We start from the raw sequence: 55,819 nt of genomic DNA, 5'->3' as shown, positions 1-55,819 counted from the left end.
CAGCGAGGGCACTTCCTGAGCGGGTTGGTGGTCGCCGCGACGTACAGGATGAAGACGACGGCGAGGATGAACAGGACGGGCATGAGCGTGTCCATGGGACTCCCCTTTCGGGAGAGTTACTGGACACCCAGCGTGCCGACCCGAACCGCGTCTGTGCGCCCTCTCTCTGGCGCAGACGGCACGTAACTCCCGTTTAGTCGGCGATGTAACTCACAGAGTTCACGTAGTAGCCGGCCGCCTTCGTGCCCCGCACGTGCAGGAACATGGCGCCGCCCTCGTAGGAGTAGGCGCAGCTGTAGCCCTTGGGCTCCTTGGAGCAGCCCTGCCAGTGGTAGGGGACGCCGTTCGGGTCCCACTTGACCTTGAAGAGGGTCTTGACGGCCTTGGCGGTGGCGACCTCGCGGGCGCGGTTCTTGTCGTGGAACCACCATGACTGCACGAAGTGGTGCGCGGCCGAGCCGGGCTTGGTCATGTGCTGCGGCATCCACGCCTTGACGACCTTGTTCCCCTTCACCTGGAGGAGCAGGCCGTTGAGGTCACCGGGCACCTTCACGCTGGTGTACACGAATCGGCACGTTCCAGCGGCGGTGCAACCGGCGAACTTGTCGGGTGCGCGGTACTTGTACTTGAGCGACTTCTCGACGACCTCGACGGTGGCGTAGTCGGCCATCTTCCACTGGTCCTTCTTGACGAACCCGGCGAAGAACTTCTTGGCGACGGTCGTGGGGGTGGCCGCCTGGGCGGCCGGGGCGGCGACGGTGAGCAGGGCGGTCGCGGTTAACGCGGCACCGGCGAACAGTGATCTTGAGGACATGCGCCAACCCTAGAGCCGCCCGCTTTACACCCGATAGCGGATGACTTGCCGGGGTAGTCGATAGGGATGGCGATCTATGGCTTTCACGCCTCCCATGAACAGGTTTCCCCCGGTGATCTTCTGGACGCCGTCCGCCTCGCCGACGAGGCCGGTTTCGCGATGGCGATGTGCTCCGACCACATCGCGCCCTGGAGCGCCCGGCAGGGCGAGTCGGGGTTCGCGTGGTCGTGGCTGGGCGCCGCGCTGCAGGCCACGACCCTGCGGTTCGGCGTGGTGAACGCGCCCGGCCAGCGCTACCACCCGGCGATCGTGGCGCAGGCGATCGGGACGCTCGCGGCGATGTTCCCGGGCCGTTTCTGGGCCGCGCTCGGTTCCGGCGAGGCGTCGAACGAGCACGTCACCGGTGACCGGTGGCCGCGCAAGGAGATCCGGCAGCGACGGCTGCGCGAGTGCGTCGACGTGATCAGGGCCCTGCTGAACGGCGAAGAGGTCAGCCACGACGGGCTCGTCACCGTCGACCGGGCCAAGCTGTGGTCGCTCCCGGCCGAGGCGCCGAAGCTGATCGGCGCGGCGGTCAGCGTGGAGACCGCCAGGTGGGTGGCCGAGTGGGCCGACGGGCTCATCACGGTCAACAGTCCCCACTCCAAGCAGGTCCTGGACGCCTACCGCGAAGCCGGCGGGCGGGGTCCGGCGGCCGTACAGGTGCATCTGAGCTGGGCGCCGACCGAGGAGGAGGCGCTGGCGACCGCGCACGACCAGTGGCGGTCGAACGTGGTCGGCCCGCCCGGCAGCTGGGACTTCGACACCCCGGAGATGTTCGACAGCGTGGGCCGGTTCGTCACCCCTGAGGAGGTGACCAAATCGGTCTTCGTCTCCGCCGACACCTCGCGGCACGCCGACTGGCTGCGCGGGTACGCCGACGCCGGATTCGACGAGGTCTACCTGCACCACGTGGGCAAGGAGCAGACCCGGTTCATCGAGACATTCGGCGCGAAAGTGCTGCCCGAGCTCACTACAGGGTGATCGCCCAGGAGTGACCCTGCGGATGGTCAAGATCTCCTCTGACCTGTGCGCGGAGCGCCGGGGGGCGACTCGTCAGCGATCTACGCTCGCGCTGACTTGTTCGCATCCCGGTGTTTCCGGGCGATGTGAGGATGACCGATGCGGTTTCTCAAATATGTGATCGGCATGGCCATGGCGCTGCTGATCGGTTCCGTTGCCCCGGCTCAGGCGGCGGACAGCACCGTCACCTTCACGATCGTCGGCGGCGCGCTCACCATCAGCGCTCCGGCCAGCGTCAACCTCGGCAACACCGCTTCGGGCGCCACACTCCAGGGCACGATCGGCCCGGTCACGGTGAGCGACCTGCGCGGTTCGCTCCTCGGCTCGTGGACGGCCCGCGTCACCTCCACCGACTTCACCACCGGTGGCGGCACCGCGAACGAGACGATCGCCAAGGCCAACGTCGCATACGCCTCGGGCCCCGCCACCTCGTCGAGCGGTGTCGGCACCTTCGTGCCCGGTCAGCTGACCGTGCTGCTGGCCCAGCCGGTGGCCGCCCAGATCACCGCGTTCGCCGCGAGCGCCCTGGTCGGCAACAACACGGTCACGTGGAACCCCACCCTGCGCGTCACCATCCCGAACTCCGCGGTCGCCGGCACGTACACGGGGACGGTGACCCATTCGGTGGCATGATCGCGCCGCTCTTCACCGGATCCTGATCTCGCCTCTCCTGGTTCTGCTTTCCGTCCTGACCCTGACTGGCCAGGCGGACGCGGAGCCGGGCGGGCAGGTCGGGATCCGGCTCGTTGCGGCGCCAGAGGACAGATCAGACGATCCGCGCGCGCGGGCCTACATCGTCGACCACGTGAAGCCGGGGACCGTGATCCACCGGCGTTTCGCCGTGAACAACACCTCCCCGAGGTCGCAGACCTTGTGGCTGTACGCGGCCGGGGCGGAGATCAAGAAGCGGAAGTTCACCTTCCTGCCGCAACAGACGGGCAACGAGCTGTCGTCGTGGATCGCGTTCGACCGCCCGGCCGTCACGCTGCCTCCCGGCGGCGAACGGGTGCTCAAGGCCACCATCCGGGTGCCGCAGACCGCCTGGAAGGGCGAACGGTACGCCGTCATGTGGGCCGAGGCCCGCGCGCCGGCGACCAAGGAGCGGAACGTCCAGGTCCACAACCGGGTGGGCATCCGCGTCTACCTCGACGTCGGGACCGGTGGCGAACCGCCGACCGACTTCCGCGTCGACAAGCTCTGGGCCAGTCGCGACCAGGATGGCAAGCCGCGCCTGGAGGCGCAGGTCACCAACACCGGCCTGCGGGCCGTCGACATGACCGGTGAACTGCGGCTCTCGGAGGGTCCCGGCGGCACGTCGGCCGGGCCGTTCAAGGTGACCACCGGCGTGACCATGGCGCCCAAGGACGTGGGACAGGTCGAGGTCCTCCTCGATCCCTCACTGCCCGTGGGGCCGTGGAAGGCGGACCTGAAGCTGACGAGCGGACGTACCACCAGAATCGCGAGCGGGACGGTGACGTTCCCCGCCGCCCTGAACACGACGGCTGCCGTGAAACTGAGCAGCACCGCCTTTCCCTCGCTGACCGCCCTGCTCACCACAGCGGGCGCGCTCGCAGTGGCGGGCGGTGGCTACCTCATCTGGCGACGAGCCCGGAGGACACCGTGAGACCACGCGTGACGGCGACCCTGGTAGCAGTGGTCGCCGCCGTCGTGACATCGACCCCCACCTGGGCGGTCGGAGACCCGGAGACGCCCGCAGTAGCCTATCAGGTCGTGGACGACACCCCGCGGGAGGAAGCCGGGGATGAGGGCGCACCCCCGGGCGGCATCCTGGATGGCACACAGGAGAAGTCCGCCCAGGGTGGCCCACCACCCCCGGCACGCTCGGCACCCCGTCGAAAACCCGGAAAATCCCGCGATCACTCGGCGAAACGACTGGCCAACGCCGGTCTGGCCATCACCGCCCCCACGTCCAGAGCGCTCGGCAGCACCACCATCGGAGGCCAGCTGTCCGCCCAGCTCGGCACGGTCGCCGTGTCCGACACCCGTGGCTCGGTGACCCAGATCAGCTACACGGCCACAGTGAGCGCGACCAACTTCACCACCACGGTCGGCGGCAACACGTCCACGATCTCGAAGCCGAACATCTCCTACTGGTCGGGCCCTGCGACCGCGGTCTCGGGCGTCGGGGTCTTCACACCGGGACAGCTCGCGGCGGCGAACGCGATCGCCCTGACGGGGTCGCACACGGCTTTCGCCGTGACATCGGCGGTGGGAAACACCTCGGTCTCCTGGAATCCGACCATAATTGTCAGAGTTCCGTCTTCGGCGGCGGCGGGTTCCTATTCGGGCACGATCACACATTCGGTCGCGTGATTGGAAAACGCGATCCCGTTAGGAAATGTCGGAAATTACAGGCTCATCTGCCGTTCGAGGTTGCGCAGGTTGTGTTCAGCGCGAGGTTGGCGCGGTCGCGGTCGAGCACCGGGTAGAGGAACAGCTGGCTACCGGGGGCCCCTCGATCACCCCCTCGGTGTCGATTCCATGCTCCGGCTGGGCGAGCCCATCGACGGCTCTTATCTGCTGCGCGTCATGGGGAGCGCGGGCGGGATCATCCACGTCCGCGACGGGCTGGTCGTCGCGGCGACCACCCCCGCCTCCTCCGGGGCCGGAATCCCTGCTGATCCGCTCGGGACGGGTGAGCGAGGCGGCCTGGAACGAGGCCTTCACCGCCGGCCGACGAGCGGCTGGCCACCGAACTGGTCGCCCGCGGCAGCGTGGCACAGAACGCTCTGTAGGCAGAACTGCACTCCCTGCGCGACCGCGTGACGGGGGTGATGGAGACGGCTGTCGCCACGGTTGCTGCCGGGGCGGCTTCATCGTCGTGTCCGCGGTGGGCTCCATCGCGCTGCTCGCGATCCTGGCCGACGAGGGCCTCGGCGTGGCCCGGCTGCACGTCGAGTCGCGCCCGACCGTCGAACGCCTGAGCTCCCTGCTCGCCGACGAACGGGCCCGCGCGTAGCGGACCCGCGATCAGGCCGCTCTACGCCGTGAGACGGCCACCCCCGCCAGGCAGAGCGCGCCGCCCGCCAGGGCCAGCCAGGTCGGGGTCTCCCCCAGCAGCGCCCAGGCCATCACGATCACGATCGCCGGAACCACGTAGGTGGTGGCGCCCATCTTCCCCGCCGTCGTCCTGGCCAGGGCGTACGCCCAGGTGGTGAAGGCCAACGCCGTTGGGAAAACGCCGAGGTAGACCAGGTTCAGCGTGGCCGACAGCGGCGCCTCGGCGGCCTGGCTGATCAGCTGCCCGGCGAAGGGCAGGCAGACGACCGCGCCGATGAGGCAGCCGAAGGTGGTCACCTGGAGCGCGGAGGCGTGCCGCAGCGCGGGCTTCTGCACGATCGTCGCGATCGCCCACGTCACTGCGGCCACCACGCAGAGCGCCACGCCGAGCACCGAGGCCCCGCCGCCCTCGGACATGGAGAAGCCGACGACGACCGCGCCGGTGAACGAGACGGCCATGCCGATGAGCAGCCGGCGCGGGAAGCCCTCGGCGAGGAACAGCCCCGACAGCAGGGCGATGATGATCGGCCCGATGTTGACGACCATCGCGGCGGTCCCGGCGTCGACCTCCTGCTCGCCCCAATTGAGAGCGATCATGTAGATCCCGAACCAGAGCACGCCCGAAACGGCGATCCCGGGCCAGGCCGCCCGCGGCGGCAGCCCTTCGCGCCGGGCCAGCAGGATGACCAGGAGGGTCAGCGACCCGGCCAGCATCCGCCCGAGGGCGAGGGCTCCGGGGGAGTAAGAGAGCACGGCGTGCCTGATGGCGACGAACGCGGACGCCCAGAGCACCACGGTCACCCCCGCGGCGATGAGGGCCCTGCGGTCGGTTTGTTCCACGGTGGGCACTTTAGGGGGACACCCGCTCGCTACGCATCACGGTTTCGCGCCCTATTGACAAGGAAGTTTTTTACGTACAAACTTGTTTTTGCGATGAGAGACGTCCTGTACCTGGAAGAGATCGAGCAGGCCGAGGCCCTGCTCAAGCCGCAGCGCATCGAGGTGCTGCGGCAGCTCGCCGAGCCGCGCACCTGCGGCGAGGTGGGCGCGATCTTGGCGCAGACCCCGCAGCGGGTCTACTACCACGTGAAACGCCTGGTGGAGGCCGGGCTGGTCGAGCAGGTGTCCGAACGGAAGGTGCGCGGCATCTCCGAGGGCATCTACCAGGCCACCGCCCGCTCCTACTGGCTCTCACCCCGGCTCGTCGGCCACATCGGCCTCGGCCGGGCCCGCGACGAACTCAGCCTGGGCCACCTCCTCGACCTGGTCGAAGAGGTCCAGGCAGACATCGCCGCACTCGACCGATCGGTTCCCGAGCTGCCGTCGATCGGCGTCTCGGGCGACATCCGCGTCCCCCCGGAGCGACGGCCGGAGTTCCTGGCCGAGCTCCAGGAAACCCTGCAACGACTGTTCACGAAGTACGGCGGAGCTGAAGGCGACCCTTTCAAGCTCGTCGTGGCCTGTTACCCGAACCAGCAAGGAGAAGACTCATGAGCCAGTCCCCCACCACGGCCGTCCGGATCCAGGCCCCGCTCAAGACGGTGTTCCACGCCCTGACCGACCCCGCCGAGCTGCGCGTCTGGTTCGCCGAGCACGCCGAGGTCGACCTGCCCAGCCGGTACGACTTCTGGGGCCGGCACACCCTGGAGGGCGACGCCCCCCACCAGCGGGTGCTGGAGGCGGCCGACGACGTGATCAAGTTCGCCTGGACCCTCGACGGCACCGAGACCACCGCCGAGATCCGGCTCACCGAGACCGACGGCGAGACCGTGGTCGCGGTGTTCCAGTCCCACTTCGACCGCTCGCTCATCTTCTCGGGCAGCACCAGCCCGCTCGCCAGCCTGGAGACCTTCTGGGCGCTGGCGCTCGGCAACCTGGCCGACCACGTCGAAGGCCGGCAGCTCGGCCCGAAGGTCGACTACACGGCGAAGGTCGGCGAGTTCTCCGCCACGCTGGAGATCGACGCCCCGGCCGACCGCGTCTACACCGCGCTGACCGACTCCGAGCAGGCCACCGCGTGGTTCGGCTACCCGATCGGCATCGAGCCGGAGGTCGGCGGCCGATTCGCGATGGGCGGTCTCGAAGCGGCCGGCGACCACGCCGCGAGGTTCGTCTCCCTCGACTCCACCTCGGCGACGATCGACTGGGGCGGCATGGTGACGAGCTGGGAGCTCGAGGGCTCCGGCGGCAAGACCACCCTGACGTTCGTGACGAGCGGGTTCGACGCCGCCCAGCCGCCCTACGCGGCGTGGGGCGGCTGGCTCAGCGGCCTGGTCGAGCTGCGTCGCTACCTGGAGCAGCCGAACTGGCGGTCGGTGTTCGTGCAGAGCTGAGCATCCGGGGCAGCCTCGGCGGCTTGAAGAACCCTTCGGCGATGGCCGAGGCGATGCCCACCCTCACGAGGTCGCGGGTGTCCCCGTACGCGAGGAAGCGGGGCACCCACTCGGGGTGATACTTCACGTTGGCCCGGTAGAGCGCTTCGAGCTGCCACCAGCGTGACAGGAACAACAAGGTGCGCCGCCAGGCCCGGATCACCGGGCCGGCGCCCATCTTGGCGCCCTCCTCGAAGGCCGACCGGAAGACCGCGAAGTTGAGCGAGATCCGTTCGACCCCGAGCCAGGCGGCGTTCCTGACCAGGCCGGCGACCATGAACTCGACCAGGCCGTTCTCCGCCTCCCGGTCACGGCGCATCAGGTCGAGCGAGAGCCCCCGGTCGCCCCAGGGCACGAACGACAGCAGCGCCGCCTCGCCCCCGTCCCTGCCGAGGCTCTCGACCAGCACGCAGCCGGCGTCGAGCGGGTCGCCGAGCCGGCCGAGTGCCATCGAGAACCCGCGTTCGGTCTCGGTGTCGCGCCAGGCGTCGGCGCGTTCGCTGATCAGCCGCATCTCCTCGGGGGCGATGTCGCCGTGGCGGCGGACGCGGAGCTGGTAGCCGGCCCGCTCGACCCGGTTGGCGGCCTGGCGGACGCCGCGCATCTCCCGGCCCTGCAGACTGAACTTCTTGACCTCGATGACGGCCTCGTCGCCGAGTTCGAGCACCTTCAGCCCGGCCCGCTGGTAGGCCCTGGCCCCTTCGGCGCCGCAGCCGATGGCGGCTGGGGTCCAGCCGAACTCGCGGGCCTGCTCGATCCACGCCCTGATCGCGTGGTCCCACGCCTCGGGATCGCCGAGCGGATCGCCGCCCGCGAGGGTCACCCCGTTGACCACCCGGAACGACACCGCGGCCTTGCCGCTCGGCGAGAAGATGACGCTGCGGTCGCGCCGGGTGGCGAAGTAGGCCAGCGAGTCGCGTTCGCCCAGCAGCGCCCGGAGCCGCTCCTCGTCGCCGGGCGCGAGCACGGCCCGCCGCCGCTGCGACCGGAACAGCACCCCGAACGCGACCAGCAGCGCGATCGCGCTCATCAGCCCGACCAGGAACGCGACCCAGGCCGGCGGATGGCCGTAGCCCTCGACCTCGATGACCCCGCCGAGCACCCGGCTGAGCACCCAGATCGCGCGGGCCGACCGCATCAGGTCGCCCGGGAAGAAGATCGTGAGCAGGAAGCCGACGACGTAGGACACCCCGAGCAGCGCGATCAGCGTGGCCGTGGCCTTGCGGAACGACGCGGGCTGCGTCTTGGCGAAGAACTCGCTCCGCCCCCACCACAGGTAGCCGATCAGGATCAGCGCGATCGCCCCGGAGACCAGCACCTCGCTGAGCAGCCGCCCCCGGTCGGGGATCTCCGCCCGCGGCGCGATCGCCACCAGCGGCGTGGAGATCACGCTGAGCAGCACAGAGAACGCCAGCAGCGCGACCAGCAGCAGCCAGGCCACCCGTTTGCGCCGCGCCAGCGCCCCGGCGAGCAGCCCGAGGAAGGCGGCGTAGGCCAGGTTGGGCGTGAGCGGCACGGCGAAGTCGTCGACCAGCGCCGTCAGCGGCCGCGCCATCTCCCGCAACGGCGGCACGATCGCGATGGCCGCCGAGTAGACCGCCAGCACCGTCAGCGCGATGGACGCCACCCGCGGCACGTCACCCCGCGCCATCGTTTCCCCCCAAGACCGGCGACGAAGGGGACATACCCCATTTCCCCAGGTCAAAAGCGGGTGGTGTACGCGGCGGCGCGATCCGCAGGCAGATCAGCGCGGCCACCAGACCGCAGACCGTGGCCAGCAGATGACCGAGGTCCCAGACGGTGCGGCTGATCACGATCGGCGCCCCCACGCCCAGCGCCAGCGCGATGATCCCGACGGCCCGCCACCGTCTCCGCATCAGGATCACGGCGGCCACCACCCCGGCGACCATGATGTAACTGACCCCGACGTCGGTGGAGACGGCCAGCCGAGCCGGAGCCAGGCCGTTCGTGATGGCGTGATACTCCACGAACGCGGTCAGCAGCGACCCGACCACGTGCCCGCAGAGCCCGATCACGATGATGCGCGGCGTACCGTAACGCTGCTCGGCCCAGGCGATGACGGTGGCGTACACGACCAGGTAGAAGGCCAGGAAGGCGCCCCGATCGGAGACCCAGAGCGCGCTGTCGGCGAGCACCACGAGCGGATTGTCGGACAGCCGCGCCAGATTGGTGCTCTGAAAGGTCGTCAGCACGTCGATCAGATCGGGCGGCCCGGTCCGCTGCAGAATCGTCGAACTCGTGAACACCACGACATAGGTGAACGTGGCCGGCGCCGAGAGCACCCACTGATGAACGAACCGGGTGTAGGGCGACCCCGCCGCAACGGCGAGCCGAGCCCCCCGCGACCACCGGGAGACCCCGCGGAGGAGATACCAAAGCACCACCACCAGCACGAACACCAAACACAAGATCACACGGCACCCCGGCTTCCCCCTGTGGTCGGAGACATGTCCAACCCCCAGTCGGATACGCGGGGACACCTCCCTTCTTTACCGTTTGAGCAATCCACGGGAGGTAGAGAAATGTTTGGACTCACTGCTGTCGTCGCGGGGCTGGCGCTGCTGCTCATGGGCAATATCGCCGGGCTGTTCTACGCCTATTCGGTGTCGGTCGTTCCGGGGCTCAACGCCACGCGGGCCGATCACGCCGTCGCGGCGATGCAGCAGATCAACGTCAAGATCCTCAATCCGGTGTTCTTCGCCTCGTTCATCGGGGCGCCGCTGGTCGCGGCCGTGGCCGGGGTGCTGCTGCTGAGTTCGGGGCAGCGTGGCGCGGCGATGTTCTTCTTCGCGGCGACGGCCGTCTACGTGCTCGGCGCGTTCGTGCCGACGGCGATCGTGAACGTCCCGCTGAACAACGCGCTGCTGGCGGCCGGGGAGATCACCGACCCGGCGCGGGCCGCGCAGGTCTGGGCCGAGTTCGCGCCGAAGTGGGCGCCGTGGAACCACCTTCGCACCGTGGCCAGCTGCGCCGGGCTGCTGCTGACCGGCGCCGCCCTGTTCGTCTGGGCGGGGAACCGCTGACCCTCCCTATGCTGGGGAGGTGCGCGAGACCTTTGAACTGGATGACGAGTTCATCCCGCTCTGTGACCTGCTGAAATATCTGTCCATCGCGGAAAGCGGCGGCGAGGCCAAATACATGGTCGCCGAGGGCTACGTGCTGGTCGACGGCGAGGTCGAGCTGCGCAAGCGGTTCAAGGTCCGACCCGGCCACGTGGTGAGCGGCGACGGCTTCGAGATCGAGGTCGTCGCCGCCGCACACTAGTTCTGGCGCGGTTCCGCCACGAAGACGACGCCCTGGCCCGACACCTCGAAGGTGCCCGCCGAGGCGGCGTGGAAGGCCGAGTCGCCCGGACGCAGCTTGAGTTCGCCGGCCAGCACGACCGCTCCCTCGACGCACACCGCGATCCGCGGCACGCCGCCCGGCAGGGTGCGGCCCTCGCCGGGGACGATGCGGCGCAGCTGGAACTCGGGGCAGTGCGGCAGGTAGAGGTCGCCGACGGGGACGATCTCGGCGGGCTGCTCGTCGGGGTCGGTGATGCGCAGCAGCTCTTCGATGTCGATCGGCTTGGGGGTCAGCCCGGCCCGCAGCACGTTGTCGGAGCTGCCCATGATCTCGACGCCGAAGCCGCTCAGGTAGGCGTGCAGGACCCCGGCGCCCAGGTAGATGGCCTGGCCGGGAGCCAGTTCGTGCTGCCGCATGAGCAGCGGCGCCAGCACGGCGGGGTCGGCCGGGTAGCCCTCCGCGAGGGTAGCCACCAGCGGGTCGCACGAGGCCCGCACCACGTCGGCGACCAGCGCGGGCCGCTCGTCGGCGGGCCATTCGAGCAGCAGCCGCAGCGCGCCGAGCACGTCGCCGGCCGCCAGCCGGTCGACCACCGGCCGCAGGGCGGGCAGTTCGAGCGCCCCGACCAGGGCCGCCGCCTCGGGGCCCGGCCGGAAGCCGGCCAGCGCCGAGAACGGGGTCAGCGCGACGATCATCTCGGGCTTCGGCCACGGGTCGGAGTAGTTCTTGTCGCCCCGCAGGAACCCCTCGGCCGCCTGGTCGAGGGTGGGGTGCACCTGCATGGAGAGGGCGGCGTCGACCGCGATGAGCTTCATCAGGTAGGGCAGCCGCTCCCCGAACCGCTCGACGACCTCGGGGCCCAGCTCACCGGCGGGGTCGGCGGCGATGACCTCGTTGAGCGCCTGTTCCACGCCGTCCCGCGTCAGCCGCGAGGGACCCGACGGATGCGCCCCGAGCCACATCTCCGCCTCGGGTCCGGTCGCGGTACGGCCGGTCAGCGCGGCGATGGCCGTGCGGGAACCCCATCCGTAGTCCTTGATCGGGTTGGTGAGCAGGTCCACGTCGTCTACGTCCTCAGGAGTCGGTGTCGTTCCCATCGAGGGTGCCAGAACAGGATGTCATTCGCGTCCGAGTGCCAGTGCCGCGGCACCGAGCAGTCCGGCGTCGCGGCCGAGGCTGGTCGGCTCGACCTTCAGGCGGCGGAGGAACCCGAGCCCGGCCTGGTCGGCCACCGCGCGCCGCAGCGGGGTCAGCAGCGTCGTGCCGGCGGCGGCCACCCCGCCTCCCACGACGACGTTGTCCACGTCGAAGAGGGCCGCCGTCGTGAGGATCGCGGTGGCCAGCGCGCCGGCGGCCCGGTCGAACGCCTCCACGGCCACCGCGACGCCGCGCTTCGCGTCGGCGGCCAGCGCCCGCGCGTCGACCGGCCGCCCGGCCCAGAAGGTCGGCTCGACCGCCTGCTGCCAGCCGTTGGCCAGCGCCCACCGGACCATCGACGGCCCGGACGCGATCGTCTCCACGCACCCGACCGCCCCGCACCGGCACGCCTCCCAGCCCTCACCGGCCCGGATGTGCCCGATGTGCCCGGCGTTCCCGGTCGGCCCGAGGTGCGGCTGCCCCTCGAACACCAGCCCGCCGCCGATGCCGGTCGACACGACGATGCCCAGCAGCGCCCCCGCCTTGAACCGGCCCCGCCACCACTCGCCGAGCGCCATCAGCTGCCCGTCGCCCGCGAGGTGCACCGGCACCCCGGGCAGCAGCTGGGCCACCGTCTTGACCAGCGGGAAGTCACGCCAGACCGAGATGTTGACCGGGCTCACGGTGCCCCGCACCGCGTCGAGCGGCCCGGCCGAGCCGATGCCGACGCCGGTCAGGCCCTCTTCGGAGATCAGCCCCGGGACGACGATCCGCGCCACGATGTCTTTCAGCGTCGCCGTGGGGTCGGGGCCGACCGGCATCTCCAGCTTGGCGGTGATCGTCCCCGTGGGTTCGACCGTCGCGGCGGCGAACTTCGTACCTCCGATGTCTATCGCCAAGACGGTCATGGATTCCCCTGTCTATTCGTTGACGCAGCGGAGCACCGGATAGGCGGTCAGGGCCTCCGGGCCGAGATCCTTCCCGGTCACGACGAAGGTCGCGGTCTCTCCGGGGAGCAGGGTGACGAGCATGTCGTCGACGGCCGCGGCCGGGTCGAGGCGGTCGGGGAACAGTGCCAGGTCGCGGACCAGGGTGCGGGCGGTGATCTCCACCCGTACACCATCACTGAGCTGCTCTGTCGTCACGTCGTAGGCCGCCTGCGGGAGGTCGCTGGTGAAGAACCGGAGGGCCCGCAGGTCGCCGACGGAGGCGCTCACGAGTTCCTTGGACGGGTCGCCGGGCGTCATCGACGCGGGCAGCGGGACGGTCATCGCCGAGCGGGGGGCCAGCCGGACGGGGAAGCGTTCGCGCGCCAGTTCCCCACCCTGGACGGTCAGCCGGACCACCGACAGCTCGGTCTCCCATTCATCGGAGGTGTCGTTGACCACGGCGACGGTTTCGGGGTTCTGGAAGGTGACGAGACGGTCGGCGAAGCTGCGGCGGAGGGCGTACCAGAGCGGCTTTCTGCGGCCGTCGCCGTCGACGGCGGCCCACGACGTGACGGGCCAGCAGTCGTTGAGCTGCCAGACGATCGTGCCCATGCAGTAGGGCATCAGCGAGCGGAAGCGCTCGACGCCGAACGCCATCGCGTGGGCCTGGTTGAGCTGGGTGTAGTAGTGCCAGTCGTCGAAGTTCCGAGGCTGCGGCAGGTGGTCGCCGAGGCCGCGCAGCAGTTTCTCGTTGCCGTCGAGGGCCTTCTGGTGGTGCATGACGCCCTTGGACGTCGGCGTCAGCGGCTCGTCGGAGACGGCGCGGCGCAGCGTCGCGAAGGCGGGCGGGCCCTGAAAGCCGAACTCGGCGACGAAGCGCGGGGTGTAAGTGCCGTAGAAGGTGTAGTCCTCGCGGTTCCAGACGGTCCAGATGTGGGTGGTGCCGCGCGAGGGGTCGTTCGGCGGGGCGTCGGGGCTGCCCGAGTAGGGCGAACCCGGCCAATAAGGGCGCGTCGGGTCGAGCTCGGCGACGATCGCGGGGAGCAGGTCGAAATAGAACCCGGCGCCCCAGCTCCGGCCGTCGAGGGTGTCCTGCCAGCCCCAGTCCGCGTGGCCCTCGATGTTCTCGTTGTTGCCGCACCACAGCACGAGCGAGGGGTGGCTCGACAGCCGCGTGACCTGCTGGCGGGCCTCCGCCTCGACCTCGGCCCGGAACGGACCCTCCTCGGGGTAGGCGGCGCAGGCGAACGGGAAGTCCTGCCAGACCAGCACGCCGAGGGCGTCGGCCTGGGCGTAGAAGTCCTCGCTCTCGTAGAGGCCGCCGCCCCAGACCCGCAGCGTGTTGGCGCCGGTATCCACAGCCTGTTGAAAACGTTCGGCGACCCGCTCACGGGTGACCCGGTTGGGGAAGCAGTCGTCGGGGATCCAGTTGAAGCCCTTCATGAAGACCGGCTGACCGTTCACGACCAGCCGGAAGGCCTCACGCTCCAGAACCACCGACCGGAAGCCGATCTCACGCGTCCACACGCTGTCGCCGGCGGTCACGGTCAGCGTGTAGAGGGCCTGCTCGCCGTGGCCCCGGGGCCACCACAGATCGGGCTCGGGCACGGTCAGGGTGATGACGGCGGTGCGCTCGCCGGGCGCCAGGCGTACGCGATCTTCAACCCCGGCGACGGACGCGGTCACGTTGAGCGGCGCCTGAGCGGCGCGGTCGACGGTGATGTGGACCCGGACCTTCCCGTCGCGGCCGTCGAGGGTCACCAGCGGTCGGACCTCCGCGAGCCGGGCGGACGACCAGGTCTCCAGGTAGATGGGCCGCCAGATGCCCGAGGTGACCACCGTCGGGCCCCAGTCCCAGCCGAAGTTGCAGGCCATCTTCCGGATGAACTGGTAGGGCTCGCCGTAGGCGCCGGGCCGGTCGCCCAGCGCGGCCCGCTGCTTCTCGGCATAGCCGTAGGGCGCCTCGAACAGCACCTTCAGCGTGTTCTTCCCCTCCCGGAGCAGGTGCCGGGCCGGGAAACGGTAGACGCGGTGCTGGTTGGCGGTCTGGCCGATCTGGACCCCGTTGAGGATCACCGTCGCGGCCGTGTCGAGGCCCTCGCAGACGAGGTCGGCCCGGTCGTCGCCGGGGTCGGTCCAGTCGAAGGCGGTCTCGTACGACCAGTCGGTCCGCCCGATCCACCGGAGTCTGTTCTCGTTGTCGTCGAGATAGGGGTCGGGGATGACCCCCGCGTCGAGCAGGTCGGTGTGCACGCATCCCGGCACCGTCGCCGGCAGCCCCGCCACGACCGGGCGGGGCTGCCCGGTCGACGAGACTGCGGTGACGGTCCATCCTTCGTGCAGCGTCCTGATCACGACGCGTCCTCCCATTTCGTGTGCAGTTGCGGCACCGACGCCAGCAGCTTCCTCGTATAAGCGTGCTCCGGCTGCTCGAACACGGCGTCGGTGGGTCCGTACTCCACGATCCTTCCCTTGTGGAGGACGACCGTCCGCTCACTGATGTAGTTCCCCAGCGCGAGGTCGTGGGTGATGAACAGCACCCCGAGCCCGCGCTGCTTGAGGTCGGCCAGCAGGTTCAGCACGTCGATGCGGGTGGACGCGTCGAGCATCGAGATGATCTCGTCGGCGACCAGGTACTCGATGTCGAGCAGCAGCGCCCGCGCGATCAGGAGGCGCTGGAGCTGGCCGCCGGACAGCTGGTGGGGGAACTTGTTCAGCACCGCACCCGGGCTGAGCCGGACCGCGTCGAGGGCGGCCTCGATCTTCGCGGTCCACTCCTTGTCGGGCACGCCCTTGAAGTAGACCTCGCGGATCATCGCGAAGACCCGGTCGGCCTTGAAGACCGGGTTGTAGGAGCTGAACGGGTCCTGGAAGACGCCCTGGACCTTGCGGTAGTAGTCGCGCTTGCCCATCTGGCGCACGTCGCGGCCGTCGATGGAGATCGTCCCGGAGGTCGGCGGGAGCAGCCGGAGCACCATCTTGCCGATCGTGCTCTTGCCGCTGCCGCTCTCGCCGATGAGCGAGACGACCTCGCCCGGCTTGATCTCGAAGCCGGCCTCGTCGACCGCCGTCATGGTCTGCCCGCCGAACGCGCCGATCCGGTAGACCTTGGTGACCCCGTCGAGTTTCAGCATCAGGCGGCCTTCCAGCAGGCGACGACGTGGTCCTTCTCGACCTCGACCGGCGGCGGGTCCTCGGCGCACTTCTCGAACGCCAGCGGGCAGCGGTCGCGGAACCGGCATCCGGGCACGGGGTCGAGCAGCGACGGCGGGTTGCCGGGGATGCCGGTGAGGCGCTTGTCGGCGTAGCGCACCCCGACCTCGGGGAGCGAGGAGATCAAGAGCTGGGTGTACGGGTGTTTCGGCGCGTTCACCACGGTCGAGGCCGGGGCCTTCTCGGCGAGCTTGCCCGCGTACATGACCATGATCGTGTCGGCGAGCTGGTTGGTCAGCGAGATGTCGTGGGTGATGAAGATCATCGACTTCACGAAGCCCCGGTCGCGGAAGCCCTTCAGCGTCGTCACGACGGCCTTCTGGGTGGAGACGTCGAGGGCCGAGGTGATCTCGTCGGCGATCAGCAGCGACGGGTTGAGCAGGGTCGAGATGACCATGACCATGCGCTGCTTCATGCCGCCGGACAGCTCGATCGGGTACTTCCCGAGGACGTCCTTCGGCAGTTCCACCAGGTCGAGGCGGGCGTGCAGCTCGTCGAGGTCGAGCTTCTCGCGGCGCGACTCGAGCAGTTCCCTGACCATGCGGCCGATCTTGCGGGTCGGGTTCATCGCGCTCATCGAGTACTGCGGGATGAGCGAGACCTGCTTGAACCGGTAGGGGTTCATCTTGACGTCGTCGCCGATCGGCAGGACCTGGCCGTCGAGGGTGACGCTGCCGCCGACGTGCTTCATCCGGCCGTCCAGCCGGATGAGCGCCTTGCCGAGGGTGGTCTTGCCGCAGCCCGACTCGCCCGCGAGGCCGAGGATCTCGCCGTCGCGGAGGCCGAACGAGACCCCGTCGAGGGCTTGGACGTCGCCCTTCAGGGTCCGGTAGTAGACCCTGAGGTCGTCCACTTCCAGGGTCATCTACAGCTCCCTCAGCTTGGGGTTGAACACCTCGTCGAGGCCGACGTTGGCGACGTACAGGGCGCCGACGATGAGGGTGATGCCGGCCCCGGGTGGGACGAACCACCACCACAGGCCCAGATGCATCGCGCTCCACTGGTGGGCCTGTTGCAGCATCAGGCCGAGGGAGACGGCGTCGGTCGGGCCGAGGCCGATGAAGTCGAGCGACGAGGCGATCAGGATCGACCCGCCGAACAGCAGGATGAACGTGAGCAGCAGGTAGGAGCTCATGTTCGGGGCGATCTCGCGCATGATGATGCGGCCCGACCCCACCCCGCTGAGCCGGGCCAGGTCGACGAAGTCGCGTCCGCGCAGCGAGAAGGTCTGGGCGCGGATCGACCGGGCCGCCCACGGCCACTGCGTCAGCCCGATGAACAGGGCCTGCATGCCCGCGCTCCGGACGCCGATGTAGGCGTTCAGGATGAACAGCACGGCCAGCGTCGGCAGCACCAGGACGATGTTGGTGAGCATGTTGAGGATCTCGTCGATCCAGCCGCCCTTGTAGCCGGCCAGGAACCCGACGACCATGCCGATGACCGCCGCGATGCCGCCGCCGAGCGCGCCGACCAGGAACGTCGTGCGCAGCCCGTGTACGAACTGGGCCCACAGGTCCTGCCCGAACGTGTTGGTGCCGAGCCAGAACTCCCCGCCGGGCGGCTGCATCTGCATGCCGACGTACTCGGTCGGCGGTTTGTCGATGAAGAACGGCCCGATCACGCCGATGCCGAGCAGTACCAGGATGATCCCGGCCCCCACCAGCAGCTTCGTGTTGCGGATCGCGAAGTACAGCGCCTCCGCCTTCATGCCGCGGCACCCGCCATTCCGACTCGCGTACGGGGATCGACGATCACGTAGACCACGTCGATGATGAAGTTGGCGATCAGCACGCCCAGCACGATGAACAGGAACGCGCCCTGGAGCAGGAAGAAGTCCTTGTTCTGGATGGCCGCCAGGATCAAAGACCCTAGTCCTGGGTACGAGAACACGATCTCCGTCACCAGCGCGCCGGCGACCAGCACGCCCAGTTGCAGCGCGAGACCGGTGATCTGCGGCAGCACGGCGTTGCGGAAGGCGTAGCGCCGGATGAGCTTCTGAGGTGCCCCGAGCGCCGACATGTAGTTGGCGTAGTCGGATTCGAGCTCGTAGATGATCACGTTGCGCATGCCGATCGCCCAGCCGCCCAGCGCGACCAGGAACAGCGACGAGAACGGCAGCAACCAGTGCCAGGCCAGGTCGACGAAGAAGTCCCACGTGAACGAGGGCGTCATCGAGAAGCTGTAGCCGCCGGCCACCGGGAAGACCCCCCACACGACGCCGAAGCCCCAGGCCATCAGGGCGGCCAGCCAGAGGTAGGGCGTGGCGGTCAGGACGTACGAGACGGGCAGGACCGTGTTGTCCAGCACCTTGCGGCGCGCGGCGAGCGCGCCGAGCCGGTTCCCGACCACCCAGCTCAGCAGGATCGACGGGATGAGCAGCGCCAGCGAGTAGGGCACCGCCCGGGTGAGCAGGTCGGCGACCGGCGTCGGGAACGCCCACAGGCTGATCCCGAAGTCGCCGCGGAACAGGGAACCCCAGGAGTTCAGGTACTGCTGCCACCAGGGGAGGTCGAAGCCGAACAGGTTGTTGTAGTAGACGCGCAGGGCTTCCTGGGCCTCCGGCTGCGCGACCCGGGCCCGGGCCAGCATGCTCGCGACGGGGTCACCCGGCATGAGACGCGGCACCAGCCAGTTGACGGTCACGGCCATGAAGAAGGTCAGCCCGTAGATGAGCAGTTTCCTGCCGAAATAGCGACGCAAGAGGGGTTCTCCCTAGGGAGGCCCTCCCCGGCTTCGCAGCGCCGGGGAGGGCCGAGACGGGTTGGCTAGGGAGCGACCGGCTGCAGCGACGCGAGCGACTCGAAGCCGCCGAGTTCGAGCCAGTTACGCCACATCGTGGGCGCCGACTTGGGCGCGCTGCCCTCGCTGGAGGGCCAGTTCTTCCAGACGCTGCTGCTGACCTGCGACCAGAGGCCGTTGTACCAGAGCGGGATGACCGGCATCTCGTCGAGCATGATCGCCTCAAGCTGCGAGGAGACCTTCTTCATGCCCTCGATGTCGTCGGTCTTGGTGCCGTCGAGCTGCTGCACCAGCTTCCAGGCCTCTTCGTTCTCGTACCGGGCGAAGTTCACGGTGTTCTGCTGCGCCTGGACGGGGAGCTGGAAGACGTACTCGAAGTAGGTGTACGGCGAGTTCGACAGCTGCCGCTCGTTGTTGATGACCAGGTCGAACTTGCCCGAGTTGCGGGCCTCGACGAGGGCGTTGTAGTCGGGGAACTCGGCCTCGACGTTGATGCCCGCGGCCTTGGCGCCGGCGGCGATGACCCGGATGGCCTCCATCCAGTCGGTCCAGCCGGCCGGCACGATCAGCTTGAGCGCGATCGGCGAGCCGTCCTTGTTCTCGACCATGCCGTCGCCGTTGCCGTCCTTGTAGCCGGCGGCGGCGAGCATCTGCTTGGCCTTGTCGGTGTCGAACGCGAAGCCCTTCTGCCCGACGACCGCCTGGTCGACGAACTGGTCCCACTGCGGCAGCAGGCCGGTCGGGCTGGCGGGCTTGACCAGGTTGCCGTACACGCCCTCGACGATCTTCTTCACGTCGACCGAGGTGGCCAGCGCCTTGCGGAAGGCGGCGTCGTTCAGCGGCTTCTTGGTGGTGTTGGGCACCAGCCAGGCGGTGTTGGCCGACAGCATGTAGGGCGGCTCGGGGTAGAACGTGGTGATGCCGAAGTTGCCGCTGACCAGGTTGGCCGCGCCCGGCAGGAAGTTGTTGGAGAGGTCGAGGCCCTTCTGCAGCAGCAGGCCCATCGCCACCTCGTTGGAGGAGTTGACGATGTCGACGATGTACTTCGGCTTCGGGTCGAGGTTCAGCTGGGCCTTGCCCCACCAGGTGTCGTTCTTCACCCAGGCGACGCGGTCCTGGTCGTGGCTGTGGTACTTGTACGCGCCGGTCCCGACGGGGTTCTCGTTGATCCCGTCCAGGACGTCCTTCTCGGCCCGCCCCTCCCAGATGTGCTTGGGCACGATCGACCGGCTGTAGATGTTGAAGTCCCACTGCTGGTAGTTGGCCTTGGAGAAGGTGAACCGCACGGTCGACGCGTCGGGCGCCTCGATGCCCGAGAGCCAGTTCCACAGGTTGTGGTAGGGGACCGTCTCCATCTTGCCGAGCTCGAAGGTGAACTTGACGTCCTCGGCGGTGAACGGCTTGCCGTCCGACCAGGTGATGCCCTGGCGCAGCTTGACCTCGTACGTCGTGTCGTCGACCCACGAGCCGCTCTGGGCCAGCCACGGGGTGAGCTTCCCGGCGACCGGGTCGAAGTGGAACAGCGTCTCGTAGACCAGGCCCTTGGTGCCGGTCGCGGAGTCCCACTCGCGGATGGGGTTGAAGTTGGCGGGCGGGCCCCACTGGGTGCCGCTCGTGTAGAGGGTCTCGTTCCTCGGGAAGGCGCCGCCTTCGGCGGCGGGAGCAGGTGCGGCCGGCGCCGACGCCCCCGGGGCCGGAGTGGGGGTGCCACCGCTCGTACACGCGGCCGCGAGTAAGCCCGCTGCCACGATAGGGATCAGAAACCGGGTAGCGCGGTTCCGCATCGTCTCTACTCCTTGCATCCACACACAAACTGGCCAACCCCGATGGGTCGACCGGCGGGAGCTCCCGGCCGACGTGTTGGGAGCGCTCCCAAGGGAGATCCCAATGCGTGATTCATGGCTGAACCGGATAAGTACCGAGACCGTAAAATCCACATGACGGAGGTGTCAATAGGCTGATATACGCTGAACCAGTTAAGTCGCACGACGGGGTGGGTTCGTGAAAAGACCGACGATCTCTGATATCGCACGTCAGGCAGGGGTTTCGAAGGGCGCGGTGTCCTACGCGCTCAACGGGCAGCCCGGTGTATCGGAGTCCACCCGGCAACGCATTCTTGCTATAGCCGATGAAATCGGCTGGCGACCGAACAGCGCCGCCCGCGCCCTGAACGGCGCCCGCGCCAACGCGATCGGCCTGACGCTGTGCCGTCCGGCCCGCATCCTCGGCATGGAACCGTTCTTCATGGAGCTCATCAGCGGCCTGGAGGCCGAGCTGTCGGCGCGCGACTTCGCGCTCATGCTCCAGGTCGTCGGCGACCACGACGCCGAGATCGCCGTCCACCAGCGCTGGTGGGGCGAGGGCCGCATCGACGGCGCGTTCCTGGTCGATTTGCACGTCGACGACCCGCGCGTCCCGGTCATGGAGGAGCTGGGCATGCCGGTCGTCGTCATCGGCGATCCGTCGGGGGCGGGCTCGCTGGTGCCGGTCTGGTCCGACGAGGGCGCCCCCGTACGTGAGACCGTCGACTACCTCACCGCCCTCGGCCACCGGCGGATCGCCCGAATTGCGGGCCTACCGAAACTCGTCCACACCACGCTGCGCGACCGCGAGTTCGCCCACGCCTGCGCCGGGCTCGACGAGTGCCCGGTCGTGCACACCGACTACACGGGCGAAGAAGGCGCACGGGCCACGCGGCGCCTGCTGTCGTCGCGGGTCAGACCCACCGCGATCGTCTACGACAACGACATCATGGCCGTCGCCGGCCTCTCGGTCGCGCAGGAGATGGGCCTGGCCGTCCCCGCCGACCTGTCGATCGTGGCCTGGGACGACTCACCCCTGTCTCAGGTCGTACGCCCTCCGCTGACCGCCCTGACCAGGGATATCCCGGCCTATGGGGCACACGCCGCGCGTATGCTGCTCGACCTGATCGACGGTTCGGTGACCGGTTCGTTCGAAGACCGGGCGGCCAGTCTGAATCCTCGCGGAAGCACCGGACCGCCGGTTTCGGCCGGGCATTAGGGGATTCGTCGTTACACTTTGCAGCGGTGACCGGGGGTGGCCCCGGACGGTTTCCCCCGGGGGTAGGGCGTTGAGTCAGGTCGACGTGCGTCCAAAGCTGGTTCCGCCGCCGCTCCAAGAACGGCCCCGCCGCCTGTGGGTCGCGTGGGTGCAGGTGCTGATCGCGGCCGTCATGGGCGTCGTGGTCGGGGCGGTGAGCTTCGTGGTCACCGGCTATGTGAAGGTCACCACGAACGTCAAGCACGAGTCGGTCCCGACGGCCGACCTCGGCCACCGTCCTGACAAGATCAACCCGGCGCTGAACGTGCTCATCGTGGGCTCCGACCAGCGCAACGGCGCGAACGCCAGATACGGCGACTTCGCCGGGGAGCGCACCGACACGATCATCCTGGCCCACATCTCCCCCAAGCGCGACGGCGCCACGTTGATCAGCTTCCCGCGCGACTCGCTCGTCCAGTTGCCGGCCTGCCGGGCCCACAAGGGCTTCCCCGGCCAGAACGCCCACGTCGGGATGATCAACGAGTCGTTCAACTCGGGCGGCATCGGCTGCACGTGGAAGACGATCGAGACGCTCACCAAGATCCACATCGACCACTACGTGAAGGTCGACTTCACCGGCTTCAAGGCCATGGTCGACGCGCTGGGGGGTGTGCCGGTCTGCGTACCGGAGCCCGGGATCAGCGACAAGAAGGCCCTGCTGACCCTCGCCCCCGGCAAGCAGACCCTCAACGGTGAACAGAGCCTCGGTTACGTACGCGCCCGCTACAGCCTCGGCGACGGCTCCGACATCGGCCGCATCCAGCGCCAGCAGATGTTCCTGGCCGCGATGGCGAAGAAGGCGATGAGCGGCGAGACCCTCACCAACCCCGGGGCGCTGCTGGCCCTGCTCGACGCGGTGACCAAGTCGATCACCACCGACCCCGAGCTGACCCCGTCGGTGCTGAAGGACCTGGCGCTGAGCGCCGAGGGCCTGAAGGCGGGCTCGATCCGGTTCATCACCACGCCGTGGCACTACTCGCTGACCAGCCCCGGCCGGGTCGAGTGGGTGCAGCCGCAGGCCAAGAACCTGTTCACGATGGTGGCCAAAGACCAGCTGACCTCGAAGGTCGACGCGGGCGAGCAGAAGATCCCCAAGAGCCAGATCCACGTGCTCGTGCAGAACGGCTCGGGCCGCTCGGGACTGGCCACGAACGTGGCGGCGATCCTGGAGCAGCGCGGCTACCACATCCTCGGCGTCGAGGACGCGCCCAAGCCCTACGCGAAGACGTTCGTGAAGTACACCCCCAACGGCCAGACGCGCGCGGCGCGGGTGTTCCGCGAACTGGTGAAGTCGACCACGTTCAACGTGCGGGGCGGCACCACGCAGCAGGTCGTCCTGGTGCTCGGCGCCGACTACCAGGGCCTCAAGGAACCGAAGACGACCATCGAGGACGTCGAGGGCTTCGACGCGACCCACGACACCTGCACTACACGGTAAGCGTTAGGGCAATCCCGAACAGGGCATACGGGACGTCATGCGCGAAAACCGGAGCCTGCGCAGGGCCCTCGCCCTGACGCTCGCTTCGACGCTCCTGTGGGGCGTCGCGCACATCTGGACCGGCCGGACGCGCACCGGCCTCACCCTCGCGGCCGTGTGGCTGACCCTGCTGTCGGCCGGGGTGACGGTCCTCGGCAACGCGCCGACGCTGCCGCTGCGGCGACTCGACGTCGTCGTCGCCGCCGGGGCCGCGCTGGCCGTGGCGTGGGTGGCAGTCATCGTCTGGTCGTGGCTGGTGATCCGCCCCCGGCGGGTGCGCTTCGGCCTTCCCCTGCTCGCCGTCGCCGGGCTCTGCGTCCTGGTGGCCGCGCCGCTGGGCTACGCGTCGCGGCTGGCGTACGTGTCGAACGAGGTCGTCAGCTCGGTCTTCGTCGCCGACGACCCCGCGCCCCAGGTCGTGACTCCGGTGGTGGACCCCTGGGCCGGCCGCGAGCGCCTGAACGTCCTGCTCGTCGGCGCCGACTCGGCCGAGAACCGGCCCGGCGCCCGGACCGACAGCATGACGGTGGCGTCGGTCGACACCCGCACGGGGGAGTCGGTGCTGTTCTCCCTGCCGCGCAACCTGCAGAACGTGCCGGTCGACGGCTTCCCGCCGGCCGCGCTGCTCAACGAGGTCTTCCAGTGGGGCGAAGACCACGGGCGCTCCGGCGCCGACCTGCTGAAGTCGACGGTCGGCGACATCCTCGGCCTCGACGTCGACTACTACGCGATGGTGGACATGCGGGGCTTCGCCCAGATCATCAACGCGATGGGCGGCGTGACGGTGAAGGTGCCGCACGACATCGTGTTCGGCGCCTACCGCGAGGGCCTCATCAAGGCCGGCACCCACCACCTCAACGGCACCCAGGCACTGTGGTTCGGACGTTCCCGCACCGACAGCGACGACTACCAGCGCATGGGCCGGCAGAAGTGCCTGCTGAACGCGGTCGCCGAACAGGCCGACCCCCTGAAGGTGCTGCGCGGCTTCGAACGCATCGCGGACGTCACCAAGCGCTACGTGTCGACCGACATCCCGCGCAGCCTGGTGCCCGACCTCATCGACCTGGCCCCGAAGGTCAAGGGCGCCGACATCAAGAGCCTCCAGTTCGTGCCGCCGCTGATCCGGACCGGCGATCCCGACTGGGAGCTGATCCAGGAGAAGGTCGACGAGGCCCTGGGCGAGCGCACCCGACCGATCGCCGCGACCCCGGCTGCCAAGCCAAAAGCCGACAAACCGGTCGACCTGGACGAGTCCTGCGCCTGAAGCCGGGAATCAGATGTCCTAAAACCTATCGGACTTGACGGGAATCTTGGATCGCCCTTTAATACTCCCTAACCCGACTTATTAAGTAGGAATCAGGGAGAAGCGTATGAAGGCTCGCAGGGTTCGCGGGGTCGTCGCCGCGCTGGCCGCGGTGATGGTCACCTCGCTCGCGGCCGCCTGCGGCGGGGGCGGAACGACCGCCGAAGGGGGCGCCTCGGCTCCCGCCGGCGGGGCACCTGCGGAGAAGAGCGAGCTCCGGCTCGGGTTCTTCCCCAACATCACCCACTCGACCGCCCTCGTCGGCGTCGAGAAGGGCTACTTCACCAAGGCTCTGGGCGACAACGTCACCCTGAAGACGAGCACCTTCAACGCCGGTCCCGCCGCCATCGAGGCGGTCTTCTCGGGGGCCATCGACGCCACCTACATCGGCCCGAACCCCGCGATCAACGCGTGGGAGAAGTCGAAGGGTCAGGCGATCAAGATCGTGGCCGGGGCGGCGTCGGGGGGCGTCTACCTGGTCGTGAAGCCCGAGATCAACACCATCGAAGACCTCAAGGGCAAGAAGGTCGCCACGCCACAGCTCGGCAACACCCAGGACGTCGCGCTCCGCTACTACCTGGACGAGAAGGGCATCAAGACCGACACCAAGGGTGGCGGCGAGGTGTCGATCGTGCCGCAGGAGAACTCGCTGACCCTGCAGACCTTCGCCACCGGCGACATCGACGCCGCGTGGGTGCCCGAGCCCTTCGCCAGCCGCCTGATCCAGGAGAGCGGCGGCAAGGTCCTGATCGACGAGCGCGACCTGTGGCCGAACAAGCAGTTCGTGATCACCCACCTGATCGTCCGGCAGGAGTGGGCCAAGGAGCACCCCGACCTGGTCAAGAAGCTGATCGAGGGCCACGTCGAGTCGACCGCCTTCATCAACTCCGACCCGGCCGGCGCGGCGACGGCGGTCAACGCCCAGCTCGAGAAGCTGACCGGCAAGCCGCTCAAGCCCGAGGTGCTCGACTCGGCGCTGAAGAACATCACGTTCACCAACGACCCGATCGCCTCCTCGCTGGTCGGCAGCGCCGACCACGCCATCAAGGTGGGGCTGCTGAAGCCGATCGACCTGACCGGCATCTACGACCTGACCACGCTGAACGGGATCCTGTCCGCCAAGGGCGAGACGGCGGTGAGCGACAAGTGACAGCTCCTACCCAGGAGCTCGGCCACGGCCGGACGGAGGGCCCCGTGCCCGCCGTCCGGCTGGACGCCGTCTCCAAGGTGTACGGCCGGGGCGCCACCAGCCTCCTCGCCCTCGACCAGGTCTCCCTGTCCGCGTCACAGGGCGAGTTCGTCTGTCTCCTCGGCGCGTCGGGTTGTGGCAAGAGCACCATGCTCAACCTCGTCGCGGGCCTCGACCGGCCGACCGCCGGGACCATCGAGACCGGCGGCAAGCAGATCGCCATGATGTTCCAGGAACCCGCCCTGTTCCCCTGGCTCACCGTGACGGGCAACGTCGAGCTGGCCCTGCGCAAGCTCGACCGCAAGAAGCGCAAGGAGCGGGCGGCCGAGCTCCTCGACGTCGTCCACCTCGGCGGCTTCGCCAAGAAGCGCCCCCACGAACTGTCCGGCGGCATGCGCCAGCGCGTCTCCCTCGCCCGCGCGCTCGCCCAGGAGGCCGACATCCTCCTGATGGACGAACCCTTCGGCGCCCTCGACGCGATGACCCGCGACCTGCTCCACGACGAACTCGAGCGCATCTGGCGTGAGCGCAACCTCGCGATCCTGTTCGTCACCCACAACGTCCGTGAGGCGGTCCGCCTCGGCGACCGGGTGGTTCTCCTGTCCAGCCGCCCGGGCACCGTCATCGAGGACTACACGGTGGAGCTCGAACGCCCCCGCCGCACGGAGTCGGCCGAGGTCGCCAAGCTGGCCGGCGAGATCACGGTCCGGTTGAAGGAGGAGGTCAGCCGCCATGGCCGTTGAGAGCCCCGAAAAGATCAACGCCCAGATCGCCGGCCTCGACGCGCTCGAGATCCAGGTCAAGGCCAAGCGCAACCTCCCTGCGGCGATCTGGGGCCGCCTGTGGCCCATGCTGCTGGCCATCTCGATCGTGCTGGCCATCTGGGAAGCGGTCGTCCTGGCCGAGTTCTGGCCCGAATACGTCTTCGCCGGCCCGGTCACCGCGCTCGGCGAGCTCGGGACCCGCCTGGGCGAGGCCGAGTTCTGGCACGCCATCGCCACCACGATGCGCCGGGCCGTCTCGGGCTTCCTGCTGGCCATCCTGGTCGGCGTCGTCATCGGCGCGGCCGTCTCCCGGGTCAAGCTGCTCCGGGCGGCGTTCGGGTCGCTGATCACCGGTCTCCAGACGATGCCGTCGATCGCCTGGTTCCCGCTCGCCATCCTGCTGTTCGGCCTCACCGAGAACGCGATCACCTTCGTGGTCGTGCTCGGCGCGGCGCCGTCCATCGCCAACGGTCTCATCACCGGCGTCGACTACACGCCGCCGATCCTGCTCCGGGCCGGTCACGTGCTCGGGCTGCGGCGGATCTCCCTCTATCGGCACCTGATCCTGCCCGCTTCGCTGCCGTCGTTCCTGGCGGGACTGAAGCAGGGCTGGGCGTTCGCGTGGCGGTCGCTGATGGCGGGCGAGATCCTGGTGATCATCGCCAACCAGCCCTCACTGGGCGAGCAGCTCCACTACGCCCGAGAGCTGGCCGACTCGGCCCGCCTGCTGGCCACGATGATCATCATCCTGCTCATCGGCGTCGTGGTCGACGTGCTCTTCGGCGCGGCGGACAACGCGCTGCGTCGCCGCTGGGGTCTGGACCAGCGGATCGGCTGACAGGCATGCGCCTGTCCGCACGCACCCATTACGCGCTCCGGGCGGCGGCCGAACTCGCGGCCGCCCCTCCGGGGCCCGTCCCGGCGGAGCGCATCTCGACCGCCCAGCGCATCCCGCGCCGGTTCCTGGACAACATCCTGCTGCAACTGCGCCGCGCGGGACTGATCCACAGCCAGCGCGGCCCCGACGGCGGCTACTGGCTGGCCCGGCCCGCCGACCAGATCACCCTCGCCGAGGTCATCGTGGTGATCGAAGGCGTGCCCCAGGACAACGAGGCTTTCTTCGGCGCCTCCGAGCCGCTGGAGAAGGTCTGGGCGGCGCTGCGCGAGAACGAGACCCGCGTCCTCACCGGAGTGACCCTGGCCCACCTCGCCGGAGGGTCTTTGCCGACCCTGTGACACATACCTCACCTAAGCCTCATCAGTTATGGAAGACTCCCAGTCCAGGTGTGTCGGGGCCGGTGCAGAGGCAGGCTTTGATGGGTAGTCCGGGGCAGCTCGTCGTCAAGCGTTATCGGCTCGTCCGGGCGCTGGGGCAGGGCAACACGGGCATCGTCTGGGAGGGCCACGACGACCTGCTCGACCGCCCGGTGGCCGTCCGCGAGGTGCTGCTCCCGGCCGGGCTCCGCGAGAGCCGCCTGACCGCGCTGCAGCAGCGCATCGCGCGGGAGTCGCGGCAGGCCGAGCGGCTGCGGCATCCCGGCATCGCCGCCGTCTTCGACGTCGCCGAAGAGGACGACACGCTGTACGTCGTCATGGAACTGGCCCGGTCGCGGTCGCTCGACGGGATCGTGGCGAGCGACGGGCCGCTGGAGGTGCCCAAGGCCGCGTACGTCATCAGGACCGCCCTTGCCGCCCTCACGGTGGCCCACGCGGCCGGGGTGAGGCACGGCGACGTGCGGCCCGCGAACATCCTGGTCGGGCATGACGGCCGGGTCGTGCTGGCCGACTTCGGCGTGGGGGCGGTCGCGGCCGACCCGGTGTTCGCCAAGCGGGTGGGCGAACGGTCGCCCGCGCACGGGGAGTCGTGGAGTTCGGCGCGCTCGGCCGCCACGTTCCGGGCGCCGGAACGGACCGATCCCGACGCGCCCGTCAGGGAGACCGCCGACCTGTGGTCGCTGGGCGCCTCGCTCTACTTCGCGGTCACCGGCAAGCCCCCGGTGCTGCCGCAGGAGAAGCCGCGGACCCCCGCGAAGGACGTCGAAGTGTCGGCCGCCCCCGAGGAACTGCGGCCGGTGCTCGCCGCGCTGCTGGCGCGCGACCCGAAGCGGCGTCCATCCCATGAGACCGCCGACCGAATGCTCGCGGCGTTCGAGCCGCCGCCGGCCCCGCCCGAGCCGAAGCCGGTGCGGGGCAGCGGGCGGATGCGGTTCATCGCGGTCGGCGCGGCCGTCGTCGTCATCGCGGGCGCGGTCAGCGGATGGGCCCTGTTACGTCCCGAGTCGACCGTCATCACCACCCGCACCGCCGCGACCGACCCGACCACCGCGCCCGTCGTGCTCCCGTCGCCGTCGCCCTCGCCGGTCGAGGCGCTGAGGTTCAAGCTCATTCCGTACGACTCCCCGGCCGGCTGGCACGCCATGGCGCCCCGGACGTGGAAGCGCACCGTCGGGGAGTACTCCGTCTGGTGGGTCGACCCGCGCAGACGCGGCCACCTGTCGATAGAGGTGACCAACCAGGTCGGCACCGATCCGCTGGCCGCCCTCCACGAGGCCGAGGCGTTCCTTTATCCCAACGTGGAGGCGTACACGAAACTGCGTCTGAAGACCGTCGGGTCGAAGCTGGGGTCGGCGGCCGATTGGGAGTTCACCTGGCGCCAGGTTCGTAACGCGCGAGACACACACCTGGTGAAGGGGGAGACGTACCACCAATATCGGCGCGTCATCTCCACCGAAACCACGACAACGGTGCTCACCTGGACGACCACCGCCGCCGAATGGGAGCGCATGCGGCCGACATTGCTGCGGGTCTTCCGGGCCTACTCGCCCACGCAGATCTGAGGTCCATGGCAAACTGATTACGACAATCATTTTCATCGTCGTGATCAGGGAGACCACCCGTGCGTGTTGCCTTCGTCGGCAAGGGCGGCAGCGGCAAGACCACCCTTTCCTCGCTCTTCGCCCGCTACGCGGCCACCCGAGCCCGGGTCGTGGCGATCGACGCCGACATCAACCAGCATCTCGCGCTCGTCCTGGGCGCCGCACAGCAACCCCGCCCACTCGGCGGCATGCTCACCGAGATCAAAGACCACCTGCGCGGCGACAACCCGCGCATCCCCTCGGCCTCGGTCATGGTCAAGACGACCCCGCCCGGCCGGGGCTCGCGTCTGCACACCCTCGACGACGCGTTCTTCCCGTCGGTCGAGGTCGAGGGCCTGCGGCTGATGGCGACCGGCCCGTTCGGCGAGAACGACCTCGGCGTGGCCTGCTACCACTCGAAGGTCGGCGCGGTCGAGCTCTACCTCAACCACCTGGTCGACGGCCCGGGTGAGTACGTCGTGGTCGACATGACCGCCGGGGCCGACTCGTTCGCCAGCGGCATGTTCACCAAGTTCGACGTCACCTTCCTCGTGGTCGAACCCACCCGCCAGGGCGTCAGCGTCTACCGGCAGTACCAGGAGTACGCCGCCGAGTTCGACGTCGCCGTCGCGGTGGTCGGCAACAAGGTCCAGACCCCCGACGACCGCGCGTTCCTGCGCGACCAGGTCGGCCCCGACCTGCTCACCTGCCTCGACCACAGCCCGGCCGTACGGGCCATGGAACAGGGCCGTGCCTTCACCCTCGACGACCTGGAGCCCGGGAACCTCGCCGGTCTCCAGACCCTGCTCGACCGAGTCGACGCGGCCGAGAAGGACTGGGCGAAGTTCGGCCGTCAGGCGCACGAGTTCCACCTGCGCAACGCGCGCGCCTGGGCGGACAAGGCGACCGGCGTCGATCTGGCCGACCAGATCGACCCCGACTTCATTTTCGGGAGTGTCGCTTTGGAAAACGAGACGCGGGCGGCCGAAGGCCGACTGTGGCTCGCGCTGTGAACCTGCCTGAAATAACGTCGTAAATGCCCCAACCGAGAGGAGAAAGCCTCATGTCGCTGACCGTTCCGAACGATCTGCTCGACCAGGCCAGGGCCGGTGACGTGGACGATGCGGCCTTCGTGGCCTGCGTCCGCGACTCGTTGCCGTACGCATGGGGGCTGATCAGCGAGCTGGTCAGAACGCGGACCGAGTCGGGCGCGACCTTCGCCGACAACCAGGTCCCGCCGCCGGACGAGGCGGCCCGGGGGCAGCTGCTGCGCTGCCTCGCCAGTGACGCCATGCGGGGCGCGCTGGAACGCCACTTCCAGGTGAAGCTGGCGTTCCAGAACTGCCACCGGGTGGCCGTGTTCGACCCGTCGGCGACCGCCGAACTGGCCGACTTCACCACCGCGCGCGCCCAGATCCTCAACCAGCAGCCGGAGCTCGTCGACTGCTAGTAGCGCGTTGACCAGGGCAGAGCGAGACGCGGACGGCCGAAGGCCGGCTGTGGCTCGCGCAATGAACCTGCCGAGAAACAGGGTGACGCCCGCCTAGACTTGATCGCCATGAGGTCCGAGTGGCGACTGCTCGTCTTCGCGGGCGTCTTCCTGGTCGCGTACGCGACCCCGATCCTCTTCCCGCACCTCCCCTATGACTGGAAGCTGACCTGCTGGCTCGCCCAGCTCGGCTGCTGGCTGCTGTTCCTGGCCGAATACGCGGTGCGGTTCGCGCGGGCCGGCGACAAGAAGGCCTTCGCCAAAGACAACGTCCTCGACCTGCTCGTCATCCTGCTGCCGCTGATGATGCCGCTGCGGATGCTGCAACGACGGCTCGGCTTCCAGCGCAAGGTGCTCACCTTCACCGCCACGACCACGCTCGTGCTCGGTCTGGCCGCCAGCCTCGCGGTCCTGCGCGTCGAACGCGACGCCCCCGGCGCGACCATCCTGACCTTCGGCGACGCCACCTGGTGGGCCGTCACGACGATGACGACCACCGGCTACGGCGACACCTACCCCGTCACCCCCGACGGCCGCCTCATCGGCGCGGCCCTGATGCTCGGCGGCGTGGCCCTGCTGGGCGTCGTGACGGCGACGCTGGCCTCCTGGTTCGGCCGGAGATTCGACACCGGCGACGACACGGAGAAGTTGCTCCGCGAGGCGCTGAAGGAGATCGGCGAGCTGAAGGAGATGCTCAGGTCCAGAGGCTGAGCTGTCCTTCCCCTGCCGCCGGGTCGCGGTGCCGCTTCAGGTGCCGCCACTGTGGCAGGTCGTCGAGGTACGACCACGACAGCCGGTGGTGTTCGCACGGCCCGTGTTCGGCCAGCGCGGCCTGGTGGGCCGGTGAGGGGTAGCCCGCGTTCTCGGCGAACCCGTAGACGTCGGCGCCGTCGAGGGTGGCCATGAACAGGTCGCGGCGTACTTTGGCGAGCACCGAGGCCGCCGCCACCGACACGCAGTTCAGGTCGCCCTTGATCTCGCAGCGCACCGGCCACGGCGCGCCGAGGTAGTCGTGCTTGCCGTCGAGGATCACCACGTCGGGTTTCACCGGCAGCGCCTCCAGCGCCCGCCGGGCGGCCCGCCGCAGCGCCTCGGTCATGCCGAGCGTGTCGATCTCCTCGACGGAGGCCTCGCCGTGCCCGTAGCCGACCACCCACGACTCCAGGAGAGACACCATCGCCTCACGGCGGCCCGGCGCGAGCATCTTGGAGTCGGTCAGCCCCTCGGGCGGTTCGCTGAAGTCGGTCACCACGGCGCACACCGACACCGGCCCGGCCCAGGCGCCGCGGCCGACCTCGTCGACCCCGGCGACGAGCTTGTTGCTTCCCGTGGTGAGCAGGCGTTCGAGTGTGTACGACGGCACCGGCCAAACCTAGTCGCCGAACCCGTTCGTGGTGGACAGATAGCCGAGATCACTGGCCAGATAGCGGGCGGCGACGTGCAGCGCCCGCAGTGAGGCGGCCACCGAGGCCCGATGCACCGACGACTCGCGCGCCACAGCGGTGATGACCCGCTCGACGGGCTCCCCGGGGAACTCCCTGACCACCACTCCCCGCACCCCGGCGGCCAGGCACAGGGCGGGCACCGCGGCGATCCCGATCCCCTTGGCGACCAGGCTCAGGATCGTACCGAGACCCTCGAACTCCCAAGCCACGGGCGGCGCGCCGCCGACCTCGGTGAGCAGCCGGTCGACGGCGGTGCGGGACGGCTCCCCCTCGGGGGTGGCCATCCACGCCTCGTCGCGCAGGTCGGCCGGGTCGACCGGTTCGTCGAGGTTGGCCAGCCGGTGCTTGCGCGGCACCACGAGTACCAGCGGGTCGCGCAGCAGCGGGAACACCGTGAGGGTCTCGCGCCGCCGCACCCGCCCCCACCAGTCGTCGACGAGCGCGATGTCCGCCTCACCCGACTCGACCTCGCGCATGCCCCGGCCCGACCGGCTCTGCGACAGCCGCAGGGCGAGTTGCTTGTGCCGCCGCAGCGACTGGGCGAGCGCGGGCGCGAAGGCGACGGCGGCGGTCGGGAACGCGGTGATGACGACCCGCCCTGTTGGAGTTCCAGCATGGGCCGACAGGTCGGACTCGGCCGTCTCGACCATCGCCAGGATCCGTTCGGCGTGCACGACCAGACGCCGCCCCGCGTCGGTGAGCTCGGCGCTGTGGCTGGTCCGGTCGATGAGGGCCGCTCCGGCCTCCCGTTCCAGCGCCGCGAGCTGCTGCGATACCGCCGACGCGCTGTAGCCGAGGGACGCGGCCGTGGCGGCGATGCTGCCCCTCCGGGCGAACTCGCAGAACAACGTCAAACGCCGCAGATCCAGCATCGGATCTCCTTATGCCCGGCACCGAAAAGCCTCGCTTGTCCTGATGCCCGTACCCGCACAAGGTGGGTACGTTCCACAGCATTCAGGAGGAATCAGTATGCACGTCACACTTTCGGCGACTCTGGCCGCAAACGAAGACATCGCCCGAAGACGGAGGTCCGGGGAGCGGGTGCTTCACCTGGCTTTCGGTGAAGCCGGGCTGCCCGTGCACCCCGCGCTGCTGGCCCGGCTCGCCGACGCGGGGGGCAGCAACGGCTACGGCGAGGTCGCGGGCCTCGCCGCGCTGCGCGAGGCGGCGGCCGGCTACTGGTCGCGGCGCGAGCTGCCGACCGACCCCGACCTGGTGGTCTGCGGACCGGGCAGCAAGTCGCTGCTGTTCGGCCTGCTGGTGGCCATCGGCGCGGACCCGGGCGAGTGGAGGTCTCCCGGGGACATGGTGCTGCCGATGCCGAGCTGGGTGAGCTACGCCGCCCAGGCGGAGATCGTGGGCGTGCGCCCGATCCTGGTGCCGACCCCGGCCGGCGAGGGCGGCGTGCCCGACCCCGACCAGGTCAGGTCAGCGGTGCTGCACGCCCGCGCGCAGGGCCGTACGGTCCGCTCGGTCCTCGCCACGCTCCCCGACAACCCCACCGGCCGCCTGGCCCGGCCGGAGACGGTGCGGCGGCTGGCCGAGGTCGCCCGCGAGCTCGACCTGGTGATCATCTCGGACGAGATCTACCGCGACCTCGTCCACGACCCGCAGGCCACCCCTTTCCTGAGCCCGGCCGACGTCGCGCCCGAGCGCACCGTCATCACCAGCGGTCTGAGCAAGTCGCTCGCGCTGGGCGGCTGGCGGATCGGCGTGGCCCGGCTGCCGCACACGCCCGACGGGTGGGCGTTGCGCCAGCGGCTGCTCGCGGTGGCCAGTGAGATCTGGTCGGCCCCGGCCGCGCCGGTGCAGCACGCCGCCGCGTACGCGTTCGCCGAGCCCGAGGAGATCGTGGAACGTATCGACGACTCGCGGCGGCTGCACGCCACCGTGGCCCGCGCGGTCGCCGACCGGTTCGCGCGCGCGGGCGCGAAGGTGGACGTGCCGCAGGGCGGGTTCTACCTCTATCCGCAGATCCCCGGTTTCGACAGCTCCGACGAGCTGGCCCGGACCCTGCTCGACCGCCACGGCGTCGGCGTCCTGCCGGGCACCGCGTTCGGCGACGAGCCCCGTTCGGCGCGGGTCCGCGTGGCCACCTCACTGCTGTACGGCGAGACCGCCGAACAGCGTCTCGCGGCGCTGCACGGATCGGATCCGCTGTCGCTTCCGTGGGTGGCCGAATCGCTCGACTACCTGGAGGAAGCCCTCGGCGGGCTGACCACGAAAGAGCCGTCGAGAGCGCGAAGGGGGATGTTCCTGGCGCCCGCTCCGGCACGTTGACGATCTTTGTCGAATCTTTACCCTCGGCGGCCGTGCCGAAGCCGTAAAGAAACACCTCTGACCTGCGGTTTTAGGGCTATGGTGAGCGCTCAACCTGGGGTTCCACAAGATGTCGTGTGTCATTTGGCACCAGACATGTCATCGAGACCCCATCATGTGCTCATGCCCGCTTTTGTCACCCTGTCCGGGCGCTTCGTGCGCCTGGAACCGCTCACCCTCGCGGCCGTCGACGATCTTGTCGCCGCGGCGAGCGAGGACCGCGCGACGTACTCGTTTACTCGCGTTCCCGCAGGCCGGGAGGAGATGGTCTCGTACGTCGAGGCCGCTCTGGCTGAGCAGGCGGAGGGCCGCACGATGCCCTTCGCCATCCGGTGGCTGCACACCGACCGCGTGGTCGGTGCCACCCGTCTGATGCACCTGGAGTACTGGCAGGGCCCGATGCCCTGGCCGCCGGGTACCAAAGGCGTGGTGGGCGAGGTCCCGTCGGTCGCGGACATCGGTTACACCTGGCTGGGCGCCTCCGCCCAGGGCACGGGTGTGAACCGGGAGGCCAAGTATCTCTTGCTCTCCCACGCGTTCGAGACGTGGCAGGTCCACCGGATAACTCTCAAGGCAGACGTACGCAACAACCGATCCCGGGCCGCCATCGAGGCCCTCGGCGCACACCTCGACGGTGTGCGGCGAGCGGACAGCCGAGGCGCCGACAACACGGTCCGAGATACGGCGTATTACTCGATCCTGCGCTCTGAATGGCCGGCGGTACGAGAACGGATCCAAGCGCGTCTTGATTACGCGCACGCCGCCTGACCAGCCATTCCTTCGAGCCGAAACGGAACGAGCGGCCCGCCCCCATGCCGGAGGGCGGGCCGCTGCGTGTCCGGGTGACCATCGCCCGCACCGGCCGCTGTCATCTCACGTCTGCTGCGGAAGTGCTGTCCAAGTGACGTGTCACCAGTCGCTTTGGAGCGATTGTCCCCTATCTATATGGATCGGTGGAAGATCAGACGGTGTAGCCGAACTCGTCGTCCCACGCGTTGTAGATCTCGTGCCAGGAGCCGCACTTCGTCGGGAAGTTGCTGTGCAGGCCGATCTGGCAGACCTTGACCTCGACCTGGGCCACGTCGTAGCGGGTGAACTTGATGTTCTTCCAGCCGTCGGTGCCGCACTGCTTGTAGGTCTTGTAGCTGGAGGCCCAGTCGTCCTCGTGGTCGTCCCACGAGACGTAGCGGAAGGCGACGTAGCCGCACTTGCCGCCCTGGTGCTCGGTCCGGAAGTCGCGGTCGACGAGCTTGCCGCCGATGCGGACGGTGTTGGACTCCTCGTGGTCGTACTCGACGTCCACCCAGCCCTTGGCCTTGGCCTTGCCGTTGCTGCTGTAGTAGTAGCCCCAGTCGTCGTCGTAGTCCCAGTCGTTCGCCGAGAGGGGGGCGGCGTTGGCGGCGGAGGCGACCGCGCCCATGCCGAGGGTGAGGGCGGTGGCGGTGGCGGCGGCGCCGAGCACGTTGCGGATGCGCATTGGATTCTCCAGGCTTTTGAGGACGATCCCCGTTTCCGGGTACGGCTCATTGATAGGTCGCCCTGCCTGCACGGGACTTTCACCGTCCTTGAGACCTCATTGCGAGCGACCTGACGCCGTATCATTCGGAACGAAACTTCCGATTGGCACAAAGAGGGCTTCTGATGGCTGGTCAGCTGCGCTTCGCGGTACTTGGACCCGTCAGAGCCTGGCGAGACGACGCCGAGCTCGATCTCGGCACTCCGCTCCAGCGGTCCATCCTGGCGATGCTGCTGCTGCGCGAGGGCCGCGCGGTCACCCCCAACGAGCTCATCGACGCCGTCTGGGGTGAGGAGGCGCCGCCTCGCGCGCTGGGCGCGCTGCGCACCTACGTCTCCCGGTTGCGCACGGCGCTGGAGCCCGACCGCTCTCCGCGTACACCACCGCAGTTGCTCACCTCGGTCGGCAAGGGCTACGCGCTCAGGCTGCCCGACGACGCCTTCGACCTGGCCCGCTTCGAGAAGGCGGCGCACGCCTGCGAGTCGGCCCGCAAGGCGGGCGACGCCGCCCGGGCCGCCGAGACGTTACGCGAGGCCCTCGCGTGGTGGAGCGGCGAACCGCTCGCGGGCGCCGTCGGCCCCTACGCCGAGTCGCAGCGCGAACGGCTCCTCGAACGCCGCATCGCGGCCGTCGAGACGCTGATGGACCTCGACCTCGAACTCGGCCGGCACGCCGAGGTCATCTCCGAGCTGATGGTGCTGACCGCCGACCACCCGCTGCGCGAGCGCCTGCGCGCCCAGCTCATGCTCGCCTACTACCGCTGCGGACGGCAGGCCGAGGCGCTCAACGTCTTCACCGACACCCGCAACGCCCTCATCGAGGAACTCGGCATCGACCCCGGCGCCGAACTCACCGAACTGCACCGCCGCGTCCTGGCCGCCGACCCGACGCTGGCGTACGTCACGAAGGCCAGGCCCGCCCCCGAGGAGCACGCCGAGCCGACGCCCGTCGTCGAGATGCCGAAACCCGCGCAGCTCCCCGCCGCCGTGACCGACTTCACCGGCCGCAAGGCCCTGGTGAACCGGCTGCTCAACCAGCTCGGCGTGGCCGACGGCGTGCCGATCGCGGCCATCTGCGGCATCGGCGGCGTCGGCAAGACCACCTTGGCCGTGCACGTCGCCCACCTGCTGCACGACACCTTCCCCGACGGCCAGCTCTACGCCGACCTGCGCGGATACGGCCGCGAACCCACGCCGCCGGAGACCGCGCTGGCGGCGTTCCTGCGCGCGCTCGGCATCCCCGTCGACGTCATCCCCGACGGCCTGGCCGACCGCGCCGCACTGTTCCGCTCGCTGCTGGGCGACCGGCGCATGCTGGTGCTGCTCGACAACGCGCGCGACGCCGACCAGGTCGAGCACCTGCTGCCGGGCGCCCCGGGCTGCGCCGCCCTCATCACCAGCCGGGGCAAACTGGCCGACCTCCCGGCGGCCCGGCTGCTCGACCTCGACGTCATGGAACCCGACGAGGCGCTGGCCCTGTTCTCGGCCGTGGCCGGCCCCGAACGCGTCGCCGCCGAGCGCGCCGCCGCCATGGACGTGGTCGCCGCCTGCGGCTTCCTGCCGCTGGCGGTCCGGATCGTGGCCGCCCGGCTGGCCTCCCGCCCGTCGTGGACGGTCGCCTCGCTCGTCCCCCGGCTGGCCGACGAGAGACGCCGACTCGACGAGCTGAAAATCGGCAACCTGGCCGTCTCGGCCACCTTCGCCCTCGGATACGGCCAGCTCGACCCCCGCCAGGCCCGCGCGTTCCGGCTGCTGTCGCTGCCCAACGGCACCGACATCTCGACCCCGGCGGCAGCGGCCGTGCTCGACCTGAGCCCGGTCGAGACCGAGGACGTGCTGGAGTCGATGGTCGACGTCAGCCTGCTCGAAGCGCCCGCGCCGGGCCGCTACCGCTTCCACGACCTGCTGCGCCTGTTCGCCCGCCGCCAGGCCGAAGACACCGAGACCCCCGAGGCCCGCCACCAGGCGCTGCGACGCCTGCTCGGCTTCTACCTCGGCTCGGCCCGCGCGGCCCACCGGCTCGCGTACGAGGGCAGCAAGGTCGCCGACAACCTCACCGTCATCGGCACCCGGGGCCACACCTTCGGATCGGCCGACGAGTCGGTGGCCTGGCTGGCCGCCGAGGCCGACGACCTGTTCGCGATGCTGGGCCAGATCGCCGAAGAAGCGAGCCACGGCGGGCCGGAGGCCGGTCGTGGCTCGCGCCATGAACCTGCCGCGGAGATACGCGCCGACCTGCCCGCCGCCGCCGACCTGCTGGTCGCGATGGAACCGCTGCTGGAGGCGGGCGCGTTCGCCCGCGAGTTCGACCTGCGCACCCGCGCCCTCATCGAGGCCGGCGACGACCCGACCCGGCTGCGCGCCCGCTACGTACGCGGCCGGATGCTCTTCGGGGTGAACCGGCTGGCCGAGGCCGACCAGGAGTTCCGGGAGTCGCTGCAGATCGCCGAACGGACCGGCGACCACGCGCTGCTCGGGGAGACCTACAACGCGCTCGGCGTGGTGATCGGGCGGCTCGGCAGGCACCCGGAGGCGCTCGACTGGTTCGGCCGGGCCACCAAGGTCTACCGCGAACTGGGCAACCTGGCCGGGGAGGCGCTGGTGCTCAGCTACTCGGCCCGCGACCTGCTGCTGCTCGGCCGGGCCGCCGACGCGGTCGCCGTATCGGAACAGGGCCTGCAGATCTTCGGCGAGATCGGCAGCGGCCCCGGCGTGGCCAGGGCCCGCTACCACCTGGGCGTGGTGCTGTCGTACGTCGGCCGCCTGAACGAGGCCGTCGTCCACCACGCCGAATGCCTGGAGTTCTTCCGTGCCAGCAACCAGAAGGTCTGGGAGCAGCGCGTCTGCAACCGGCTCGCCACCACCCTCACCAAGGCCGAACGCTTCCAGGAGGCCGCCCGGCACGCCGAGCAGGCCCTCCAGGTCAGCCGGGAGATCACCCATCCCTACGGGGAGGCCCAGTCGCTGACCGCGCTCGGCAAGGCGCTGCGCGGGCTCGGCAGCCGCACGCGCAGCCGCGACGCGCTAGAGAAGGCCCTCGACCTTTTCATCCGGCTCGGGTCGGCCGAGGCGGACGACGTCCGGAAGCTGCTCGCCGATCGCGTCGAGACCTAGGTCGTCATCGAGCCTGGTCATCCGGACGTGGTTGATCACCTGGGTTCCCTTCGGGTGCGAACGTGGACGTGCCCGGCCGATCGCTGCTCTCACCCGGCGCGTTAGGGGGCCCGGTGGGATCCACACGGTGCGCCTTGGTGATCGCCAGCCGCCTCTCTGAAAACGACCGGCCGGGCCGGGCGAGGTCCCTACCCCCGGGTTCCTCGCCCGACTTCACTCTCTTACGGCGCACTTGACGATCGATCAACGCCCGATTGCGAAGAAGCCCTCGGCCACCAGCCGGCGCACGCTCTCGGTGTCGGCCAGGCCCGGTTTCCCGGTGAGCTCGCCGATGGCGGCCAGCAGCGGGCCGGTCTTCAGCTCACCGTCGACGACCCCGGCGAGCGCGGCCTCGACGGTGCCGACGTCGGTCGTCCGGCGCAGTCCCCGGGTCTGGCGGAGCCGGATCACCGACGGGTCGTCGGCGCCGGGCGGGCCGACCCGCTCCTCGATCACGCCCTCGGCCAGGGTCAGCGCGGCGTCGCGCAGTTCGTCGTCGCTCAGCCGGTGGGCGGTGGTGATCGCGTCGAGGACCCGGTCGACGTAGGCCCCCACGGGGAGCTCGACCTGGTGGGTGAGCTGCTCTATTCGTACGACCGGATCGAGGGAGCCCGAGTCGTCGAGGGTGATCCAGCCGAACCCGACGCCCTCGACCTCCTGCTCCTCGAACCACTCCATCCACTCGTCGTAGCGGTCGCGGTAGACCGGGGTACCCTGCTCGGCCGCGTCGCGCAGCCACAGCTCCACGTATTCGGCCGGGTCCTGGACGTCGCGCTGCACCACCCAGCCGTCGCAGCCGGTCCCGGAGAGCCAGCCGCCGACGCGGTCGCGCCAGTCTTCGCCGCGCACGTGCAGCCAGTTGGCCAGCAGGTGGCAGGTGCCCCCCGCGGCCAGGTGGGCGGGCGCGAGCCGGACGAGGTCGCGGCAGAACTCGTCGCCCCGGTATCCGGTCTCGCGGTAGGTCAGCCGTCCGGCCGGGGAGATCACGAACGGGGGATTGGACACGATCAGGTCGTAGCGCTCGCCGTCGACCGGCTCGAACATCGAGCCCTTGCGCGTCTCGACGCCGGCGACCCCGGAGAGCCCCCAGCTCAGCCGGGCCAGGTGCAGCGCGCGGGCGTTGACGTCGGTCGCCGTGATCTCACTCGCCCGGTCGGCGAGATGGAGCACCTGCACCCCGCACCCGGTCCCGAGGTCGAGCGCCCGTTCGACGGGCTTCCGCGAGACGAGCTGCGCCAGGTTCGCCGACGCCCCGCCCGCCCCGACCACGTGATCGCGCCGCAGCGCCGGGTCGCCGGGCCGGACCTTCCGGTCGGACACCACGTAGCCGCCGGTCTCCCAGGGCTGGATGTGCACGTTGGCCTGGACGGTGTCGCCCACCTTGATCAGCAGCCCGCTGCGCAGCAGCTCCTGCAGCGGCAGATCGGCGGCGGCCGTGCTGACCGGCACCCCCAGCCACCACAGGCGGATCAGGGTGCCCAGCGAGTCGCCGTCACGCGTCGCGCGCAGCGCTGGCACGAGCTCCTCACGCGCCAGCGCCGAGGCCGCGGTGTCGCCCAGCCTCTCGCGTACGCCGTCGATCGTGTAGCCGATCTCCTGGAACCGGTCGCGAAGCCGTATGAGCAGGTCAGATGGTGCGTCCACACAGAGCAATCTAGCGCCGTAAGCGCTTTGCAAGTTGCGGTCAAGCAGGCTGGCGTATGACCCGGACAACCTCATCGGGGAGTTTGCCATGCTTATACCGTGCCTGGCGTGCGGCTCGCGATTCCGGCCCGACGACTACTTCCGCGCCTGTCACGACTACAACCGAGGCCGCGACCTGGTCTCGTGGACGTGCCCGGCCTGCGGAAACCGCGACGACCTGCGCGTGCTGCCGGGGGAGCTGGGGTTCGGCTACCCGGCCCGTGGACGCTACGCGGTGAACCGGACGATCGCGGTGCCGGGCATGCGCCGCCAGCGGCACGACCTGCGGCTGGAGATCTCCCTCGACAAGCGCACCTGGCGGGTGCTCAGCCGCTGAGGCTGGCCCAGGCGGCTTCGGCGAGCGAGCGGATCTCCTCGTCGGTCGGCTGGTGGGCGCCGGCGAACCACAGGCGGCACATCTCCTGGGCCGGGCCGAGCCACAGCACGTAACACATGGTCGACTGGACCGTCTTGAGCGACCCCGACTTCATGTGGGGCTTCCACCAGTCGGCGACCTGGCGGAAGAACGTCCGCCGCGACTCGGCGACCTCGTCGCCGCCGGGCTCCTCACGCCGGGGCGGCCGCTCGCTGATCAGCAGCCGGGCCCGTTCGGGGTGTTCGCCGCACCATTCCATGTGGAAGGCGACGATGGCCTCGATCCCGGCGCGGGCGTCGTCGTTGGCGAGAAGTCGGGTGATGAACGCTTCCTGGTACATCGCCAGTGTTTCGGCGTAGAGCACCCCGAACACGTGCTCTTTGCTGGCGAAATGGTGATAGAAACTACCTACGCTCACGCCGCTTTCCTCGCGGAGGCTGGCGAGAGTGGTGGCGGAGACGCCGTCCTGGCTGAACCGGCGCAGGGCGCCGTCCATGATCCGGGTCCGCCCGTCTCGACCGATCTTCGCGCTCTTCACACCATCAATGGTGGCCTAACAGAGCTTTGTTCTGCAAATGCGAGGCTCGCTCTGACCTGAACCGACCCGTGTTCGACGGCCATCTCGGCCTCCGGCCAGGCCCTGTTGATCATGTTGAGCACCCGCCGGTTCTCCCCCATGACGTCCATGGTCACCCAGCGGATCCCCGGGGCGCGGGCGAGCAGTTCCCTGATCAGCCGGGAGCCGATCCCCTGGTTCTGCCAGTCGTCCGCCACCACCACCGCGATCTCGGCCTCGTCGTCCTTCCGGTACGCCATCGCGTGCCCGATCACCAGGGAGTCGACGGTGGCGAGTAAGGCGTCGCGGCGATCGTCCCTGGCCAGCATGGCCCCGATGAGCGTGTTCGTGGGCCGGGTGAGCCCGGCGAAGAAGCGATGCGTCTGCGTGCGCAGGGAGAGGTCGAGCAGGAACTTCCGCACCCCGTCCGCGTCATCCGGCCCGGCGGGGCGGACGTCCACCTGAGTTCTCTGCATGGACTCAGGGTTTCTTGCCCAGCTGGGTATGTCAAGTAGACTCAGAGGGAAGAGGAAGTGATGATTTACGATGCGTGCCATGACCGATCCGCCGCGAAGCGCCTTCCGGCTGGACAACTGCTCCATCGAACGCACTCTCTCGGTGCTCGGCGAGAAGTGGACCTTCCTGGTGCTGCGGGAGGCCTTCGCCGGCGTCCGCCGCTTCGCCGACATCCAGGCCAACACGGGCGCCCCCCGCCAGGTGCTCAGCGCCCGCCTGGCCCGGCTCGTCGACGAGGGCACCCTGCGCAAGGTCCCCTACCAGGAGCCCGGCCAGCGTCAGCGGGACGAATACCGGCTGACCGACAAGGGCCGCGAGCTCTTCCCGATCCTGGTCGCGCTGCTCCACTGGGGTGACCGCTACCTGGCCGACCCCGAGGGCCCGTCGCTCCTGGTCACCCACCGCGACTGCGGCGCCCCGGTCACGCTGGAGCTGCGGTGCGCCGAGGGCCACGAGGTCGGCGGCCCCAGAGAGACCGTCGCGCTGCCCGGACCGGGATCCCGCGTCAGGGGCACCGCCTAGGGTCCTTAGTCTTTAGGACGTGTACCGGTTCCTGCTGACCCCTCGCTGGCTGGCGCTTCACGTCGTGGTGCTGCTGGTGATCCCGGCCTTCGTCTTCCTCGGCCGGTGGCAGTTCGGCCGGTGGGAAGACCGTTCCGCCGCCGAAGACCGCAACGCCACGAACCTGGCCGCGCCTCCGGTGCCGGTCACGACGCTGACGAGCGTGGGCGGGGCCGTACCGGAGAAGGACAAGTTCCGCAGGGTCACCGCCACCGGCACCTACGACACAGCCCACGAGCTGCTGGTCCGCCGCCGCACCCAGAACAGCCAGGTCGGCTTCTACGTCCTCACCCCGCTCAAGACCGCCGACGGCGCCGTGCTGGTCAACCGCGGCTGGGTGAAGGCCGGCGCGACCATCGACACCCTTCCCGACGTCCCGCCGCCCCCTGGCGGCGAGGTGACACTCACGGGCCGTCTGCGCCCCGCCGAGACCACCGAGACGACCGGCATCATCGACCGCAAGGGCCTCCCGGCGGGCCAGGTCCTCCTCATCGACGACCGCCCCATCGCCGCCCTGGTCGGCTCCCCCCTCTATGGCGGGTACGTCGATCTCATCGAGCAGCGGCCGATTTCCGAAAACGCCCCCGAACCCGTGCCCGCCCCGGAATCGGGCGGTGGCGGAGGGCTCAATCTGGCCTACGGAGTGCAGTGGTGGCTGTTCATCGGGGTGGCGATCGGCGGCTGGATCCTCCTGATCCGCCGAGAGCTTCACGACCGGCGCGAAAGTACTGATAATGGTGGGGCGGCTGAGGCGACGAGCCCCGCCGTGACGTGAACCAACGGATACCAACCGGAGACCTGCCAGCTTGTTTGGCGTTATTCCTTGGCCCTAACGTTGAATGCTGTGAGTACCCCGCTGCTTCCCGACCCTGAGCCGAGGCGGCGGGATTTTGTGATCATCTCTGTCGATGATCACGTGATCGAGCCGCCCGACCTCTTCGAGAACCGCCTCGCGTCCAAATACCACGACGCGGCCCCCCGGGTCGTCGACACCGACAGCGGCCACCAGGTGTGGCGCTACGGTGGCACGACCTACCCGGCCGCGGGCATCGACGTCGGCGCCGGCCGCCCCCGCGAGGCCTGGACCCTCGACCCGGTCCGCTTCGACGACATGCGCCCGGGCTGCTACGACGTCGACGCGCGCATCGAGGATATGGACCGTGCCGGAATCTGGGCGGCCCTGAACTTCCCCGGCATGCTGGCCGCCCAGGCGGGCGTGGCCTTCGCCCGCACCCGCGACCAAGACCTGGGCTTAGCCCTGGTGAAGGCCTGGAACGACTGGCACGTCGACGTCTGGGCCGGCACCTACCCCGAACGCGTGATCGCCCTCCAGCTCCCCTGGCTCCCCGACCCCGAGGTCGCCGCCAAGGAGATCAAGGCCAACGCGGCGCGCGGTTTCAAGGCCGTGGTCTTCCCCGAGTTCCCCACCCGCCTGCGCCTCCCGTCGATCCACAGCGGCCACTGGGACCCGTTCCTGGCCGCCTGCGAGGAGACCGGCACGGTCGTCTGCCTCCACACGGGCGCGTCGTCGTGGGCCCCCGTGCCCTCTCCCGACACCCCCATAGAAGCGATCACGACCCTGATGCCGTCGACGGCGATGTTCGCCTGCGCCGACTGGCTGTGGTCGGGCATCCCCCTGCGCTTCCCCAACCTCCGCATCCTCATCGTCGAGGGCGGCGTGGGCTGGCTCCCCATGCTGGCCGAACGCGCCGACTACGCCCTCGACCACCCAGTGTCGAGCGAGTCGGCCTGGGACGGCGGCCTGCGGCCCAGCGAGGTCCTCCGCCGCAACTTCTTCTTCGGGACGCTCGACGACACCGCCCTGAGCGGAGTGCGCATGGCCGTGGGGATGGAACACGTGCTCTTGGAGAGCGGCTATCCCCGGGCCGAGTCGTCGTGGCCCGACACCCAGCGGTCGGTGGCGCGGCGGCTGGGCAGCCTGCCGCCCGCCGACATCGCGCGGGTGGCCTACGGCAACGCGGCCCGGCTGTTCGGGCATCCGCTGCCGTCTAGGGCGTGGCTCCGCATGGAAGAGATCTGAGCCGCTAAGCCCTGCGGCGGTCGACTCCCGGCTCGGGGGCCAGGGCGAGGTTCCTGCGCTCCCAGTCGACATAGCGGCCGCTCTCGCCCAGCAGTGACGTCGCGAGCCAGAGGAACACGCCGAAGTCGTCGACCACGCCGAGCGCCAGGAACAGCGCCTCGGGCACGACGTCGACCGGGCTGACGATGTAGAGGATCGCGGCGCCCATCAGGGCCAGCTTCCCCTTGCCGAGTTCGCGGTAGTCGCCGCGCATCGCGCCGGCCAGCATGCGGGGCAGGGCGCGGATGCGGGCGCCCAACCCGGGGCTGCCCGGCCTGGAGATGTCCTGGTAGGCCTTGTACGCCTGCGCCGCCCGTCGTGCCTTGACCATGAGTGCCTCCCTGCCCGGCCATTTGCCCCGATAACGGAGGACTTTGCGGCGTTGGTTCCGTTACCGCGGGGCCAGATTTCTTACCGTTTGGTCCATCGGCTGGTCACCAAGGTCGAGCGGGGCCAGAACGGGCGTGGTGAGGCCGTTCTGAACGTACTCGTTCACCCGCGCCCGGCACTGCTCCGCCGTGCCGTGGATGATCAGATCGTCGACCACCTCGTCGGGGATGGCCTTCAACGCCGCCGCCCGATCACCGGCCGCCCAGGCCTCGTGCATCGGCCGCAGCACCTCACCCCGGCCCAGCCAGTCGTGGAAGGCGGCGTACACCGGGACCGTGAGATAGCCGGCGATCATCCGCCGCCCGATGGCCCTGACGCGGTCGGCGTCCTCACTGACGATGACGAACAGCCGCGCGATCAGCTCGGTCTCGTCGCGGATCTCGCCCCTGACTTTCTGTACGTCACCCGGAGACAACCAGTTGGTGATCGCACCGTCGGCCTCGTCGGCGGCGAGCCGCAGCATGCGCGGTCGAAGCGCGGCCAGCACGATCTTCGGCGGGGTCTCGGGCGCCTGCTCCAGCTTGAACCCCTGGACGGCGAAGGTCTCATAGGTCTCGGTGACCTTCTCCCCGTCGAGCGCCTTCCGCAGGAACCGCAGGGTGTCGCGGGTGCGGGCGAAGGGCTTCACGAACTCCCCCGCGTTCCACCGCTCGACGATGGCGGGGGAGGACGCGCCGATCCCGAGCAGGAACCGCCCCGGCGCCCGATCGGCGACCGTCGCCGCCGTCATGGCCAGCAGCCCGGGCCCGCGTGTGGAGACCGGCACGATCGCGGTCCCAAGCCTCAGCTCCGGGGCCCACTCGGCGGCCAGAGTCAGCGGAGTGAACCCGTCGTTGCCGTTGACCTCGGCCGACCATGCGTCGGTGTAACCGAGAGAGGGCAGTTCGGCGATCAGCTCCCGATCGAGACCGCTCCCCGCGAACGGGATGGTGATTCCCCAGCGCGCCACAGTGCCCTCCCGGCTCTTCGGTTTGAGGCCACGAGCATACCAACCGTTCGGTACGTCAGGTAAATGCCCTCTGAACTGCTAGAACGAAGAAATGGCAGATATCCCGGTGGAAGTGAGAACGTCCTGTCACGCGGAAGTGCGCGGCCCTTTGGCAGAGGTGACCTGCGAACGAAGCGAAACCATCCGGCTGCCCCGAGCCGTCCTGTCCCGCCTCCTGCGCCCGACCCGGCCGGCGTCATCGGCGGTACCTCAGTGGATCCCGTTCCCCGTGACGATTCCGGTGCTGATCAGACCGCTCGCTCTGGTCACGGTGCGGGAGAGCACACTCGTGTACGCCCCGACTCCCACCGCGCTGCCGGCAGTCGCCATCGGGATCCCACCCGGGAAAACGCCGACCATCGAAATCCCCGTCGCCACACTCCTGACGCAGCCTGTGGACACACAAGCTGTGGAGACCCCACCCGTGGACCGAAGTGCCGCGAACAACCTGGCGGCGAACAAATCGACCGCTGCGAAACCGCAGCCTGTGGATGAACCTGCTACAGAGATGCCAACTGTTGCCGGGGAAGAACCATCCACCGCGCTGCCCGAGCAGAATGCATCGTCCCAAGGCCAAGCCACTGCGCCGGATCACGGTCCCGGCCAGCCCATCAACACAGCAGCGCACGCCCAGTCCGTACAGGACAGGGACCCGAAGGCTCCGAATAGGCCGCCCTTCGAAGAGCCCCCGAATCGCCCCGCCGACCCGGCAAATCCGCCTGCCCAGAACTCACCCACCGGGAATCCGGCCGCCGAAGCGCAAGCACCGGTCAACCCGACCGCACCCGAGGCGAACTCACCCGAGCCAGCCGCTCCCGCACCTGCCTCCGAGCCCACAACCAGACCCGCGACCCAGCCCGCAATCCGCCCCGCCACCGAACCGCCCGCCGAACCTGTTGCCGGTCCCGCCTCGGAACCTGCTGCCGCTCCGGCCGTTCCGCCCGCTAAGGCGCCGGGAGCCCCGGCGCCGGTGCAGATCAACTCGGTCCCGCTGGCCGACGGTGCCATCGCGCGGGCGCGGAAGCGGATGGGGCAGGCGGCGGCCAATCATCGCCCGACCGATCGGCAGGCCGTTGTGGTCGTGCTCTTCACGGCCGTGATCGCCGTCGCGGCGGGTGCGGTGCTCAGGCGGCGCCGGCGTTAGGGAGGAGTCGGTCGATCTCGTCGAAACGGACCTGGGCCTCCTTGAGGGGCCCGGGGTCGACGGCGCCCTCGATCCCGTATGGCTGCGAGATCAGGTGGATCACCACGATCCCGGTCACCACCGTCGCGACCCGCACCACGTCGGCGATCACCGACGGCAGAGTCGGCCGCCGTCGCAGCGCCCACGGCAACGTGATCACCAGCAGCCCGGAGATGACCATCGACACCATGAACACCGATTCCAGGCCAGAGGTCGCGTTGTCGGCCCGAACGGTCCGCGCGTGGGACACCTCCGCCGCACGCGCCAGGGCCTCGGCCCGCAGCTCGGAGTCGGTCGCGGGCAGCTTGAGCATCGCGGTCCGCAGCGAGTCGAGGGTCACGCCGGTCCGTGCGTCGAGCGACGCCTCCCGCATCCGGGGCCAGTCGAGTTCGACGGTCTGCGTCGTGTACGCCCGCACCAGATCCCGCACCTCGGCGGACTGCGGCAACGGGGCCACCGCCCAGTAGAGCTCGACCAGGCTCTCCGACTCGGCCCGCACGTCGGCGTCCGACGCCGAGATGGCGTCGCGGCACAGGACCACGGCATAGGCCACCACCACGAGGAACACCGCGAGGGCCAGGTTGACCGCGAAGTCGATCGGCCCGGCGCCGCCCTCCTCGTCGGCCCGGCCGCTCCGCCGCAGCCACGTCAGCACCGCGAACAGGGCCACCACGACAATCGCCACAAACCCGAAGACCCACGCCATGTGACTGAGAGTAATCAGATCATTCCCGCAATTCGCGGACCACCTCGATGAAATCTCGTGTCACACCACGCAAACCAGGCAGGTAGGAAAGCGCGACCAAACGATCGACCAAGGGCACACTCCGGTCGATGAGCCGATAGGTGCGCTCGCATCCGGGCGAGGTGTCGTGCACCCAGAAAAGCACCACTCCCATCGACAGCAGCCACAGGAGTTCGGGCAGTTCGGCCCGCAATTCGGGGTCCATTCGATCGGCGCAGCCCTCGACCACCTCGCGATAGAGCGCCACCGAGGAATCGCGCGCCGGCGCCGATTCCGCGCTGAATGGGCTCAGTGGATTGTCGGGCTCGGCCGCGTGCTTGAAGAATTTCACCGCGAACGCGTGGTAGGGCTCGGAAACCCGTACCCACGCGCTGAGTACGCCCTGCAGCCGGGCTGCGAACGCCCTTTCCCGGGCGAGGATTTCCCGGCTGGCCGCCTCATGGGCCGACTGGGCCTGGTCGTAATAGGCCTGGATCAGCTGCTCTTTCGAGGCGAAGTAGTAATAGGCGCTGCCGACGGAAACCCCCGCCTCGGCCGCGATCGCGCGCATTGTCGTCGCGTCGTACCCCCGCTCACGGAAAAGCCGCAGTGCGGTCTCCACGATGAGATCCCTGCTCGACCTGGGCACATCGGTCACTGTACGTCTCCAGCCCCCGTCAGGTCATGAACCCACCAGATGATGGCCGAGTTACCCCAAATACTCGGCCTCTCCGAGGGTGGCTCACCCCCAGGCGTGGGAGTTAAGCCAGAGATCAAGCTCCCCCACCGCGCTACGGAGAGTAATGGGGGAAGTAGAATGACCCAACGCACGACCGGCCTCAGTGTCGCCGGGTTGACCGTTCTCGCCTTGGTCACACTCCCCGGCCCAGGGGCCGCCGCCGACGCTCAACGCGCCAGACCGCAGCTGACCTTCCGGCCGGTTGAGGCACCTCAGGGGGTGCGCACCGCGTTCCGTACCGGAGTGCTGAAAGTCCGTTACTGGACCTGGCGCCGGGCGATGAACACCCGCCTCCACCACAACTACGCGATGAACCGAATACGGAAGGCGGGCCTCGGCTGGCGTTCCACCGGCAACTGCGTCGACAAGCACCGCCCGACGTGCACGTCGCTGCACACCGTCAGGCTGGGCACCCTGCTGAAGACGATCGAGCTGAAGCGGATGTCGGGCTGCCGGCTGATCGTGACCGGCGGCACCGAGACCGGGCACGCCGTCGGCACCTACAGCCACGGCAACGGCTGGAAGATCGACCTGGCTCCCAGCCGCTGCCTCGACCGCTACATCACCCGCAAGCTCGAACCGAGCGGCAAGCGCGGCGACGGCTCCCAGCTGTACGTCTCTCCCGAGCAGGACCTGTTCGCCCGGGAGAGCGACCACTGGGACATCCTGTTCCGTTAGGCGGTGTATTCGGTGGCGACGATCAGCTCGGCGATCTCGGCCGCGTTCAGGGCCGCGCCCTTGCGCAGGTTGTCGCCACACACGAACAGGTCGAGCGTGTTCGGGAAGTCGAGGGCCTGCCGCACCCGGCCGACGTAGGTCGGGTCGGTGCCCACGACGTCGATCGGCATCGGGTAGATCCCGTTGGCCGGGTCGTCGACCAGCACGACGGTCGGCGCCGCCTCCAGGATCCGGTGGGCGTCGGCCACGGTGATCTCGCGCTCGAAGGTCGCGTGGACCGCGAGCGAGTGGGTGGTGATCACCGGGACGCGCACGCAGGTGGCGGAGACCTTCAGATCGGGGATGCCGAGGATCTTGCGCGACTCGTTGCGCAGCTTCAGCTCCTCGGACGCCCAGCCGTCTTCCTTGAGCGAGCCCGCCCACGGCACGACGTTGAACGCGACCGGCGCCGGGAAGGTGTCGTCGCCGTCACCGAGCTTGTTCTGCAGGACCTTGCGCACGTCACCGGCCGTGGTGCCGACGGTGCGGTCACCGGCCAGGGCCTCGACCTCGTCGTACAGACGGGCCGAACCGGCCACGCCCGCGCCGGAGACGGCCTGGTAGGACGCCACGACGAGCTCCTTGAGCCCGAACTCCTCGTGGAGGGCGCCCATGGCGGCCATCATCGACAGGGTGGTGCAGTTGGGGGTCGAGACGATGCCCAGCGGCCGGTTGGCGGCGTCGCCCGGGTTGACCTCGGGGACCACCAGCGGAACCTGCGGGTTCATCCGGAAGGTGCCCGACTTGTCGATGACGGTCGCGCCGCGCTCGGCCGCGATCGGCACCCACGTGGCCGAGACCTCGTCGGGCACGTCGAAGATCGCGATGTCGACGCCGTCGAACACCTCGGGGGCCAGGGCCTGGACGACGACGTCCTCGCCGCGGACCTGGAGGACCTTGCCGGCCGAACGGGCCGAGGCGACGAGGCGGATCTCGCCGTAGACGTCTTCACGCCCGGAGATGATCTCGCGCATGACGGTGCCGACGGCACCGGTCGCGCCGACGAGGGCGAGGGTGGGCTTGGTGCTCATCGGCCGGTTCCTCCGTAAACCACAGCTTCAACCTGGTCGGCGTCGAGATTGAACGCCGAGTGTGCGGCGTTGACCGCCGCGTCGACCTGGTCCTGGTCGACGATGACCGAGATGCGGATCTCCGAGGTGGAGATCATCCCGATGTTGACGCCCGCGTCGGCGAGCGCGCCGAAGAACTTGGCGGTGACGCCCGGGTGGGACCGCATGCCCGCGCCGATCAGCGAGACCTTGCCGATCTGGTCGTCGAACAGGAGCGTCTCGAAGACCACCTGGTCCTGCATCTTCTTCAGGGCCGTGAGCGCCGTGGGGGCGTCGCTCGTCGGCAGCGTGAAGGAGATGTCGGTCCGGCCCGTCGCCGCCGCCGACACGTTCTGCACGATCATGTCGATGTTGATCTCGGCGTCGGCCAGCGTGCGGAAGATGGCGGCAGCCTCTCCGACCTTGTCGGGCACGCCGACAACGGTGATCTTGGCCTCGCTCCGGTCGTGTGCCACGCCGGAGATGATGGGCTGCTCCACTTCGGTTCCTTCGGTCGCGGGGTCGGAGGTGACCCAGGTGCCTTCCTTGGTGCTGAACGAGCTCCTGACGTGGATGGGGAGGTTGAACCTCCGCGCATATTCCACGCAGCGCAGGTGCAGGATCTTCGCGCCGCACGCGGCCATCTCGAGGGTCTCTTCGTACGAGATGCGGGGGATCTTGCGCGCCTTCGAGGCTATGCGGGGGTCGGCGGTGAAGATGCCGTCGACGTCGGTGTAGATCTCGCACACGTCGGCCCCGAGGGCCGCGGCGAGGGCGACGGCGGTCGTGTCGGAACCGCCGCGCCCGAGCGTCGTGATGTCCTTCGTGTCCTGCGAGACACCCTGGAACCCCGCCACGATCGCGATGTGGCCCTTGTCGAGGGCGTCACGCAGCCGGCCGGGCGAGACGTCGATGATGCGCGCCTTGCCGTGGGTCGAGTCGGTGATCACACCGGCCTGCGACCCGGTGAAGCTGCGCGCCTCCTGACCCAGGTTGGCGATCGCCATCGCGAGCAGTGCCATCGAGATGCGCTCGCCGGAGGTCAGCAGCATGTCGAGCTCGCGGCCCGGAGGCAGCGGCGACACCTGCTGGGCGAGATCGAGGAGCTCGTCGGTCGTGTCGCCCATCGCGGAGACGACGACCACGACCTCGTTGCCCGCTTTTTTCGTGGCGACGATCCGCTGCGCGACACGCTTGATGCTCGTGGCATCGGCGACGGACGAACCACCATACTTCTGGACAACGAGCGCCACTGGATCTCTCCGAACGAATCAGGACGTGGAGCTCACAGTCTAACTGCGGGCCTCTCAGGGCCAACTGAGTTAGCCCAGCATGTGGACACCCTCAGACCACGGTCACCTCTTCGGCCACATCGAGCCGCGTGTGGGCCACCAGCGCCTGCAGGGCCCGCAGGGCCGCCCCGGCGTGGTTGCCCCAGGTGTTGAAGTAGGAGTACTGCCACCACCAGATGGCTTCGAGCGGCCGGCCGGCCTTGTAGTGGCGCAGCCCGTGGATCAGGTCGGCCGCCACCGCGGTCAGGTCGTCGGACAGCCGGTAGGGGGTCACCGTGGTGTCTTTGTAGGGGTCGAACACCTCGGCGTAGTCGTCGACCGGGCCCAGCCGGGCCGCCAGCGCCACCCTCAGCGGGTCGATGTCGGGATCTTCGCTGAGGGCGGGCTCGACGTTGCCCTGGAGGATCACGTCATGCACCGCGGCGAGCTGGGAACCGGCCAGGCTGACCTGGGCGACCTCCACGAGCAGCAGCGGGAGGATGGCGTTGCCGCCCTCGCCGCCCGCCAGCCTGGTCAGGCCGTCGAGGTAGTTCTGTGCGTGCCCGGCGACCCGGTCGGCCAGGTCCTTCCACTCGTCGTCAAACATCCAGCAGTCTCCGTCCTTCGAAAGCGCGGCCCAAGGTGACCTCGTCGGCGTACTCCAGATCGCCGCCGACGGGCAGACCGCTGGCCAGCCGAGTGACCTTTAAACCCATCGGTTTGACGAGCCGGGCCAAATAGGTGGCCGTGGCCTCGCCCTCGAGGTTGGGATCGGTGGCGAGGATGAGCTCGGTCACCTCGCCGTCGGCGAGCCGGGCCATCAGCTCGCGGACCCGCAGATCGTCGGGACCGACCCCGTCGATGGGACTGATCGCGCCCCCCAGCACGTGGTAGCGCCCCCGGAACTCGCGCGTCTTCTCGATCGCCACGACGTCTTTCGACTCTTCGACCACGCAGATGACGTGGGGGTCGCGACGCTGGTCGCGGCAGATCCGGCACTCCTCCTCGGCGGCCACGTTGCCGCACACGCGGCAGAAGCGCACCTTCTCCTTGACCTCGAGAAGGGCGTGGGCCAGCCGTTTCACGTCGGCGGGGTCGGCCGACAGCAGGTGGAACGCGATGCGCTGCGCGCTTTTGGGACCGACGCCGGGCAGCAGGCCCAGCTCGTCGATCAGGTTCTGGACGACGCCTTCGTACATATTTAGAAACCTGGGAGCTGGCCGAGGCCTTGCGACAGCGGGCCGAGCTTCTCCTGCTGGAGCTCGCCGGCGGCGCGGACGGCGTCGCGCACGGCCGCGATGACCAGATCGGCGACGGTCTCGGCCGTCTCGGCGGCGTCACCGGAGTCGATGACCTTCGGGCTGATCTTCAGTTCGAGCAGCTCGCCACTGCCGTTGACGGTCGCCACAACCAGGCCCCCGCCCGCGCTCCCCTGAACCTCGGCGTCGTTGAGCTCCTGCTGCGCCGAGACGAGCTGCTGCTGCATCAGCTGAGCCTGCTCCAGCAACTGCTGCAGGTTGACTTCTGGGTTCACAATCGTGCGCTCCTCAGCGACCGGCGACGTAGTTCGTCCCGACGAGCCTACGGTGTTTGCCGCTCATCTGACACCGGAGCACGGAGCGTGTTCATTGGTGCGGCCCTGGCCGGGTCCCGGCCCCCCTCCAAGCGTCCGAGACCCGGCCTTTTCCACCCCGGGTCGGCCGCGGCCCGGGGTGGCGAACCAAACGTAGCCACCGGAACGTTGCATACAGGTTGCGATCAATCGGTTACTCCTGGAGATTGTGGATCAGCATCCGAGAGGGGTGGGGCCTGTGAGATCACGCGACATGATCATCTCGGCGTCGTGGCGCCGTTCACTCGCCGCCGGGGTCGACCGCGGTGTCCACGCGGCCCCGCTGGTCTACGACCGCACCGACATCCCGGCCGCCCGCGCCGGCCATCCGCTGCATGATCTGATGCCGCTCCTCCGTCACACGCTGCTGCAGATCGCCGACGAGGCGGCCCACATCATGGTGGTCACCGACGCCGACGGGAACATCCTCTGGCGCGACGGCCACAGCGAGGTCCTCCGCCAGGGCGACCGCATCGGGCTGGCCGAAGGATTCGCCTGGGCGGAGTCGGCCGTCGGCACCAACGGCATCGGCACCGCCCTGGCGGACGGCGTCCCCACGAGCGTCTACGGCGAGCAGCACCACATCGAGATCCTTCACGGCTGGTCGTGCGTCGGCGCCCCGATCGTCGATCCCGACACGGGCGCGGTGCTGGGCTGCGTCGACATCAGCGGCATCGCCAGCTCCCTGCCCCCGGCCACGGTCGCCCTGGTCGGCGCGGCCGCCCAGCTGGCCGAAAGCCACCTGGCGCTGCGCATGAGAGAGAGCGACGAGCGCATCCGCACCCGCCACGCCGCCCGCTCGGGCCTGCTCGTCTCGTGCAGCGGCCGGGTCATCGCCGGAGAACGGTTCCGGGGGGAACGTGTTTCACTCCCGTCCGAGGGCGGCCGGGTCGTCCTTCCCGACGGCCGCGTGGGCGACGTGGAGTTCCTCGGCGACTCCTACCTGGTCAACTGCCGCCGCGGCGCCCCGCCCCGGCTGACGCTGACCCTCCTCGGCGGCAGCCCGTTCGCCGAATACAGCGGCCGGCGCGTGACCCTCTCACTGCGGCACGCCGAGATCCTGACCCTCCTGGCCACCCACCCGCGTGGCCTGACCGCCGAACAGCTCTCCTTCCTCCTGTACGGCGACGACGGCAACCCCGTGACCATCCGCGCCGAGATCCACCGGCTCCGCGCGCAACTCCCCGGGGCCGTGGCCGCGAAGCCGTACCGCCTGGTCGGCGAGGTCGACACCGACCTCCAGACGGTCCGCAGGGCGCTGTCCACAGGCGACCTCGACACGGTCGTCAACCGCTACCAGGGCCCGCTGCTGCCCCGGTCCGAGTCCTTCGAGATCCGCCGCGAAAGGGACGAACTGGAAGCCCGCGTGAGGTCCGAGATCCTGGGCAAGGGCAACGCGACCCACCTTTGGAGTTATGCACAGACCAGCGGAGGCCACGACGACGTCGCGATCCTGGAGCGCATCATGTCGATCGTCCCGGCGGACGACCACCGACACGCGGCCGCGTCGGTCCGCCTCACCCACTCCTTCTAAGGAGAACCTTCGATGATCGGCACGCTCCTCATGGCCGGCCTCCTCGCCCTGTCGGCCCCCGCCGGCGGCTCCGCGGGCCGCGACGGCGGCACCCTCGACGGCTTCGCGATCACCCACGTCCCGGCGGCCACCGGCCCCTCGGTGAGCGACTTCGAGTCCGAATGGGAAGACGTGACCTTCGCGACCCGCGTCTGGGAACGCGAGACGCCCGACGGCCACCAGGCCGATCTCCGGGTCGCCGTGCTGCGCGGCGAGGGCCTGACCGACCTGCCGTCGCTGCGGGAGTTCCTGACCGAATACGACGAGCGCGAGACGTGGGACCTGACGGAGTTCTCGAAAGACGGCACCCCGGGCCTGGCGACCGAGACCGAGGCCTTCTGGCTCGACTCACCCGGGGTCGCCCTGACAGTACGCATCACCGAGAACCCCCTGACCACCGACGACCTGATGGACGTCGTGCGGGGGATCAGCGGCTAGGAGTGGTCGATCTCCTGGATGACCCGGCCGCCCAGCTCCTTCTGGAGCAAAGCCAGACCTGAGAGGCCGTCGGAGTCGACGTCGGCGTCGTTGTCCGGGTCGACGTCGTCCACGTCCGACTTCTTCGCCCGCGCGGGCACCGCGTCCGGCCAGGCCTGCCGGGCGGGCGCGGAAGCCGCCTGACGGGGCGCCGGAGGCGCC

Annotated in this window: 59 protein-coding genes and 2 pseudogenes (1 of these 61 cut by a window edge); 31 read left to right on the top strand and 30 right to left on the bottom strand. The window is 69.5% G+C overall.

Annotated features, from left to right (window positions below):
* On the bottom strand, positions 1–95 hold the 5' portion of the coding sequence (locus tag FDA94_RS16235) for a hypothetical protein (RefSeq protein WP_137247902.1). It extends 91 nt beyond the left edge of the window; the window shows 95 of its 186 coding nt (coding positions 1–95); it begins with the start codon at positions 93–95; its stop codon lies beyond the left edge, outside the window.
* A gap of 98 nt (positions 96–193) precedes the next feature.
* Positions 194–814 (bottom strand): hypothetical protein, encoded by a 621-nt coding sequence (locus FDA94_RS16230; RefSeq protein WP_137247901.1) that lies wholly within the window; start codon positions 812–814, stop codon positions 194–196.
* Positions 815–880: 66 nt separating this feature from the next.
* On the opposite strand from FDA94_RS16230, the gene FDA94_RS16225 reads away from it, so the two are divergent.
* The 5 genes from FDA94_RS16225 to FDA94_RS39905 all read left to right on the top strand — a co-directional run bounded on the left by FDA94_RS16225 (position 881) and on the right by FDA94_RS39905 (position 4,856).
* The gene (locus tag FDA94_RS16225) at positions 881–1,837 is read left to right on the top strand and encodes a TIGR03885 family FMN-dependent LLM class oxidoreductase (protein WP_137247900.1); all 957 of its coding nucleotides are present in this window, start codon (positions 881–883) and stop codon (positions 1,835–1,837) included.
* A gap of 138 nt (positions 1,838–1,975) precedes the next feature.
* Positions 1,976–2,509, top strand: coding sequence for a hypothetical protein (locus FDA94_RS16220; RefSeq protein ID WP_137247899.1), 534 nt, complete (start codon positions 1,976–1,978; stop codon positions 2,507–2,509).
* A 172-nt stretch (positions 2,510–2,681) separates the two neighbouring features.
* A complete protein-coding gene (locus FDA94_RS16215) occupies positions 2,682–3,500 on the top strand; it encodes a hypothetical protein (protein WP_137247898.1) in 819 nt (272 codons plus the stop codon).
* Between the two features lie 107 nt (positions 3,501–3,607).
* Positions 3,608–4,210 carry a hypothetical protein gene (locus FDA94_RS16210; protein ID WP_170990971.1) on the top strand — a complete coding sequence of 201 codons (603 nt, stop codon included), beginning with the start codon at positions 3,608–3,610 and terminating at the stop codon, positions 4,208–4,210.
* A 508-nt stretch (positions 4,211–4,718) separates the two neighbouring features.
* Positions 4,719–4,856 (top strand): hypothetical protein, encoded by a 138-nt coding sequence (locus FDA94_RS39905; protein WP_212735353.1) that lies wholly within the window; start codon positions 4,719–4,721, stop codon positions 4,854–4,856.
* Between the two features lie 11 nt (positions 4,857–4,867).
* Here FDA94_RS39905 and FDA94_RS16200 read toward each other — a convergent pair whose 3' ends face one another.
* Positions 4,868–5,737, bottom strand: a complete 870-nt coding sequence (locus FDA94_RS16200; RefSeq protein ID WP_137247896.1) for a DMT family transporter — start codon at positions 5,735–5,737, stop codon at positions 4,868–4,870.
* A gap of 93 nt (positions 5,738–5,830) precedes the next feature.
* On the opposite strand from FDA94_RS16200, the gene FDA94_RS16195 reads away from it, so the two are divergent.
* Both FDA94_RS16195 and FDA94_RS16190 read left to right on the top strand, forming a co-directional pair.
* On the top strand, positions 5,831–6,391 hold the full coding sequence (locus tag FDA94_RS16195) for a winged helix-turn-helix domain-containing protein (RefSeq protein WP_137247895.1): 561 nt from the start codon (positions 5,831–5,833) through the stop codon (positions 6,389–6,391).
* Complete coding sequence (locus FDA94_RS16190; protein ID WP_137247894.1) at positions 6,388–7,230, top strand: SRPBCC family protein; 843 nt, start codon at positions 6,388–6,390, stop codon at positions 7,228–7,230. The genes FDA94_RS16195 and FDA94_RS16190 overlap by 4 nt, the downstream gene beginning before the upstream one ends.
* Here FDA94_RS16190 and FDA94_RS16185 read toward each other — a convergent pair.
* Entirely contained in the window at positions 7,160–8,920 is a 1,761-nt protein-coding gene (locus FDA94_RS16185) for a phosphatidylglycerol lysyltransferase domain-containing protein (RefSeq protein ID WP_137247893.1), read from the bottom strand. The two genes, FDA94_RS16190 and FDA94_RS16185, sit on opposite strands and share 71 nt — an antisense overlap.
* Positions 8,907–9,689, bottom strand: a complete 783-nt coding sequence (locus tag FDA94_RS16180; protein ID WP_212735352.1) for a rhomboid-like protein — start codon at positions 9,687–9,689, stop codon at positions 8,907–8,909. Before FDA94_RS16180 ends, FDA94_RS16185 begins: the two co-directional genes overlap by 14 nt.
* 123 nt (positions 9,690–9,812) lie before the next feature.
* On the opposite strand from FDA94_RS16180, the gene FDA94_RS16175 reads away from it, so the two are divergent.
* Both FDA94_RS16175 and FDA94_RS16170 read left to right on the top strand, forming a co-directional pair.
* Positions 9,813–10,313 carry an anthrone oxygenase family protein gene (locus FDA94_RS16175; RefSeq protein WP_137247892.1) on the top strand — a complete coding sequence of 167 codons (501 nt, stop codon included), beginning with the start codon at positions 9,813–9,815 and terminating at the stop codon, positions 10,311–10,313.
* Positions 10,314–10,332: 19 nt separating this feature from the next.
* On the top strand, positions 10,333–10,554 hold the full coding sequence (locus FDA94_RS16170; protein ID WP_137247891.1) for an RNA-binding S4 domain-containing protein: 222 nt from the start codon (positions 10,333–10,335) through the stop codon (positions 10,552–10,554).
* Here the strand turns inward: FDA94_RS16170 and manA are convergent.
* The 8 genes from manA to FDA94_RS16130 all read right to left on the bottom strand — a co-directional run bounded on the left by manA (position 10,551) and on the right by FDA94_RS16130 (position 20,341).
* Positions 10,551–11,636 (bottom strand): mannose-6-phosphate isomerase, class I, encoded by a 1,086-nt coding sequence (gene manA, locus FDA94_RS16165; protein ID WP_137247890.1) that lies wholly within the window; start codon positions 11,634–11,636, stop codon positions 10,551–10,553. The two genes, FDA94_RS16170 and manA, sit on opposite strands and share 4 nt — an antisense overlap.
* Before the next feature lie 57 nt (positions 11,637–11,693).
* Entirely contained in the window at positions 11,694–12,620 is a 927-nt protein-coding gene (locus FDA94_RS16160; protein WP_137247889.1) for an ROK family protein, read from the bottom strand.
* Positions 12,621–12,632: 12 nt separating this feature from the next.
* Complete coding sequence (locus tag FDA94_RS16155; RefSeq protein WP_137247888.1) at positions 12,633–15,011, bottom strand: glycoside hydrolase family 2 protein; 2,379 nt, start codon at positions 15,009–15,011, stop codon at positions 12,633–12,635.
* On the bottom strand, positions 14,993–15,775 hold the full coding sequence (locus FDA94_RS16150; protein ID WP_137247887.1) for an ABC transporter ATP-binding protein: 783 nt from the start codon (positions 15,773–15,775) through the stop codon (positions 14,993–14,995). Before FDA94_RS16150 ends, FDA94_RS16155 begins: the two co-directional genes overlap by 19 nt.
* On the bottom strand, positions 15,775–16,719 hold the full coding sequence (locus tag FDA94_RS16145) for an ABC transporter ATP-binding protein (protein ID WP_137247886.1): 945 nt from the start codon (positions 16,717–16,719) through the stop codon (positions 15,775–15,777). Before FDA94_RS16145 ends, FDA94_RS16150 begins: the two co-directional genes overlap by 1 nt.
* Entirely contained in the window at positions 16,720–17,562 is an 843-nt protein-coding gene (locus tag FDA94_RS16140; protein ID WP_137247885.1) for an ABC transporter permease, read from the bottom strand.
* A complete protein-coding gene (locus FDA94_RS16135) occupies positions 17,559–18,554 on the bottom strand; it encodes an ABC transporter permease (RefSeq protein WP_137247884.1) in 996 nt (331 codons plus the stop codon). The genes FDA94_RS16140 and FDA94_RS16135 overlap by 4 nt, the downstream gene beginning before the upstream one ends.
* Before the next feature lie 65 nt (positions 18,555–18,619).
* Positions 18,620–20,341 carry an ABC transporter substrate-binding protein gene (locus FDA94_RS16130; RefSeq protein ID WP_246059962.1) on the bottom strand — a complete coding sequence of 574 codons (1,722 nt, stop codon included), beginning with the start codon at positions 20,339–20,341 and terminating at the stop codon, positions 18,620–18,622.
* A 253-nt stretch (positions 20,342–20,594) separates the two neighbouring features.
* On the opposite strand from FDA94_RS16130, the gene FDA94_RS16125 reads away from it, so the two are divergent.
* The 11 genes from FDA94_RS16125 (at position 20,595) to FDA94_RS16075 (ending at position 31,441) form a co-directional block, all read left to right on the top strand.
* Positions 20,595–21,614, top strand: a complete 1,020-nt coding sequence (locus FDA94_RS16125; protein WP_137247882.1) for a LacI family DNA-binding transcriptional regulator — start codon at positions 20,595–20,597, stop codon at positions 21,612–21,614.
* A gap of 85 nt (positions 21,615–21,699) precedes the next feature.
* Positions 21,700–23,091 carry an LCP family protein gene (locus tag FDA94_RS16120; protein WP_246059961.1) on the top strand — a complete coding sequence of 464 codons (1,392 nt, stop codon included), beginning with the start codon at positions 21,700–21,702 and terminating at the stop codon, positions 23,089–23,091.
* A 37-nt stretch (positions 23,092–23,128) separates the two neighbouring features.
* A complete protein-coding gene (locus tag FDA94_RS16115) occupies positions 23,129–24,394 on the top strand; it encodes an LCP family protein (protein ID WP_137247881.1) in 1,266 nt (421 codons plus the stop codon).
* Positions 24,395–24,500: 106 nt separating this feature from the next.
* On the top strand, positions 24,501–25,583 hold the full coding sequence (locus tag FDA94_RS16110) for an ABC transporter substrate-binding protein (protein ID WP_137247880.1): 1,083 nt from the start codon (positions 24,501–24,503) through the stop codon (positions 25,581–25,583).
* Complete coding sequence (locus FDA94_RS16105) at positions 25,580–26,365, top strand: ABC transporter ATP-binding protein (RefSeq protein WP_212735351.1); 786 nt, start codon at positions 25,580–25,582, stop codon at positions 26,363–26,365. The genes FDA94_RS16110 and FDA94_RS16105 overlap by 4 nt, the downstream gene beginning before the upstream one ends.
* Complete coding sequence (locus FDA94_RS16100) at positions 26,355–27,224, top strand: ABC transporter permease (RefSeq protein ID WP_137247879.1); 870 nt, start codon at positions 26,355–26,357, stop codon at positions 27,222–27,224. Before FDA94_RS16105 ends, FDA94_RS16100 begins: the two co-directional genes overlap by 11 nt.
* Before the next feature lie 5 nt (positions 27,225–27,229).
* Complete coding sequence (locus FDA94_RS16095) at positions 27,230–27,622, top strand: RrF2 family transcriptional regulator (protein WP_137247878.1); 393 nt, start codon at positions 27,230–27,232, stop codon at positions 27,620–27,622.
* An 80-nt stretch (positions 27,623–27,702) separates the two neighbouring features.
* The gene (locus tag FDA94_RS16090; RefSeq protein WP_137247877.1) at positions 27,703–29,223 is read left to right on the top strand and encodes a serine/threonine-protein kinase; all 1,521 of its coding nucleotides are present in this window, start codon (positions 27,703–27,705) and stop codon (positions 29,221–29,223) included.
* Positions 29,224–29,282: 59 nt separating this feature from the next.
* Positions 29,283–30,254: an ATP-binding protein gene (locus FDA94_RS16085; protein ID WP_137247876.1), complete on the top strand. Its 972-nt coding sequence runs from the start codon at positions 29,283–29,285 to the stop codon at positions 30,252–30,254.
* Positions 30,255–30,304: 50 nt separating this feature from the next.
* Positions 30,305–30,691, top strand: a complete 387-nt coding sequence (locus FDA94_RS16080) for an SCO5389 family protein (RefSeq protein ID WP_062430486.1) — start codon at positions 30,305–30,307, stop codon at positions 30,689–30,691.
* 108 nt (positions 30,692–30,799) lie between these two features.
* On the top strand, positions 30,800–31,441 hold the full coding sequence (locus FDA94_RS16075) for a potassium channel family protein (protein ID WP_137247875.1): 642 nt from the start codon (positions 30,800–30,802) through the stop codon (positions 31,439–31,441).
* Here the strand turns inward: FDA94_RS16075 and FDA94_RS16070 are convergent.
* The 3 genes and pseudogenes from FDA94_RS16070 to FDA94_RS41545 all read right to left on the bottom strand — a co-directional run.
* A complete protein-coding gene (locus FDA94_RS16070; protein WP_137247874.1) occupies positions 31,425–32,093 on the bottom strand; it encodes a ribonuclease HII in 669 nt (222 codons plus the stop codon). The two genes, FDA94_RS16075 and FDA94_RS16070, sit on opposite strands and share 17 nt — an antisense overlap.
* Before the next feature lie 9 nt (positions 32,094–32,102).
* Positions 32,103–32,726: pseudogene (locus FDA94_RS16065) on the bottom strand (LysR substrate-binding domain-containing protein); the annotation flags it as partial.
* Between the two features lie 144 nt (positions 32,727–32,870).
* Positions 32,871–33,047, bottom strand: a pseudogene (locus FDA94_RS41545) (LysR family transcriptional regulator); the annotation flags it as partial.
* Positions 33,048–33,144: 97 nt separating this feature from the next.
* On the opposite strand from FDA94_RS41545, the gene FDA94_RS16060 reads away from it, so the two are divergent.
* Positions 33,145–34,455, top strand: coding sequence for a pyridoxal phosphate-dependent aminotransferase (locus tag FDA94_RS16060; protein WP_137247872.1), 1,311 nt, complete (start codon positions 33,145–33,147; stop codon positions 34,453–34,455).
* Between the two features lie 162 nt (positions 34,456–34,617).
* On the top strand, positions 34,618–35,262 hold the full coding sequence (locus FDA94_RS16055) for a GNAT family N-acetyltransferase (RefSeq protein ID WP_137247871.1): 645 nt from the start codon (positions 34,618–34,620) through the stop codon (positions 35,260–35,262).
* A gap of 193 nt (positions 35,263–35,455) precedes the next feature.
* On the opposite strand, the gene FDA94_RS16050 is transcribed toward FDA94_RS16055, so the two are convergent.
* Positions 35,456–35,971: a hypothetical protein gene (locus tag FDA94_RS16050; protein ID WP_137247870.1), complete on the bottom strand. Its 516-nt coding sequence runs from the start codon at positions 35,969–35,971 to the stop codon at positions 35,456–35,458.
* 164 nt (positions 35,972–36,135) lie between these two features.
* Between FDA94_RS16050 and FDA94_RS16045 the strand changes: the two genes are divergently transcribed.
* The gene (locus FDA94_RS16045) at positions 36,136–39,123 is read left to right on the top strand and encodes an AfsR/SARP family transcriptional regulator (protein ID WP_137247869.1); all 2,988 of its coding nucleotides are present in this window, start codon (positions 36,136–36,138) and stop codon (positions 39,121–39,123) included.
* 243 nt (positions 39,124–39,366) lie between these two features.
* Here FDA94_RS16045 and FDA94_RS16040 read toward each other — a convergent pair whose 3' ends face one another.
* Positions 39,367–40,806: a DUF7059 domain-containing protein gene (locus FDA94_RS16040; RefSeq protein ID WP_246059960.1), complete on the bottom strand. Its 1,440-nt coding sequence runs from the start codon at positions 40,804–40,806 to the stop codon at positions 39,367–39,369.
* An 88-nt stretch (positions 40,807–40,894) separates the two neighbouring features.
* On the opposite strand from FDA94_RS16040, the gene FDA94_RS16035 reads away from it, so the two are divergent.
* Positions 40,895–41,182 carry a hypothetical protein gene (locus tag FDA94_RS16035; protein WP_137247868.1) on the top strand — a complete coding sequence of 96 codons (288 nt, stop codon included), beginning with the start codon at positions 40,895–40,897 and terminating at the stop codon, positions 41,180–41,182.
* On the opposite strand, the gene FDA94_RS16030 is transcribed toward FDA94_RS16035, so the two are convergent.
* Positions 41,172–41,759: a TetR/AcrR family transcriptional regulator gene (locus FDA94_RS16030; protein ID WP_137247867.1), complete on the bottom strand. Its 588-nt coding sequence runs from the start codon at positions 41,757–41,759 to the stop codon at positions 41,172–41,174. The genes FDA94_RS16035 and FDA94_RS16030 overlap by 11 nt on opposite strands.
* Positions 41,756–42,253 (bottom strand): GNAT family N-acetyltransferase, encoded by a 498-nt coding sequence (locus FDA94_RS16025; RefSeq protein WP_137247866.1) that lies wholly within the window; start codon positions 42,251–42,253, stop codon positions 41,756–41,758. The genes FDA94_RS16030 and FDA94_RS16025 overlap by 4 nt, the downstream gene beginning before the upstream one ends.
* A 79-nt stretch (positions 42,254–42,332) precedes the next feature.
* On the opposite strand from FDA94_RS16025, the gene FDA94_RS16020 reads away from it, so the two are divergent.
* The 3 genes from FDA94_RS16020 to FDA94_RS16010 all read left to right on the top strand — a co-directional run bounded on the left by FDA94_RS16020 (position 42,333) and on the right by FDA94_RS16010 (position 44,895).
* Positions 42,333–42,815: a winged helix-turn-helix transcriptional regulator gene (locus tag FDA94_RS16020; protein WP_137247865.1), complete on the top strand. Its 483-nt coding sequence runs from the start codon at positions 42,333–42,335 to the stop codon at positions 42,813–42,815.
* Between the two features lie 19 nt (positions 42,816–42,834).
* Complete coding sequence (locus FDA94_RS16015) at positions 42,835–43,629, top strand: SURF1 family cytochrome oxidase biogenesis protein (RefSeq protein WP_137247864.1); 795 nt, start codon at positions 42,835–42,837, stop codon at positions 43,627–43,629.
* 117 nt (positions 43,630–43,746) lie between these two features.
* A complete protein-coding gene (locus FDA94_RS16010; protein WP_246059959.1) occupies positions 43,747–44,895 on the top strand; it encodes an amidohydrolase family protein in 1,149 nt (382 codons plus the stop codon).
* 4 nt (positions 44,896–44,899) lie between these two features.
* Here the strand turns inward: FDA94_RS16010 and FDA94_RS16005 are convergent, their stop codons facing one another.
* A complete protein-coding gene (locus tag FDA94_RS16005; protein ID WP_137247862.1) occupies positions 44,900–45,265 on the bottom strand; it encodes a YkvA family protein in 366 nt (121 codons plus the stop codon).
* 60 nt (positions 45,266–45,325) lie between these two features.
* Complete coding sequence (locus FDA94_RS16000; protein ID WP_137247861.1) at positions 45,326–46,273, bottom strand: LLM class F420-dependent oxidoreductase; 948 nt, start codon at positions 46,271–46,273, stop codon at positions 45,326–45,328.
* A gap of 1,009 nt (positions 46,274–47,282) precedes the next feature.
* Here FDA94_RS16000 and FDA94_RS39210 point away from each other — a divergent pair.
* Positions 47,283–47,456, top strand: a complete 174-nt coding sequence (locus tag FDA94_RS39210; RefSeq protein WP_170990969.1) for a hypothetical protein — start codon at positions 47,283–47,285, stop codon at positions 47,454–47,456.
* Here FDA94_RS39210 and FDA94_RS15995 read toward each other — a convergent pair.
* Both FDA94_RS15995 and FDA94_RS15990 read right to left on the bottom strand, forming a co-directional pair.
* Positions 47,437–48,201, bottom strand: a complete 765-nt coding sequence (locus FDA94_RS15995; RefSeq protein ID WP_137247860.1) for a bestrophin-like domain — start codon at positions 48,199–48,201, stop codon at positions 47,437–47,439. The genes FDA94_RS39210 and FDA94_RS15995 overlap by 20 nt on opposite strands.
* A gap of 19 nt (positions 48,202–48,220) precedes the next feature.
* On the bottom strand, positions 48,221–48,841 hold the full coding sequence (locus FDA94_RS15990) for a TetR family transcriptional regulator (protein WP_246059958.1): 621 nt from the start codon (positions 48,839–48,841) through the stop codon (positions 48,221–48,223).
* Positions 48,842–49,201: 360 nt separating this feature from the next.
* Between FDA94_RS15990 and FDA94_RS15985 the strand changes: the two genes are divergently transcribed.
* On the top strand, positions 49,202–49,636 hold the full coding sequence (locus FDA94_RS15985; RefSeq protein ID WP_212735350.1) for a hypothetical protein: 435 nt from the start codon (positions 49,202–49,204) through the stop codon (positions 49,634–49,636).
* On the opposite strand, the gene FDA94_RS15980 is transcribed toward FDA94_RS15985, so the two are convergent.
* The 5 genes from FDA94_RS15980 to FDA94_RS15960 form a co-directional block, all read right to left on the bottom strand.
* Complete coding sequence (locus tag FDA94_RS15980) at positions 49,633–50,706, bottom strand: aspartate-semialdehyde dehydrogenase (RefSeq protein WP_137247858.1); 1,074 nt, start codon at positions 50,704–50,706, stop codon at positions 49,633–49,635. The two genes, FDA94_RS15985 and FDA94_RS15980, sit on opposite strands and share 4 nt — an antisense overlap.
* Positions 50,703–51,977, bottom strand: coding sequence for an aspartate kinase (locus FDA94_RS15975; protein WP_137247857.1), 1,275 nt, complete (start codon positions 51,975–51,977; stop codon positions 50,703–50,705). The genes FDA94_RS15980 and FDA94_RS15975 overlap by 4 nt, the downstream gene beginning before the upstream one ends.
* A 91-nt stretch (positions 51,978–52,068) precedes the next feature.
* Positions 52,069–52,602: a DUF5063 domain-containing protein gene (locus tag FDA94_RS15970; protein ID WP_030452664.1), complete on the bottom strand. Its 534-nt coding sequence runs from the start codon at positions 52,600–52,602 to the stop codon at positions 52,069–52,071.
* Complete coding sequence (recR, locus tag FDA94_RS15965) at positions 52,595–53,194, bottom strand: recombination mediator RecR (protein WP_061290626.1); 600 nt, start codon at positions 53,192–53,194, stop codon at positions 52,595–52,597. The genes FDA94_RS15970 and recR overlap by 8 nt, the downstream gene beginning before the upstream one ends.
* Before the next feature lie 2 nt (positions 53,195–53,196).
* On the bottom strand, positions 53,197–53,529 hold the full coding sequence (locus FDA94_RS15960) for a YbaB/EbfC family nucleoid-associated protein (RefSeq protein ID WP_030452662.1): 333 nt from the start codon (positions 53,527–53,529) through the stop codon (positions 53,197–53,199).
* Between the two features lie 277 nt (positions 53,530–53,806).
* Here FDA94_RS15960 and FDA94_RS15955 point away from each other — a divergent pair, with 277 nt between their 5' ends.
* Entirely contained in the window at positions 53,807–55,141 is a 1,335-nt protein-coding gene (locus FDA94_RS15955; RefSeq protein WP_137247856.1) for a helix-turn-helix domain-containing protein, read from the top strand.
* A 12-nt stretch (positions 55,142–55,153) separates the two neighbouring features.
* A complete protein-coding gene (locus FDA94_RS15950; RefSeq protein WP_137247855.1) occupies positions 55,154–55,618 on the top strand; it encodes a hypothetical protein in 465 nt (154 codons plus the stop codon).
* On the opposite strand, the gene FDA94_RS39900 is transcribed toward FDA94_RS15950, so the two are convergent.
* A partial coding sequence (locus tag FDA94_RS39900; protein ID WP_212735349.1) for a hypothetical protein occupies positions 55,615–55,819 on the bottom strand: 205 nt, incomplete at its 5' end. The genes FDA94_RS15950 and FDA94_RS39900 overlap by 4 nt on opposite strands.

Source organism: Herbidospora galbida, from assembly GCF_005233835.1.
GTDB classification, from domain to species: Bacteria; Actinomycetota; Actinomycetes; order Streptosporangiales; family Streptosporangiaceae; genus Herbidospora; species Herbidospora galbida.
This window is presented reverse-complemented; position numbering and strand designations above follow the sequence as displayed.

Coding starts and splice junctions, on each gene's coding strand:
- FDA94_RS16090 (WP_137247877.1), top strand. CDS start 27,703: ATGGGTAGTCCGGGGCAGCTCGTCGTCAAGCGTTATCGGCTCGTCCGG.
- FDA94_RS16220 (WP_137247899.1), top strand. CDS start 1,976: ATGCGGTTTCTCAAATATGTGATCGGCATGGCCATGGCGCTGCTGATC.
- FDA94_RS16110 (WP_137247880.1), top strand. CDS start 24,501: ATGAAGGCTCGCAGGGTTCGCGGGGTCGTCGCCGCGCTGGCCGCGGTG.
- FDA94_RS16150 (WP_137247887.1), bottom strand. CDS start 15,775: ATGCTGAAACTCGACGGGGTCACCAAGGTCTACCGGATCGGCGCGTTC.
- FDA94_RS15995 (WP_137247860.1), bottom strand. CDS start 48,201: ATGGCGTGGGTCTTCGGGTTTGTGGCGATTGTCGTGGTGGCCCTGTTC.
- FDA94_RS16195 (WP_137247895.1), top strand. CDS start 5,831: ATGAGAGACGTCCTGTACCTGGAAGAGATCGAGCAGGCCGAGGCCCTG.
- FDA94_RS15970 (WP_030452664.1), bottom strand. CDS start 52,602: ATGTTTGACGACGAGTGGAAGGACCTGGCCGACCGGGTCGCCGGGCAC.
- FDA94_RS16080 (WP_062430486.1), top strand. CDS start 30,305: ATGTCGCTGACCGTTCCGAACGATCTGCTCGACCAGGCCAGGGCCGGT.
- FDA94_RS16095 (WP_137247878.1), top strand. CDS start 27,230: ATGCGCCTGTCCGCACGCACCCATTACGCGCTCCGGGCGGCGGCCGAA.
- FDA94_RS16225 (WP_137247900.1), top strand. CDS start 881: ATGGCGATCTATGGCTTTCACGCCTCCCATGAACAGGTTTCCCCCGGT.
- FDA94_RS16045 (WP_137247869.1), top strand. CDS start 36,136: ATGGCTGGTCAGCTGCGCTTCGCGGTACTTGGACCCGTCAGAGCCTGG.
- FDA94_RS15980 (WP_137247858.1), bottom strand. CDS start 50,706: ATGAGCACCAAGCCCACCCTCGCCCTCGTCGGCGCGACCGGTGCCGTC.
- FDA94_RS16025 (WP_137247866.1), bottom strand. CDS start 42,253: ATGCAGAGAACTCAGGTGGACGTCCGCCCCGCCGGGCCGGATGACGCG.
- FDA94_RS16145 (WP_137247886.1), bottom strand. CDS start 16,719: ATGACCCTGGAAGTGGACGACCTCAGGGTCTACTACCGGACCCTGAAG.
- FDA94_RS16060 (WP_137247872.1), top strand. CDS start 33,145: ATGCACGTCACACTTTCGGCGACTCTGGCCGCAAACGAAGACATCGCC.
- FDA94_RS16035 (WP_137247868.1), top strand. CDS start 40,895: ATGCTTATACCGTGCCTGGCGTGCGGCTCGCGATTCCGGCCCGACGAC.
- FDA94_RS16190 (WP_137247894.1), top strand. CDS start 6,388: ATGAGCCAGTCCCCCACCACGGCCGTCCGGATCCAGGCCCCGCTCAAG.
- FDA94_RS16100 (WP_137247879.1), top strand. CDS start 26,355: ATGGCCGTTGAGAGCCCCGAAAAGATCAACGCCCAGATCGCCGGCCTC.
- FDA94_RS16115 (WP_137247881.1), top strand. CDS start 23,129: ATGCGCGAAAACCGGAGCCTGCGCAGGGCCCTCGCCCTGACGCTCGCT.
- FDA94_RS16055 (WP_137247871.1), top strand. CDS start 34,618: ATGCCCGCTTTTGTCACCCTGTCCGGGCGCTTCGTGCGCCTGGAACCG.
- FDA94_RS16075 (WP_137247875.1), top strand. CDS start 30,800: ATGAGGTCCGAGTGGCGACTGCTCGTCTTCGCGGGCGTCTTCCTGGTC.
- FDA94_RS16020 (WP_137247865.1), top strand. CDS start 42,333: ATGACCGATCCGCCGCGAAGCGCCTTCCGGCTGGACAACTGCTCCATC.
- FDA94_RS16140 (WP_137247885.1), bottom strand. CDS start 17,562: ATGAAGGCGGAGGCGCTGTACTTCGCGATCCGCAACACGAAGCTGCTG.
- FDA94_RS15950 (WP_137247855.1), top strand. CDS start 55,154: ATGATCGGCACGCTCCTCATGGCCGGCCTCCTCGCCCTGTCGGCCCCC.
- FDA94_RS16050 (WP_137247870.1), bottom strand. CDS start 35,971: ATGCGCATCCGCAACGTGCTCGGCGCCGCCGCCACCGCCACCGCCCTC.
- FDA94_RS16230 (WP_137247901.1), bottom strand. CDS start 814: ATGTCCTCAAGATCACTGTTCGCCGGTGCCGCGTTAACCGCGACCGCC.
- FDA94_RS16185 (WP_137247893.1), bottom strand. CDS start 8,920: ATGGCGCGGGGTGACGTGCCGCGGGTGGCGTCCATCGCGCTGACGGTG.
- FDA94_RS16005 (WP_137247862.1), bottom strand. CDS start 45,265: ATGGTCAAGGCACGACGGGCGGCGCAGGCGTACAAGGCCTACCAGGAC.
- FDA94_RS16160 (WP_137247889.1), bottom strand. CDS start 12,620: ATGACCGTCTTGGCGATAGACATCGGAGGTACGAAGTTCGCCGCCGCG.
- FDA94_RS16155 (WP_137247888.1), bottom strand. CDS start 15,011: ATGGGAGGACGCGTCGTGATCAGGACGCTGCACGAAGGATGGACCGTC.
- FDA94_RS16175 (WP_137247892.1), top strand. CDS start 9,813: ATGTTTGGACTCACTGCTGTCGTCGCGGGGCTGGCGCTGCTGCTCATG.
- recR (WP_061290626.1), bottom strand. CDS start 53,194: ATGTACGAAGGCGTCGTCCAGAACCTGATCGACGAGCTGGGCCTGCTG.